This is a genomic window from Agrococcus sp. GW821-FHT14H11 (assembly GCF_058803545.1).
Window position 1 is genome coordinate 55,097 of sequence record NZ_JBXAPA010000003.1, and the last position, 55,253, is coordinate 110,349.

51 protein-coding genes, 1 tRNA gene and 1 other RNA gene (2 of these 53 running past the window's edge) are annotated in these 55,253 nt (G+C 73.4%); 27 read left to right on the forward strand and 26 right to left on the reverse strand.

The window, feature by feature from the left end; all coding sequences use genetic code 11:
• Positions 1–164: the beginning of a 4a-hydroxytetrahydrobiopterin dehydratase gene (locus tag AC1RNL_RS04200; protein WP_492934536.1), read on the reverse strand. 541 nt of this gene lie to the left of the window's left edge; only the first 164 of its 705 coding nucleotides appear in the window; it begins with the start codon at positions 162–164; the stop codon falls past the left edge of the window.
• 42 nt (positions 165–206) lie between these two features.
• Entirely contained in the window at positions 207–1,598 is a 1,392-nt protein-coding gene (locus tag AC1RNL_RS04205) for a polysaccharide deacetylase family protein (protein ID WP_492934537.1), read from the reverse strand.
• Between the two features lie 95 nt (positions 1,599–1,693).
• Here AC1RNL_RS04205 and AC1RNL_RS04210 point away from each other — a divergent pair, with 95 nt between their 5' ends.
• Positions 1,694–2,773, forward strand: a complete 1,080-nt coding sequence (locus tag AC1RNL_RS04210) for an alanine racemase (protein ID WP_492934538.1) — start codon at positions 1,694–1,696, stop codon at positions 2,771–2,773.
• A gap of 24 nt (positions 2,774–2,797) precedes the next feature.
• Here AC1RNL_RS04210 and AC1RNL_RS04215 read toward each other — a convergent pair whose 3' ends face one another.
• Positions 2,798–3,622 (reverse strand): LLM class flavin-dependent oxidoreductase, encoded by an 825-nt coding sequence (locus AC1RNL_RS04215; RefSeq protein ID WP_492934539.1) that lies wholly within the window; start codon positions 3,620–3,622, stop codon positions 2,798–2,800.
• A 93-nt stretch (positions 3,623–3,715) separates the two neighbouring features.
• Here AC1RNL_RS04215 and AC1RNL_RS04220 point away from each other — a divergent pair, with 93 nt between their 5' ends.
• Both AC1RNL_RS04220 and AC1RNL_RS04225 read left to right on the forward strand, forming a co-directional pair.
• Positions 3,716–4,540: a DUF1684 domain-containing protein gene (locus tag AC1RNL_RS04220; protein WP_492934540.1), complete on the forward strand. Its 825-nt coding sequence runs from the start codon at positions 3,716–3,718 to the stop codon at positions 4,538–4,540.
• 112 nt (positions 4,541–4,652) lie between these two features.
• Complete coding sequence (locus tag AC1RNL_RS04225) at positions 4,653–5,180, forward strand: DUF3145 family protein (protein WP_492934541.1); 528 nt, start codon at positions 4,653–4,655, stop codon at positions 5,178–5,180.
• Positions 5,181–5,253: 73 nt separating this feature from the next.
• Here AC1RNL_RS04225 and AC1RNL_RS04230 read toward each other — a convergent pair whose 3' ends face one another.
• From AC1RNL_RS04230 to aceE, 6 genes are all read right to left on the reverse strand, one after another.
• The gene (locus AC1RNL_RS04230) at positions 5,254–6,489 is read right to left on the reverse strand and encodes a beta-ketoacyl-[acyl-carrier-protein] synthase family protein (RefSeq protein ID WP_492934542.1); all 1,236 of its coding nucleotides are present in this window, start codon (positions 6,487–6,489) and stop codon (positions 5,254–5,256) included.
• A 68-nt stretch (positions 6,490–6,557) separates the two neighbouring features.
• Positions 6,558–6,809 (reverse strand): acyl carrier protein, encoded by a 252-nt coding sequence (locus tag AC1RNL_RS04235; RefSeq protein WP_128188656.1) that lies wholly within the window; start codon positions 6,807–6,809, stop codon positions 6,558–6,560.
• Between the two features lie 37 nt (positions 6,810–6,846).
• The gene (locus AC1RNL_RS04240; protein WP_310124918.1) at positions 6,847–7,842 is read right to left on the reverse strand and encodes a beta-ketoacyl-ACP synthase III; all 996 of its coding nucleotides are present in this window, start codon (positions 7,840–7,842) and stop codon (positions 6,847–6,849) included.
• Complete coding sequence (locus tag AC1RNL_RS04245) at positions 7,839–8,759, reverse strand: ACP S-malonyltransferase (RefSeq protein ID WP_492934543.1); 921 nt, start codon at positions 8,757–8,759, stop codon at positions 7,839–7,841. The genes AC1RNL_RS04240 and AC1RNL_RS04245 overlap by 4 nt, the downstream gene beginning before the upstream one ends.
• A 5-nt stretch (positions 8,760–8,764) precedes the next feature.
• Positions 8,765–9,931, reverse strand: a complete 1,167-nt coding sequence (locus AC1RNL_RS04250) for a PucR family transcriptional regulator (RefSeq protein ID WP_225792734.1) — start codon at positions 9,929–9,931, stop codon at positions 8,765–8,767.
• Positions 9,932–10,015: 84 nt separating this feature from the next.
• Entirely contained in the window at positions 10,016–12,733 is a 2,718-nt protein-coding gene (gene aceE, locus AC1RNL_RS04255; RefSeq protein ID WP_492934544.1) for a pyruvate dehydrogenase (acetyl-transferring), homodimeric type, read from the reverse strand.
• A gap of 132 nt (positions 12,734–12,865) precedes the next feature.
• Between aceE and AC1RNL_RS04260 the strand changes: the two genes are divergently transcribed.
• From AC1RNL_RS04260 to AC1RNL_RS04280, 5 genes are all read left to right on the forward strand, one after another.
• The gene (locus tag AC1RNL_RS04260; protein ID WP_400530495.1) at positions 12,866–13,324 is read left to right on the forward strand and encodes a peroxiredoxin; all 459 of its coding nucleotides are present in this window, start codon (positions 12,866–12,868) and stop codon (positions 13,322–13,324) included.
• 17 nt (positions 13,325–13,341) lie between these two features.
• Positions 13,342–13,414: transfer RNA gene (locus tag AC1RNL_RS04265), tRNA-Val, on the forward strand.
• A gap of 60 nt (positions 13,415–13,474) precedes the next feature.
• Complete coding sequence (locus AC1RNL_RS04270) at positions 13,475–14,320, forward strand: Nif3-like dinuclear metal center hexameric protein (RefSeq protein ID WP_492934545.1); 846 nt, start codon at positions 13,475–13,477, stop codon at positions 14,318–14,320.
• Positions 14,311–15,051: a zinc ribbon domain-containing protein gene (locus tag AC1RNL_RS04275; RefSeq protein WP_492934546.1), complete on the forward strand. Its 741-nt coding sequence runs from the start codon at positions 14,311–14,313 to the stop codon at positions 15,049–15,051. The genes AC1RNL_RS04270 and AC1RNL_RS04275 overlap by 10 nt, the downstream gene beginning before the upstream one ends.
• Positions 15,052–15,074: 23 nt before the next feature.
• Positions 15,075–16,163, forward strand: a complete 1,089-nt coding sequence (locus tag AC1RNL_RS04280) for a hypothetical protein (protein WP_310124933.1) — start codon at positions 15,075–15,077, stop codon at positions 16,161–16,163.
• Here AC1RNL_RS04280 and AC1RNL_RS04285 read toward each other — a convergent pair.
• Complete coding sequence (locus tag AC1RNL_RS04285; protein WP_492934547.1) at positions 16,153–17,496, reverse strand: MFS transporter; 1,344 nt, start codon at positions 17,494–17,496, stop codon at positions 16,153–16,155. The genes AC1RNL_RS04280 and AC1RNL_RS04285 overlap by 11 nt on opposite strands.
• A gap of 69 nt (positions 17,497–17,565) precedes the next feature.
• Between AC1RNL_RS04285 and rnpB the strand changes: the two genes are divergently transcribed.
• An RNA gene (rnpB, locus tag AC1RNL_RS04290) (RNase P RNA component class A) lies at positions 17,566–17,937 on the forward strand.
• Between the two features lie 88 nt (positions 17,938–18,025).
• Here the strand turns inward: rnpB and ppgK are convergent.
• Entirely contained in the window at positions 18,026–18,781 is a 756-nt protein-coding gene (gene ppgK, locus AC1RNL_RS04295; RefSeq protein ID WP_492934548.1) for a polyphosphate--glucose phosphotransferase, read from the reverse strand.
• A gap of 25 nt (positions 18,782–18,806) precedes the next feature.
• Positions 18,807–19,676 (reverse strand): type I methionyl aminopeptidase, encoded by an 870-nt coding sequence (gene map, locus AC1RNL_RS04300; protein ID WP_492934549.1) that lies wholly within the window; start codon positions 19,674–19,676, stop codon positions 18,807–18,809.
• Positions 19,677–19,723: 47 nt separating this feature from the next.
• Here map and AC1RNL_RS04305 point away from each other — a divergent pair, with 47 nt between their 5' ends.
• Both AC1RNL_RS04305 and AC1RNL_RS04310 read left to right on the forward strand, forming a co-directional pair.
• Positions 19,724–19,954: an SPOR domain-containing protein gene (locus AC1RNL_RS04305; RefSeq protein ID WP_492934550.1), complete on the forward strand. Its 231-nt coding sequence runs from the start codon at positions 19,724–19,726 to the stop codon at positions 19,952–19,954.
• 13 nt (positions 19,955–19,967) lie between these two features.
• The gene (locus tag AC1RNL_RS04310; RefSeq protein ID WP_492934644.1) at positions 19,968–20,150 is read left to right on the forward strand and encodes an AAA family ATPase; all 183 of its coding nucleotides are present in this window, start codon (positions 19,968–19,970) and stop codon (positions 20,148–20,150) included.
• Positions 20,151–20,239: 89 nt separating this feature from the next.
• Here AC1RNL_RS04310 and AC1RNL_RS04315 read toward each other — a convergent pair whose 3' ends face one another.
• Both AC1RNL_RS04315 and panB read right to left on the reverse strand, forming a co-directional pair.
• The gene (locus AC1RNL_RS04315; RefSeq protein WP_128188670.1) at positions 20,240–20,749 is read right to left on the reverse strand and encodes a DUF1697 domain-containing protein; all 510 of its coding nucleotides are present in this window, start codon (positions 20,747–20,749) and stop codon (positions 20,240–20,242) included.
• A gap of 4 nt (positions 20,750–20,753) precedes the next feature.
• Positions 20,754–21,614 (reverse strand): 3-methyl-2-oxobutanoate hydroxymethyltransferase, encoded by an 861-nt coding sequence (gene panB, locus AC1RNL_RS04320; RefSeq protein ID WP_128188671.1) that lies wholly within the window; start codon positions 21,612–21,614, stop codon positions 20,754–20,756.
• Between the two features lie 68 nt (positions 21,615–21,682).
• On the opposite strand from panB, the gene AC1RNL_RS04325 reads away from it, so the two are divergent.
• The 3 genes from AC1RNL_RS04325 to AC1RNL_RS04335 are packed head-to-tail and all read left to right on the forward strand — an operon-like array spanning position 21,683 to position 26,180.
• A complete protein-coding gene (locus AC1RNL_RS04325) occupies positions 21,683–23,014 on the forward strand; it encodes a glutamine synthetase family protein (protein ID WP_128188672.1) in 1,332 nt (443 codons plus the stop codon).
• A 3-nt stretch (positions 23,015–23,017) separates the two neighbouring features.
• Positions 23,018–25,927 carry a bifunctional [glutamine synthetase] adenylyltransferase/[glutamine synthetase]-adenylyl-L-tyrosine phosphorylase gene (locus AC1RNL_RS04330; protein ID WP_492934551.1) on the forward strand — a complete coding sequence of 970 codons (2,910 nt, stop codon included), beginning with the start codon at positions 23,018–23,020 and terminating at the stop codon, positions 25,925–25,927.
• A gap of 49 nt (positions 25,928–25,976) precedes the next feature.
• Positions 25,977–26,180 carry a zinc-ribbon domain-containing protein gene (locus tag AC1RNL_RS04335; RefSeq protein ID WP_492934552.1) on the forward strand — a complete coding sequence of 68 codons (204 nt, stop codon included), beginning with the start codon at positions 25,977–25,979 and terminating at the stop codon, positions 26,178–26,180.
• A gap of 61 nt (positions 26,181–26,241) precedes the next feature.
• Here the strand turns inward: AC1RNL_RS04335 and glnA are convergent, their stop codons facing one another.
• Together glnA and AC1RNL_RS04345 are read right to left on the reverse strand one after the other, a co-directional pair.
• On the reverse strand, positions 26,242–27,666 hold the full coding sequence (gene glnA, locus AC1RNL_RS04340; protein WP_128188675.1) for a type I glutamate--ammonia ligase: 1,425 nt from the start codon (positions 27,664–27,666) through the stop codon (positions 26,242–26,244).
• A 101-nt stretch (positions 27,667–27,767) separates the two neighbouring features.
• Complete coding sequence (locus AC1RNL_RS04345; protein ID WP_492934553.1) at positions 27,768–28,457, reverse strand: DUF4191 domain-containing protein; 690 nt, start codon at positions 28,455–28,457, stop codon at positions 27,768–27,770.
• Positions 28,458–28,551: 94 nt separating this feature from the next.
• Between AC1RNL_RS04345 and AC1RNL_RS04350 the strand changes: the two genes are divergently transcribed.
• Positions 28,552–29,919, forward strand: a complete 1,368-nt coding sequence (locus AC1RNL_RS04350; protein ID WP_492934554.1) for a hypothetical protein — start codon at positions 28,552–28,554, stop codon at positions 29,917–29,919.
• Here the strand turns inward: AC1RNL_RS04350 and sucB are convergent.
• From sucB to AC1RNL_RS04365, 3 genes are all read right to left on the reverse strand, one after another.
• Complete coding sequence (gene sucB, locus AC1RNL_RS04355; RefSeq protein WP_492934555.1) at positions 29,916–31,847, reverse strand: 2-oxoglutarate dehydrogenase, E2 component, dihydrolipoamide succinyltransferase; 1,932 nt, start codon at positions 31,845–31,847, stop codon at positions 29,916–29,918. The genes AC1RNL_RS04350 and sucB overlap by 4 nt on opposite strands.
• A 22-nt stretch (positions 31,848–31,869) precedes the next feature.
• Positions 31,870–33,243, reverse strand: a complete 1,374-nt coding sequence (gene lpdA / locus AC1RNL_RS04360; protein WP_492934556.1) for a dihydrolipoyl dehydrogenase — start codon at positions 33,241–33,243, stop codon at positions 31,870–31,872.
• Positions 33,244–33,347: 104 nt separating this feature from the next.
• A complete protein-coding gene (locus AC1RNL_RS04365; RefSeq protein ID WP_128190498.1) occupies positions 33,348–34,796 on the reverse strand; it encodes a leucyl aminopeptidase in 1,449 nt (482 codons plus the stop codon).
• A gap of 62 nt (positions 34,797–34,858) precedes the next feature.
• Here AC1RNL_RS04365 and AC1RNL_RS04370 point away from each other — a divergent pair, with 62 nt between their 5' ends.
• From AC1RNL_RS04370 to AC1RNL_RS04395, 6 genes are all read left to right on the forward strand, one after another.
• The gene (locus AC1RNL_RS04370) at positions 34,859–35,779 is read left to right on the forward strand and encodes a PAC2 family protein (RefSeq protein WP_492934557.1); all 921 of its coding nucleotides are present in this window, start codon (positions 34,859–34,861) and stop codon (positions 35,777–35,779) included.
• On the forward strand, positions 35,776–37,104 hold the full coding sequence (locus AC1RNL_RS04375; RefSeq protein ID WP_492934558.1) for an MFS transporter: 1,329 nt from the start codon (positions 35,776–35,778) through the stop codon (positions 37,102–37,104). Before AC1RNL_RS04370 ends, AC1RNL_RS04375 begins: the two co-directional genes overlap by 4 nt.
• A gap of 178 nt (positions 37,105–37,282) precedes the next feature.
• A complete protein-coding gene (locus AC1RNL_RS04380) occupies positions 37,283–38,767 on the forward strand; it encodes an RNA polymerase sigma factor (protein WP_492934559.1) in 1,485 nt (494 codons plus the stop codon).
• A gap of 112 nt (positions 38,768–38,879) precedes the next feature.
• A complete protein-coding gene (locus AC1RNL_RS04385) occupies positions 38,880–39,704 on the forward strand; it encodes an amino acid ABC transporter substrate-binding protein (RefSeq protein WP_492934560.1) in 825 nt (274 codons plus the stop codon).
• 79 nt (positions 39,705–39,783) lie between these two features.
• Positions 39,784–40,440 carry an amino acid ABC transporter permease gene (locus AC1RNL_RS04390; RefSeq protein WP_400530454.1) on the forward strand — a complete coding sequence of 219 codons (657 nt, stop codon included), beginning with the start codon at positions 39,784–39,786 and terminating at the stop codon, positions 40,438–40,440.
• Positions 40,430–41,215 carry an amino acid ABC transporter ATP-binding protein gene (locus AC1RNL_RS04395; protein WP_492934561.1) on the forward strand — a complete coding sequence of 262 codons (786 nt, stop codon included), beginning with the start codon at positions 40,430–40,432 and terminating at the stop codon, positions 41,213–41,215. Before AC1RNL_RS04390 ends, AC1RNL_RS04395 begins: the two co-directional genes overlap by 11 nt.
• A 66-nt stretch (positions 41,216–41,281) precedes the next feature.
• Here the strand turns inward: AC1RNL_RS04395 and AC1RNL_RS04400 are convergent, their stop codons facing one another.
• Positions 41,282–41,503, reverse strand: coding sequence for a DUF7455 domain-containing protein (locus AC1RNL_RS04400; protein WP_128190644.1), 222 nt, complete (start codon positions 41,501–41,503; stop codon positions 41,282–41,284).
• A 216-nt stretch (positions 41,504–41,719) separates the two neighbouring features.
• Here AC1RNL_RS04400 and AC1RNL_RS04405 point away from each other — a divergent pair, with 216 nt between their 5' ends.
• On the forward strand, positions 41,720–43,801 hold the full coding sequence (locus AC1RNL_RS04405) for a DNA gyrase/topoisomerase IV subunit B (RefSeq protein WP_492934562.1): 2,082 nt from the start codon (positions 41,720–41,722) through the stop codon (positions 43,799–43,801).
• Positions 43,802–43,936: 135 nt separating this feature from the next.
• Here the strand turns inward: AC1RNL_RS04405 and AC1RNL_RS04410 are convergent, their stop codons facing one another.
• Positions 43,937–46,393 (reverse strand): DNA gyrase/topoisomerase IV subunit A, encoded by a 2,457-nt coding sequence (locus AC1RNL_RS04410; RefSeq protein WP_492934563.1) that lies wholly within the window; start codon positions 46,391–46,393, stop codon positions 43,937–43,939.
• 77 nt (positions 46,394–46,470) lie between these two features.
• Here AC1RNL_RS04410 and AC1RNL_RS04415 point away from each other — a divergent pair, with 77 nt between their 5' ends.
• Positions 46,471–47,481, forward strand: coding sequence for an alkaline phosphatase family protein (locus AC1RNL_RS04415; RefSeq protein WP_400530443.1), 1,011 nt, complete (start codon positions 46,471–46,473; stop codon positions 47,479–47,481).
• 10 nt (positions 47,482–47,491) lie between these two features.
• Here AC1RNL_RS04415 and AC1RNL_RS04420 read toward each other — a convergent pair whose 3' ends face one another.
• From AC1RNL_RS04420 to sepH, 4 genes are all read right to left on the reverse strand, one after another.
• On the reverse strand, positions 47,492–48,595 hold the full coding sequence (locus AC1RNL_RS04420) for an alcohol dehydrogenase catalytic domain-containing protein (protein WP_400530440.1): 1,104 nt from the start codon (positions 48,593–48,595) through the stop codon (positions 47,492–47,494).
• A complete protein-coding gene (locus AC1RNL_RS04425; protein WP_400530438.1) occupies positions 48,595–49,509 on the reverse strand; it encodes an NAD(P)-dependent oxidoreductase in 915 nt (304 codons plus the stop codon). The genes AC1RNL_RS04420 and AC1RNL_RS04425 overlap by 1 nt, the downstream gene beginning before the upstream one ends.
• A gap of 106 nt (positions 49,510–49,615) precedes the next feature.
• Positions 49,616–50,983, reverse strand: coding sequence for an MFS transporter (locus AC1RNL_RS04430; protein WP_128190048.1), 1,368 nt, complete (start codon positions 50,981–50,983; stop codon positions 49,616–49,618).
• A gap of 139 nt (positions 50,984–51,122) precedes the next feature.
• A complete protein-coding gene (sepH, locus tag AC1RNL_RS04435) occupies positions 51,123–52,346 on the reverse strand; it encodes a septation protein SepH (protein ID WP_164877146.1) in 1,224 nt (407 codons plus the stop codon).
• Between the two features lie 221 nt (positions 52,347–52,567).
• On the opposite strand from sepH, the gene AC1RNL_RS04440 reads away from it, so the two are divergent.
• Entirely contained in the window at positions 52,568–52,852 is a 285-nt protein-coding gene (locus AC1RNL_RS04440; RefSeq protein WP_128190050.1) for a DUF4193 domain-containing protein, read from the forward strand.
• A gap of 99 nt (positions 52,853–52,951) precedes the next feature.
• Here AC1RNL_RS04440 and AC1RNL_RS04445 read toward each other — a convergent pair whose 3' ends face one another.
• Positions 52,952–53,410: a DUF3093 domain-containing protein gene (locus AC1RNL_RS04445; protein ID WP_246991223.1), complete on the reverse strand. Its 459-nt coding sequence runs from the start codon at positions 53,408–53,410 to the stop codon at positions 52,952–52,954.
• Positions 53,411–53,480: 70 nt separating this feature from the next.
• On the opposite strand from AC1RNL_RS04445, the gene dut reads away from it, so the two are divergent.
• The 3 genes in view from dut to AC1RNL_RS04460 are tightly spaced (each overlapping or abutting the next) and all read left to right on the forward strand, a layout consistent with a single transcriptional unit that may run on beyond the window.
• Positions 53,481–53,933 (forward strand): dUTP diphosphatase, encoded by a 453-nt coding sequence (gene dut, locus AC1RNL_RS04450; protein WP_225792732.1) that lies wholly within the window; start codon positions 53,481–53,483, stop codon positions 53,931–53,933.
• Positions 53,930–54,529 carry a DUF3710 domain-containing protein gene (locus AC1RNL_RS04455; protein ID WP_146356266.1) on the forward strand — a complete coding sequence of 200 codons (600 nt, stop codon included), beginning with the start codon at positions 53,930–53,932 and terminating at the stop codon, positions 54,527–54,529. The genes dut and AC1RNL_RS04455 overlap by 4 nt, the downstream gene beginning before the upstream one ends.
• On the forward strand, positions 54,529–55,253 hold the 5' portion of the coding sequence (locus tag AC1RNL_RS04460; RefSeq protein ID WP_146356264.1) for a DUF3159 domain-containing protein. It continues 19 nt past the right edge of the window; 725 of the gene's 744 nt are visible here — the first part of the coding sequence; it begins with the start codon at positions 54,529–54,531; the stop codon falls past the right edge of the window. The genes AC1RNL_RS04455 and AC1RNL_RS04460 overlap by 1 nt, the downstream gene beginning before the upstream one ends.

Sequence of the window (55,253 nt, forward strand, 5' to 3'; positions counted from 1 at the left end):
CTCGGGTGGTGCCCGACGGCATCGCCGGCCTCGGCCACCGCCGCGACGAAGCGCGCGCCGGTGCTGAAGCCGTCCACCAGGTAGCGGGCGTGCAGCCCCTGCGCGAGCTTGCGCCAGTCGGTCAGGTTGGCGGCGACGATCTGCTCGCCCGTGAGCATGTCCATGCGCCGGAGCCTAGTCTCGCGGGGCGCGGATCGTGAGGCGGGTCAGCGGAAGTCGTCCAGGTCGACGAAGCGGTAGCCGCGCGCCTCGACCTCGCGGATGATGGCCGGCAGCGCATCCGCGTCGAGCGTGCTGCCGTCGGTCGGGTGCGAGCCGACGTGCATGAGCACGATCTCGCCCGGCTGCAGGCTCGCCAGCACCCGGTTCAGCACCGTCGTCGAGCTCTGGCCCCCGGAGGTGCCCTGCCAGCCGAGCGTGTCGACGGTCCAGCGCACCGACCCGTAGTCGAGGCACGTCATGATCGACTGCGTCCGCGCATCCCTCGCCCCGAAGGGGAACCGGAACCAGGGCCGCGGGTCGACGCCGGCCGTCGCGCGGATGGAGGTGTCGGCCGAGACGATCTGCGACCGCACCGCGGCGCTCGAGAGCGTCGTGAGGTCGGGATGCGTCTGGGTGTGGTTGCCGATCGGGTAGTCGCGCCCGATCTCGGCCGCGCGCGCCGGGAACGACTGCGCCCAGGCGCCCGTGAGGAAGAACGTCGCAGGCGTGTCGGTGGCACGGAGCGTCGACAGGATCGACGGCAGGCCCGCCGCGTTGGCACCCGCGTCGAAGGTGAGCGCGACGACCCGCTGCGAGGTCGGCAGCTCGGTCCACTCCGTGCCCCCGAACGACAGCGGCACGCCGGGCTCGGTGCGCGCCGAGTGCGTGCTGAGCACCCCGTCGCCGCAGCGCCCGTAGATCGACGAGCGCGTCGCCGCGCCGGAGCCCGGCACCTCCTTGAGGTACCAGGTCGTGCCGCGCACGACCCCGATGCCGGTGCGCCCGTCGCCGTTCCAGTCGCCGGTCACCGGGATGTCGCCCGCCATGCCGTAGCCGAAGGCGAGGTCGGCGGCGCCGCCGCCCGCGGCGTTCCGCAGGTACCAGCCGCCCGCACGCACGACGCCGATGCCGTCGCCCGCCGCGCCGTCCCAGTCGCCCGCGACGGGCGTGTCGCCGGGCCGCCCGAACGAGAAGGTCGTCTCGGCGACCCCGCTCGAGAGGCTGCTGCGCAGGTGCCACGTGCCGCCGCGCACGATGCCGATCCCGGTGCGGCCGTCGCCGTCCCAGTCGCCGACGACGGGCTTGTCGCCATCCCTGCCGAACGAGACGACGACGTCGGCCGCCCCGCCGCTCAGGCTGTTGCGCAGGTACCAGGTGCCCGCGCGGAAGACGCCCGGCGTGCGCGACCCGTTGTCGTCCCAGTCGCCCATCACCTGCACGTCGGAGCTGCGCCCGAAGGTGAACGTGGGGCCGCCGGCGACGTGCCACTCGGAGCCGCGCGCGACGACCTGCCGGTCGGGCTCCGCGGCGACGGCCGGCAGCGCCGGCGACAGCAGGAGGGCGGCGACGGCGGCGACCGCCAGCGGCCCTCGGATGGACTTCCTGACGGCCTGCATGGTGTGCTCCCTCGGCCCGGTGGGTCTCATGATCCGCCTGCCCCGGGACGCGGTCAAGATGCCGCCGCGGGCGTGCCGCGGCCTAGCATCGAGCCATGCCGCCGACCACGCCGTACCTCGCCGTCGACCTCGAGCGGATGCAGGCCAACATCGCGCGCGTGGCCGACGCCGCGTCGGCGCGCGGCCTGGCGCTCCGGCCCCACGCGAAGACGCACAAGACGATCGAGATCGGCCGGATGCAGGTGGCGGCGGGGGCGCACGGGCTCACGGTGGCCACGATCGGCGAGGCCGAGGTCTTCGCCGCAGCCGGGCTCGACGACCTCTGCATCGCCTACCCGCTGTGGATCGACCCGCCGCGCGCGGCGCGCCTCAGGGCCCTCGCCGCGCGCGGCGCCGCCATCTCGATCGGCGTCGACTCGGTCGCCGCCGTCGAGCGCGTCGCGCGGGCCGGCCTCGCCGGGCGCATCGCCGTGCGGGTCGAGGTCGACGCCGGCCACCACCGCTCCGGCTGCGCGCCGACCGAGGCGGGCGCGGTGGCCGCGGCCGCGGTGCAGGCCGGCATCGAGGTCGAGGGCGTGTTCGCCTTCCCCGGCCACGCGTACGCGCCGGGCGCCCGCGCGGAGGCCGCCCGGCAGGAGGCCGAGGCGCTCACCGTCGCCGTGCACGGCATGCGTGCGGCCGGCGCGACACCGCTCGTGGTCTCGGGCGGCTCCACACCGAGCTTCGCCGCCGCGCTCGAGCTCGACTCGCCGGTCACCGAGCTGCGGCCGGGCGTCACCGTCTTCGGCGACGCGCAGCAGTGGGAGCTGGGCGCCATGGACGCGGCCGAGATCGCGCTGACCGCGCACGCCACCGTCGTCTCGCATGCCGGCGGCAGGCTCGTGCTCGACGCGGGGTCGAAGGTGCTCGGCCCCGATCGCGCGCCCTGGGCCACGGGGCACGGCCGCCTGCTCGACCACCCCGAGGCGCGCATCGTGCAGCTGAGCGAGCACCACGCGGTCGCGGAGCTCGGGGAGGGGGATGCGCTGCCGCCGCTCGGCGCGACCGTGCGGCTCGTGCCGAATCACGTGTGCATGGCCGTCAACCTCGTCGACGAGCTGCAGGTCTTCGACCGCGCGGGCGACGCGGCGCCGTCGGCCACGTGGCGCGTGGCAGCACGCGGCCGCAACAGCTGAGGCGGCGAGCCCGCGCTCAGGGGCTCAGCCGCCGAGCGCCGCGATGGTGCGGGCGAGGCGCTCGATGCCGTCGCCGGTCGAGGGCCGGCCGTCGCGCTCGAGGGCGAGCAGCGGCACGCTCGTCGCGCCCGCGCGCGCGAGCGCGGCCGCGAGCCGCGCGACCTCGTCGGCCGACGCATCCGCCGGCACCTGCGCGAACTGCACGATCGCGGCCGGTGACGCGAGGCCGGCGGCCGCGCGCGCGGCGCGCACGGTCTCGACCGCCGCGCGCGTCGTGTCGACGGCCGCGGGATCGCCCAGGTCGCCGGCGAGGATCACGCCGTCGCCGAGCTCGCCCGCGAGCGCGAGCGTCTTCGGCCCGCCGCCGCCGATGAGCAGCGGCGGCACCTCTGCCGGGGGCCACCGCAGCTGCACGCGGTCGAGCCGCACGTAGCGGCCCTCCACCGAGAGCTCGTCGCCGGCGAGCAGCGCCCGCAGCGCCTGGGCGTGCTCGCGCAGCAGCGTGAGCGGCGACGCGGCGCGCACGCCCGCCTGCCCCATCCACTCGAGCACGCCATGGCCGATGCCGGGCAGGAAGCGGCCGGGGAACATGCGCGCGAGCGTCGCGACCTCCATCGCGGTCAGCGCGACGGCCCTCAAGGGCACCGGCATGAGCCCGAGCCCGACGCGCAGCCGCTCGGTGGCCGCGAGCACGGCGGCTGCGGGCGACACGCCCGACTCGGCGAAGCAGTCCTCCCACAGCCACACCTCGCCGACGCCCAGGCCCTCGGCGGCGCGGGCGAGCGGCACGATGCGCTCGGGCGGCACGTCGGGCGGGAGGATGAGGCCGAGCGAGGGGAGGGCGTCCATGGTGCGACCCTACGGCCGGCGCCCGACATCGGGCGAGCGCCCGGCGGCTCCGGCGCGGGAGGTCGCGTCGGCTCCCGTCGGTAGGGTGGAAGCATGACCGAGACTGCCGTGCCGGCCGCCGCCGACGACGCCCGCAGCGCCTACGCCGCGTTCCGCCAGAAGCGCGATCAGGGCGTGCGCGGACCGCAGGGCGCCATCGCGCTCGTGGCGACCGCGTGGGTCTCCGAGCCCACCTCGATCGAGGGCGTGCCGGGCACGTGGTCGCCGTCGCCGACCGCCGACGGCCTGCAGGTGACGGCGGATGCGTCGGCCGGGATCATCGTCGACGGCCAGACCGTCGACGGCGACGCGATCGTCTGCAGCCACGACTCCATGACGCCCAGCTCGGTGCGCTTCGACGACCGGCGCACCGCCTTCGTGATCGGCCCCGACTTCCACGGCCGCTTCGCGCTGCGGGTGTGGGACGCGGAGGCCGCCGACGAGCGCGGCTTCACCGGCATCGAGGCCTACGACTTCGACCCCGCGTGGGTGAAGCACGGCACCTTCGAGCCGGTCGAGGGCGGCGTCGAGTTCGAGCACGGCAAGACGCAGGGCGGCTCGCTCCGCCGGGCCGTCTCGCCCGGCACGATCCGCTTCGAGCACGACGGGTCCGAGGTCGAGCTGGTGGCGCTGCCCGACGGCGACAGCCTCCAGATCGTCTTCGCCGACGCGACGACCGGCGACGAGACCTACGAGGTGGGCCGCTTCCTGTTCGTGAAGCCGCGCCACGACGGCTCGGTCGACCTCGACTTCAACCGGGCCATCGTGCCGCCGTGCGCGATGAGCGACCAGTTCAACTGCCCGATGCCGCCGGCGGGCAACCGGCTCCCGTTCCCGATCCGCGCCGGGGAGCGGCGGCCCGCCTTCGGCGAAGGGTGACCGCGCTCCGGGAATGACACGGTTGTCACTCCCGGCAGGCGTATGAGAGGATCGCTGGCATCGTCCGGATCGTTCGACCGATGGGGAAGTCGTATCGAACGAGGGAGAGACGATGACTGCTGCGAACACGCTCAGACGACGTCCCGCGACCACGACGGGGGTCGTCTGGATCCACGCGTCCCAGCGCGCCCTGCGCACCCACCTGGAGTGGGCCGTCGGCAGCGCCGTCGGCGACGCGCTCCGCTTCATCTGGCAGAGCCAGCCCGCGGAGCCCGGCGCCGAGCGCAGCGAGGTGCACTGGTCGGGCCCGGTCGGCACGGGCGCGGCGATCGCGAGCGCGCTCGCCGGCTGGCGCGACGTGCGCTTCGAGGTCACCGAGGATCCGGTGCCGGGCTCCGACGGCATGCGCTGGATGCACGCGCCGCAGCTCGGCATCACGGCCGCGCGCATCGACGCCGCAGGCTCCGTCGTCGTGCCCGAGGACCGCATCCGCGCCGCCATCGAGGCCGCGGGCCCCGACGCGCGCGCCCTGCTCGCCGAGCTCGACGACGCCATGGGGGGGCCGTGGGACCGCGACCTCGAGGCCTACCGGCACGCCTCCGACGCGTCGCCCGTCGTCTGGCTGCACCGCGTCGGCTGAGCCTCTCGACTCCCCGCAACGGCTGAGGGCCCCGCTGCGTACAGCGGGGCCCTCGGCGTCGGCGCGGCCGGCGTCAGACCGAGCGGATCGCGATCACCGCGTTGTGGCCGCCGAACCCGAACGAGTTCGAGATCACGAGCTGCGGCTCGTCGCCGAGCGGCATCGGCTCGGGCGAGATGCGCAGCGGAGCGTCCGGGTCCTGCTCGGTGACGTTGATCGTCGGGGGCGCCTGGCGCTCGACGATCGCGAGCGTCGCGAACATCGCCTCGAGCGCGCCCGTACCGCCGAGCAGGTGGCCGTGCGCGGCCTTCGTCGCCGAGACGGGGATCTCGCGGATGCGGTCGCCGAAGATGCGGTGCATCGCGCGCACCTCGGCGACGTCGCCGACGGGCGTCGACGTCGCGTGCGCGTTGATGTGGGTCACGTCGTCGGCGGTGGCGCCGGCCGCGTCGAGCGCGAGCTGCACGGCACGGCTCGCGCCGAGGCCCTCGGGCTCGGGGGCCGTGATGTGGTGCGAGTCGGCGGTCACGCCGCCGCCGGCGAGCTCGGCGTAGATGCGGGCGCCGCGCGCGAGCGCGTGCTCCTCGGTCTCGAGCACGAGCGCCGCCGCGCCCTCGCCCATGACGAACCCGTCGCGGGTGACGTCGTAGGGGCGGGATGCGGTGGCCGGGTCGTCGTTGCGGCGCGAGAGCGCCTGCATGGAGGCGAAGGAGGCGATGGTGATCGGGTGGATCGCCGACTCGCTGCCGCCGGCGATCACGACGTCGGCGAGCCCGGCCTGCAGGTGCTCGTAGGCGTTCGCGATGGCCTCGGTGCTCGAGGCGCACGCGGAGGCGACCGTGCGGGCGTAGGAGCGAGCCTCGAAGTGCATGGAGACGGCCGCGGCGGGGGCGTTCGGCATGAGCATGGGCACCGTCATCGGCATGACGCGCCGCGGGCCCTTCTCGCGCAGCGTGTCCCACGCGTCGAGCAGCGTCCAGACGCCGCCGATGCCGGTCGAGAAGTCGACGCCGAGCCGCTCGGAGGGCACGTCGGGGGAGCCGGCGTCGGCGAAGGCCTCCTTGGCCGCGACGAGCGCGAGCTGGCTCGACGGGTCGAGGCGCTTGGCGACGGGGCGCTCGAGCACCGTGTCGGGGCGCACCTTCGCCTCGGCGGCGAACGTAACCGGCAGGTCGTACGTGGCCACCCAGTCGTGCTCGAGGCTGCGCGCGCCGGAGTCGCCGGCGAGCAGCGCCTCCCAGCTCTCGCGGGCGGTGCCGCCGAGCGGCGACGTGGCGCCGATGCCGGTGATGACGATCTTCTTCGTCATGGCTCTCCTCGCAGATGCAGCGTGCGGCCGGTCGCCCGGCCGCACGCGTGGTCTCGGCCCGTGGGGGCTCAGGCCGCCTGGGCGCCCGTGATGTAGTCGACGGCGTCCTGGACGGTCTTGAGGTTCTTGACCTCGTCGTCCGGGATCTTCACGTCGAACTTCTCCTCGGCGTTCACGACGATCGTCATCATCGAGATCGAGTCGATGTCGAGGTCGTCGGTGAACGACTTCTCGAGCTGCACGTTCTCGGTCGCGATGCCAGTCTCGTCGTTCACGAGGTCGGCGAGCCCTGCCAGGACCTCGTCCTTGGTGTAAGCCATCGGGTTGTCTCCTTCTGTCTGGTGGACGGGTTGCAGTCTAGGGGAGGACCACGACCTGGGCGCCGTATACGAGGCCCGCGCCGAAGCCGATCTGCAGCGCCAGCCCGCCCGACAGCTCAGGGTGCTCCTCGAGGATGCGGTGCATCGCGAGGGGGATCGACGCGGCCGACGTGTTGCCGGTCGTCGCGATGTCGCGCGCGATGACGACGGAGTCGGGCAGCTGCAGCTGCTTCGCGAACTCGTCGATGATGCGCATGTTCGCCTGGTGCGGGATGAACGCGGCGAGGTCGGCCGGCTCGACGCCGGCGGCGTCGAGCGCCTCTCGCGCCTTCTTCGCCATCTCCCACACCGCCCAGCGGAAGACCTTCTGGCCGTCCTGGCGCAGCGTGGGCCACGGCTCGCCGTCGCGCATCGAGCCGAGCGAGTTCGTCATCCGGATGGTCTCCCAGTGGGAGCCGTCGGAGCCCCACACCGAGGGGCTGATGCCCGGCTCGTCGGCGGCGCCGATCACGACGGCGCCCGCGCCGTCGCCGAGCAGGAAGCTGATCGAGCGGTCGGTCGGGTCGATGATCTCCGAGAGCTTCTCGACGCCCACGACCAGCACGTGCTCGGCCATGCCGCTGCGCACGAGCGCGTCGGCCTGGGCGACGCCGTAGGCGTAGCCCGCGCAGGCGGCGGAGATGTCGAACGCGGGGGCGGGCGTGGCGCCGAGCCGCTCGGTCAGCAGAGCCGCCATCGAGGGCGTCTGCACGGTGTTGCTGATCGTCGAGACGATGACGGCGTCGATCTGCGAGCCCGTCAGGCCCGCGCGCTCGAGCGCCTCGCGCGAGGCGGTCTCGGCGAGGTCGACCGCCTGCACGCCCTCGCCGGCGCGCACGCGCGTGATGATGCCGGTGCGCTGCCGGATCCACTCGTCGGAGGAGTCGATCGGGCCGACGAGCTCCTCGTTCGGCACCACGACCTCGCCGCGGGCGGCGCCCACGGAGAGGATGCGCGACCCGGCACGGGTGGGGAGGCTTGCGAGGGTGGTCATGCTGCGGCTCCGCTCTCGAGCAGCCGGACGGCTGCGGGCAGGTCGTCGGGGGTGGTGATGCCGACCGCGGGCACGCCGCGCAGGCCGCGCTTCGCGAGCCCGACGAGCGCGCCGGCGGGGGCGAGCTCGACGATGCCCGTGACGCCGGCCTCCTGGAAGGCGGCCATGCAGCGGTCCCAGCGCACCGGGCTCGAGACCTGGCCGACGACCAGGTCGAGGAAGTCGGTGCCGGATGCGACGGCGCTGCCGTCCCGGTTCGTCCAGAGGGTGGTGGTCGGGTCGGAGGCCCGAGTGGCGGCGGCGCGCGCGCGGAAGCGCTCGACGGCGGGGGCCATGTAGCTCGTGTGGAACGCGCCCGCGGTCTGCAGCGGGATGACCCGCGCGCGCTCGGGCGGCGCCTCGGCGAGGGCCGCGAGCGCGTCGAGCGCGCCGGCGACGACGATCTGCCCGCCGCCGTTGTAGTTGGCCGGCTGCAGGCCGAGCTCGGCGAGCCGGGCCTCGAGCGCGGCCTCGTCGGCCCCGAGCACCGCGACCATGCCCGTCGGGGTCTCGGCCGCCGCATCCGCCATCGCCCGCGCGCGCTCGCCGACGAGCGCCATCGCGTCCTCGGCCGCGAGCACGCCCGCGGCCACGGCCGCGGTGATCTCGCCGACGGAGTGCCCGGCGACGCCGCCCGCGAGGCTGGCGCTCTCGCCGAGCGCGTCGAGCGCGAGGATGCCGGCGGCGACGATGAGCGGCTGCGCGACGAGCGTGTCGCGGATGGTGTCGGCGTCGCTGACCGTGCCGTGCTGCACGAGGTCGACGCCGGCCGCCTCGCCGAGCGCGGCGAGCCGCTCGGGCACGCCCGGCAGCTCGAGCCAGGGGGAGAGGAAGCCGGGCTTCTGCGAGCCCTGGCCGGGAGCGACGATGACGATCACGTGCCTCATCCTCCCACCGCGCCCTTGCCCCGGACGGCATGGCGCGTCGGCTGCGGCGCACGCTGGGCGCGCTCCCGCGAGGCGTCGTGGATGGCGCCGAGGATGATCGCCGTGTGCAGCGCGAGCGCCTCCCTGGCGCCCGTCGCGTCCCAGCCGATGATCTCGCTGATGCGCTTCAGGCGGTAGCGCACGGTGTTGGGGTGCACGAAGAGCTCGCGCGCGGTCGCCTCGAGCGAGCGGCCGGTGTCGAGGTAGCACGCGAGGGTCGCGAGCAGGTCGCTCGAGTGGTCGCGCAGCGGCTGGTAGATGCTGCGCACGAGCTCCTGCCGGGCCAGCGGGTCGCCGGCGAGCGCCCGCTCGGGCAGCAGGTCGTCGGCCCGCACCGGGCGGGGCGTGCGCCGCCACGCGTCGGCGACGGCGAAGCCCGCGAGCGCGGCCTTGGCGCTGCGCGCCGCCTCGACGATGCTCGGCACGGCGGGGCCCAGCACCAGGTGGCCGTCGCCGAACGCCTCCGCGAGCTGCTCGGCGACCGCGATGAACTCGATCGGGCCGCTCGGGCCCTCCTCGTCCTCCGCGGCGGCGCGGCCGATGACGACGACGAGCCGGGAGCCCTGCACCCCGACCAGCACGTCGCATCCGGCATGCCTCGCCCGGCGGCGGATGATGTCGACGTCGAGCTGGCGCGGCGCGAGGCCCACGAGCACGGCGCACTCGCCGCGCCCGTGCCAGCCGAGCGCGGCGGAGCGGCTCGGCAGCTCGTCGTCGTGCTCGCCGGTGAGGATCGAGTCGACCACGAGCGCCTCGAGCCGGGCGTCCCACAGGCCACGCGACTCGGCCGCGCGGGCGTAGACGTCGGCCGCCGCGAACGCGATCTCCCGCGAGTAGCGCAGGATCGGCTCGCGCATCGCCGGGTCGGCGTCGCCGATGCGCTCCTCGAAGACCGACACCACGGTGCGGATCAGCTGCAGCGTCTGCTGCAGGCTCACGCTGCGCAGCAGCTCCCGGGGCGCCGCCGCGAAGACGTCGGCGGCGATCCACGGCTGCGCCTCGGGATCCTCGTGCCACGCGATGAAGGACGAGATGCCCGACTGCGCGACGAGCCCCACCGCGCTCCGCCGCGAGGGCGGCATCGTGCGGTACCAGGGCAGCCGGTCGTCGAGCGCCCGCGTCACCTGCGTCGAGAGGTCGCCCGAGATGCGCCGCAGCCACGCGAGCTGCTGCGCCTGGAGCTCCGCCGCGGCGTCCAGCGCCGTGGCCTAGGCGTCCCCGCCGACGGTGCCCGACTCGCCGGCGTTCACGTCGTGGAGGCTGTACTTGTCGATCGCCTGCTGCACCATGCCGAGCGGCACCTTGCCCTGCTTCGAGAGCGCGTCGAGCGCGCGCACCACGACCGAGTGGCTGTCGATCGTGAAGAAGCGGCGGGCGGCGGCGCGGGTGTCGGCGAAGCCGAAGCCGTCGGCGCCGAGCGTCGCGTAGTCGCCGGGCACCCACTCGCGGATCTGGTCCGGGACCGCCCGCATGTAGTCGGTGGTGGCGACGAAGGGGCCCTCGGCCTCCGACAGGCGCTGCGTGACGTACGGCACGCGCGCCTCGCCCTGCGGGTGCAGGAAGTTGTGCCGGTCGGCGTCGAGGCCGTCGCGGCGCAGCTCGCTCCACGAGGTGACCGACCAGATGTCGGCCGAGACGCCCCAGTCGCTGCCGAGCAGCTCCTGCGCGTGGTGCAGCCACGGCAGGGCGACGCCCGAGCCGAGCAGCTGCACCTTGACCGGGTGGTGGTCGCTCGTCGAGACGCGGTGGATGCCGCGGCGGATGCCCTCCACGTCGACGTCGGCCGGCTCGGCGGGCTGCACCATCGGCTCGTTGTAGACGGTGAGGTACACCATGACGTCCTCGGGCGACTCGCCGTACATGCGCTCGAGGCCCATCTGCGTGATGTGCGCGATCTCGTAGCCGTAGGCCGGGTCGTAGGCGAGCACCGACGGGTTCGTCGACGCGATGAGCGGCGAGTGGCCGTCGGCGTGCTGGGTGCCCTCGCCCGCGAGCGTCGTGCGGCCCGCGGTCGCGCCGATGAGGAAGCCGCGCGTCATCTGGTCGGCGGCCGCCCAGATGGAGTCGCCGGTGCGCTGGAAGCCGAACATCGAGTAGAAGACGTAGATCGGCACGAGCGGCTCGCCGTGCGTCGAGTACGACGTGCCGGCCGCGATGAACGCGGCCATCGCGCCCGCCTCGTTGATGCCGACGTGCACGATCTGGCCGTCGGGCGCCTCGCGGTACTTCAGGAGCAGGTCGCGGTCGACCGAGGTGTAGTTCTGGCCGTGGGGGTTGTAGATCTTGGCCGTCGGGAAGAAGGCGTCGATGCCGAACGTGCGCGCCTCGTCGGGGATGATCGGCACGATGCGCTCGCCCCAGCCCTTGTCGCGCAGCAGGTCCTTCAGCAGCCGCACGAACGCCATCGTGGTGGCGACCTGCTGCTTGCCGGAACCCTTCTTCGGCATGTCGTAGGTCTTCGCCTCGGGCAGCGGGATGATCGTGTGCTTCGCGCGGCGCTCGGGCGTGAAGCCGCCGAGCTCGCGCCGGCGCTCGAGCATGTACTGGATCTCGGGCGAGTCCTGGCCGGGGTGGAAGTACGGCGGGTTGTACGGGTCGGCCTCGAGCTGCTTGTCGGAGATGTCGAGCTGCAGGTAGTCGCGGAAGGTCTTGAGGTCGTCGAGCGTGAGCTTCTTCATCTGGTGCGTGGCGTTCCGCGCCTCGAAGTGCTTGCCGAGGCCGTAGCCCTTGATTGTCTTCGCGATGATGACGGTCGGCTGGCCCTTGTGCTCGCTCGCCGCCTTGTAGGCCGCGTAGACCTTGCGGTAGTCGTGGCCGCCGCGCTTGAGGCTCCAGATCTCGTCGTCGGTCATGTCCTTGACCATCTCGGCGGTGCGCGGGTCGCGGCCGAAGAAGTGCTCGCGCACGAACAGGCCGGACTCGGCCTTGTACGTCTGGTAGTCGCCGTCGGGCGTGACGTTCATGAGGTTGCGGAGCGCGCCGTCGTGGTCGCGGGCGAGCAGGTCGTCCCACTCGCGGCCCCAGACGACCTTGATGACGTTCCAGCCGGCGCCGCGGAAGAACGACTCCAGCTCCTGGATGATCTTGCCGTTGCCGCGCACCGGGCCGTCGAGGCGCTGGAGGTTGGCGTTGATGACGAAGTTGAGGTTGTCGAGGCCGTCGTTGGCGGCGAGCTGCAGCGCGCCGCGCGACTCGACCTCGTCCATCTCGCCGTCGCCGAGGAAGGCCCACACCTGCGAGTCGGCGGCGTCCTTGATGCCGCGGTTCGCGAGGTAGCGGTTGGCCTGCGCCTGGTAGATGGCGTCGATCGGCCCGAGGCCCATCGACACGGTCGGGAACTGCCAGAACTCGGGCATCATCCGCGGGTGCGGGTACGAGGGCAGGCCGTGCGGCGCCTTCGACTTCTCCTGGCGGAAGCCGTCCATCTGCGCCTCGGTGAGGCGGCCCTCGAGGAACGCGCGGGCGTACATGCCGGGGGAGGCGTGGCCCTGGTAGAAGATCTGGTCGCCGCCGCCGGGGGCGTCGTAGCCGCGGAAGAAGTGGTTGAGGCCGACCTCGTACAGCGACGCGGAGGACGCGTAGGTCGAGATGTGGCCGCCGACGCCGATGCCGGGCGCCTGCGCGCGGTGCACCATGATCGCCGCGTTCCAGCGGATCCAGCGTCGGTAGGTGCGCTCGATCTGCTCGTCGCCGGGGAACTCCGGCTCGCTCTCGGGCGCGATGGTGTTGATGTAGTCGGTGGTCGGCACCATCGGCACGCCCAGGTGCAGCTCCTTGGAGCGCTTGAGCAGGCTCAGCATGATCTCGCGGCCGCGCTGGGGGCCGTTCGCGGCGACCAGCTGCGAGAGCGACTCCTGCCACTCAGCGGTCTCGCTGGGGTCCGTGTCGTCCGTGTGGCCCGAGTAGGGGTCCTGGTCGTTCAGCACCGATGCTCCTGACGTCGTCTCCTGCGGCACCCCTGGGTGCGTGGCGCTCGCCCGTCCACTCTAGCCACCGGGCCGATCCCGCCAGCGCGCCCTCGTCGCCGCGCCCGCGACGCCTCTGCCAGCATGGAGCGCATGGCACTCCAGATCGGCGACGAGGCTCCCGACTTCACGCTCACCGACCACACCGGCGAGGCCGTCACGCTCTCGGAGCTGCGCGGCAGGCCGGTCGTGCTCGTCTTCTACCCGCTCGCCTTCACCGGCCGCTGCACGGGCGAGCTCTGCTCGATCCGCGACGAGCTCGCCGACTTCACCGGCGCCGACGCCGAGGTGCTCGCGATCTCCGTCGACACGGCGGCGTCGCTCGCGGTCTTCGCCGAGCAGGAGGGCTTCGAGTTCCGCCTGCTGAGCGACTTCTGGCCGCACGGCGCCGTCGCGCAGGCGTACGGCGCGTTCCTCCCCGAGCGCGGCATCGCGACCCGCGCGACCTACGTCGTCGACCGCGACGGCCGCATCGCGGCGCACTTCCGGGTCAGCACCTCCGAGTCGCGCGACATGGATGCGTACCGGGATGCGCTCGCGCGGGTCGCGTGAGACGGTAGAGCACCCCGGAGCCTGTAGCTCAGCTGGCAGAGCGCCACGCTTACACCGTGGATGTCGGCGGTTCGATCCCGTCCAGGCTCACCGAGCGCAGTCCGGCCCGCCCGCCGGGCCGCGTCGGCGCATCCGCCCCGCGTCCCTAGGATGGAGCGCATGACGAGCGTCGCCGATGTCCAGCGCGCGGTCGAGTCGCTCTGGCCCGCCGCGACCGCCGAGGACTGGGACGCCGTGGGCCTCGTCGCGGGCGACCCCGTCGACGAGGTGCGGCGCGTGCTGCTGGCCGTCGACGCCGTCGAGGCGACCGCCGCCGAGGCGGTCGCGCGCGGCGCCGACCTGCTGCTCGTGCACCACCCGCTACTGCTGCGCGGCGCGACGAGCGTCGCCGCGACGACCCCGGCCGGGCGCGTCATCACGCGGCTCGTGCGCGAGCGGGTCGCGCTCCTCGCGGCCCACACGAACGCCGACGCCGTCGACCGCGGCACGAGCGGCGAGCTCGCCTCGATGCTCGGCCTGCAGGGCGCGACCCCCATCGTCGTGAACCGCGTCGACGACGCGAAGGGCCTCGGCCGCGTCGGCGACCTGCCCGAGCCGGTCGCGCTCGGTGACCTCGTGCGCACCCTCGCGGGCCTGCTCCCGCCGGTGGCCGGCGGCGTGCGAGCGGCGGGCGACCCGGCCCGCCGGGTGCGCCGCGTCGCCATCTGCGGCGGCGCCGGCGACTCGCTGCTGCGCGAGCGCGCGGTCGCGGACGCCGACGTCTACATCACGAGCGACCTGCGCCACCACCCCGCCTCCGACGCGCGCGAGCGGCACGCCGCCGGCGAGGGCCCCGCGCTCGTCGACGTCTCGCACTGGGCGAGCGAGTCGCTGTGGCTGCGGCCCGCCGCCGAGCAGCTGAGCGCCGCGCTCCCGGGCGTCGAGGTGGTCGTGAGCGAGACCAGGACTGACCCATGGGACTTCGCGGTCCCGCAGGAGGAGCACGCATGGCACTGAAGGCGACGAACGGCGACCAGCGGCTGCTGCTGACGCTGCAGGACGTGGACACCCGGATCATGCGGCTGCTGGCGAAGCGGCGCGCGCTGCCGCAGACCAAGCGCATCGAGGAGCTCGACGCGCAGCTCGCGGTGCTCGACCGGGCGGTGCTCGACCGGCTCGGCGCGCTCGACGACGCCTCGGCCGAGGTCCGCCGCATCGAGAGCGACGTGCAGCTCGTCGAGGCGCGCCTCGCGAAGGACCGCACGCGGCTCGAGACGGTGACCGACTCGAAGACGGCGACCGCGACCGAGCACGAGATCGTCACGCTCGAGCGCCGCCGCAGCACGCTCGAGGACCTCGAGCTCGAGGCCATGCAGGCGCAGGAGGACGCGGAGGCCGCGCTCGCCGCGGCGCGCGCCGAGGCCGGCGCCGCGCGCGCCGAGCGCGAGCGGCTCGCCGCGGAGCGCGACGAGCAGGCCGCGGGCATCGAGGCGGAGCTCGCCGAGGCGCGGGCCGAGCGCGACGAGCGGGCGGCCCCCGTGCCGGCCGACCTGCTGGCGCTGTACGAGCGCCAGCGCGAGCGCTACGGCATCGGCGCGACCCTGCTGCAGCGGCGCACGTCGGTGGCCTCCGGCGTCGAGCTCACGGCCTCCGAGCTGCACCAGATCCGGCAGGCGCCCGACGACGAGGTCATCCTCGACCCCAACTCCTCCGCCATCCTCGTCCGCACGGAGGAGAGCGGCATCTAGCCGCTCCAGCGGGGATGGTCGCGATGCGGGTCGTGGACGTCGCCGATCGGGCGGCCTTCGACGCCTTCGTGCGGCTGGGCCTCGACACCCACGGCGGGCGGGCGGTGCCGCTGCGCGAGCGCCGCCTGCGCGACTGGTTCCGCGGCACCTCCTCGCATCCGCATCCGGTCTCGCTCCTCCTCGCGCTCGACGGCGAGCGGCCCGTCGGCCGCGCGGTCGTGCATCGCGACGACCGGCTCGACGCGCGCCTCGGCACGCGCGCGCAGGTGTTCGGCGCCATCGCCGCGACCGACGCGCCCGTCCTGCACGCGCTGCTCGACGAGGCCGATCGGCGCGCGCGCGCGAGCGGCGCGTCGGAGCTGTTCGGTCCGGCGCAGCTGCTGCCCGCCCAGTCCGGGGGCGCGGTGACGGGGGCGTTCGAGGAGCGCGGGTTCCTGGATGCGCCGTGGAACCCCGCGTGGGTGCCCGAGGCGCTCGAGGAGCGCGGGATGCGCCGCTGGTACGAGGCCGACACCTGGATCGTCGACGTGGTCGACGAGGAGGGGCCGAGCGACGCCGAGCTCGACGCGGCCGGGATCCGCATCGACGAGGTGACGCGCGTGGGGCTCGCGCAGGGCATGCGCGCCCTGCTGCCGCTGCTGAACGACTCCTTCGCGCAGCTGCCGTACTTCACGCCGCTCAGCAAGGCCGAGCTCGATGAGTGGACGGCCGGCATGTGGCTGCTGCACGAGGAGGGGCTGTTCCTCATCGCCCGCGACGAGGACGAGGTGCCCGTCGCCTTCGTGCTCGCGGTGCTCGACGCGAGCCCCCTGCTGCAGCGCTCCGGCGGCCGGCTCGGCCCGAGCGAGGCGTGGGCGCTCGTCGCGCGCCGGCGCGAGCTGCGGCGGGAGGCGGTGCTCGTGGTGCAGGGCGCGCGGCACGACGCGCAGGGCAGGGGCATCGTGACGCTCCTGAGCCGGCGCCTGCACGCGAACCTCGCCGAGCTCGGCTGCGCGACGCTCCGCTCGACGCAGGTCGGCCGGCTCAACCTCGGCTCCGCGCGGCAGTTCGCGCGCTTCGGCGGTCGGCCGCTCCACTCGACGGCCTACTACCGGGCGCCGGTCAGCGGCTGAGCGGCGCCGGCTCCCGCTGCCCGACCGAGCCGAGGTCGATGCCCTTCGTCTCCGGCATGAGCCAGACGGCGACCGCCGACGCGAGGGCGACGAGCACGAAGTAGAGGATGAAGACCCACTGCAGCCCGGCGCCGAACAGCCACTGGTTGAGGTAGAGCGCGCTGCCGCCGAAGACCGCCACCGACAGCGACATGGCGATGCCGATGCCCTTCGCACGGTAGCGGGTCGGGAACTGCTCGGCGAGCAGCGCCGAGTAGATCGAGTTGCCCATCGCGACCAACGCGAGCGCGATCGACTGCGCGACGAGCAGCGTCCACGGCTCCGACGAGATGAGCCCCATGAGCGGGAAGCTCAGCACCACGAACCCGAGCGAGAAGCCCAGCGCCACCGGCCGCCGGCCGATCCGGTCGCTCAGCCAGCCCATGAGCGGCATGAGGCACACGCAGAGCAGCTGCGCGGCGAACGACGACGCGAGGGCGGCGGATGCGTCCATGCCGTGCTGCAGGGTCGCGAGCGACGAGGCCGCGGTCAGCCAGGTGTAGAAGACGAGCGAGATCGCGCCGACGAACCAGAAGACGCGGAACGACGCCCACAGGATCGCGCGGCGGGCAGCGGGGTCGAGGGGCGCCTCGGCGACGGGCTCGCTCCGCAGCTCCTCCTCGAACTGCTCGGTCTCCATCATCGTGCGGCGCAGCACGAGCACGACGATCGCCAGCACCGCTCCGATCCCGAACGGCACGCGCCAGCCCCACTCGGTCATCGCATCCGTGCCGAGCCCGGTCGTGAGGCCCCAGCCGAGCGCGCTCGCGAGCATCGAGCCGACGAGCACGCCCATCGCGAGCGTCGACGACCACAGGCCGCGGCGCTCCGCAGGCGCGATCTCGGCGATGTAGGTGTAGCCGGCGGTCGACTCGGCGCCGTGGGCGACGCCCTGGGCGAGCCGGGCGACGAGCAGCAGCACGGAGGCGAGCACGCCCACCGACTCGAAGGTGGGCAGCACGGCGATGAGCAGCGACGCGCCGCTCATCGTGAGCATCGTCGAGATCATCACCCAGCGGCGCCCGAAGCGGTCGGCGAGGTAGCCGGCGAGCACGCCGCCGAGCGGCCGGAAGACGAAGCCGACGCCGAAGATCGCGAAGGTCATGAGCAGCGCCGAGCCCGGGTCCTGCCGGTCGAACAGGTTCGTGGTGAGGTAGGCCGTGAAGACGACGTAGATGTTCCAGTCGAACCACTCCAGGCCGTTGCCCACCGCGGAGGCGAGCATCGAGCGGCGGCGGAGCCGTGCGGAGGCCGGAGCGACGGGGACGGCGGCGGGAGCGGCGGGAGCAGTCACTCGCTCGATGGTAGTTGCACCGAGACCAGAAACTGCACGCGTCCCGCGCGGTACCCTGGGGGCAGCGAATCGGTCGGCCAGGCGGCCGCGTCGCGGCGGTGGCCTCCGGGCCCCTGCCGCGCCGAGGAACGTCCGGGCTCCGCAGAGCAGGGCGGTGGATAACGTCCACCCGGGGGAACCCGCGAGAAAGTGCAACAGAGAGCAGGTCCACCTGCCGGGGTCTCGATCCCGGCAGGCCAGGAGTGAAACGGTGGGGCAAGAGCCCACCAGCGTCGCGTGCGAGCGCGGCGGCTAGGCAAACCTCGCCCGGAGCAAGACCAGACAGCGGATCACGGGGCTGCTCGTCCCATCCGCGGGTAGGTCGCTAGAGGGCTGCAGCGATGCATCCCCGAGAGAGATGGCCGTCCACGACAGAACCCGGCGTATCGGCCGGCCGGTTCGCCCTCGTCCGTCGAGCTTCCCCGAGCGCCGGGATCCCCCTCCGGGAACCCGCGATGCGGGGAAGCTCGACGTCGGCGGGCTCCGGGCGTCAGACGCCGCGCGCGAGCGCCGCGGCGCCGATGATGCCCGCGTTGTTGCGCAGCATCGCCGGCACGATCGGGGTGTCGAGGTGCAGCAGCGGCAGGAACATCTCCGAGGACTTCGAGACGCCGCCGCCGACGACGAACAGGTCGGGCGAGAAGATGAACTCGAGGTGGCTGTAGTAGCGCTGCAGGCGCACGGCCCACGCCTCCCAGCTGAGGCCCTCGGTCTCGCGCGCTCGGTTCGACGCGCGAGTCTCGGCGTCGTGGCCGTCGAGCTCGAGGTGCCCGAGCTCGGCGTTCGGGATGAGCACGCCGTCGTAGATGAGCGCACCGCCGATGCCGGTGCCGAGCGTCGTCATGATCACGAGGCCCGACGCATCCTTCGCCGCGCCGTAGTGGTCCTCGGCGAACCCGGCGGCGTCGGCGTCGTTGACGAAGTGGATGTCGCGGCCCAGCGCCTGCTCGAACAGCCGCTCCGCCTCGAGCCCGATCCACGCCTTCGAGACGTTCGCGGCGCTCATCGTGCGGCCGTGGCGCACGATCGCGGGGAAGGTCACGCCGATGGGCGTGTCGGCCTCGACCTCGAGACGCCCCACGAGCTCGACCACCGCGTCGCGGATGTCGTCGGGCTCGCCGCCGACCGGCGTCGGCACCTTGACCCGGTCGCTCAGCAGCGTGCCCTCCGCCACGTCGACGAGGGCTGCCTTCACGCCGGTGCCGCCGATGTCGACGCCGACTGCCATGTGCTTGGACTTGGTCACGGCGACGATCCTGCCACGGATCGGATCACGCCGATGGCAGGGTGAGGATCTCGGCGCCCGTCTCGCGCACCACGATCGTGTGCTCGAACTGCGCGGTGATCGAGCGGTCCTTCGTGACGACGGTCCAGCCGTCGTCCCAGCCCTCCCACTCGTGCGTGCCGAGGGTGAGCATCGGCTCGATGGTGAACACCATGCCGGGCACGATCTCGGTGTCGTACCGGTCGGTGTCGTAGTGGGGGATGATGAGGCCCGAGTGGAACGACGTGCCCACGCCGTGGCCCGTGAAGTCGCGCACCACGCCGTAGCCGAAGCGCTTCGCGTACATCTCGATCGCGCGGCCGATCACGTTGACGCGGCGGCCGGGCATCGCGGCGCGGATGCCGCGGCGGAGCGCCTCCTCCGTGCGCTCGACGAGCCGCGCGACCTCGTCCGAGGCCTCGCCGACGACGAAGGTGCGGTTCGAGTCGCCGTGGACGCCGTCCTTGAACGCGGTGATGTCGATGTTCACGATGTCGCCGGCCTCGAGCACCGTGTCGTCGGGGATGCCGTGGCAGATGACCTCGTTGACGCTCGAGCACACCGACTTCGGGTAGCCGCGGTAGCCGAGCGTGGAGGGGTAGGCGCCGTGCCGGGTGACCCAGTCGTGGCCGATCGCGTCGAGCTCGTCGGTCGTGATGCCGGGCCGCACGGCCTGGCCGACGGCGGCGATCGCGTCGGCGGCGATCGTGCCGGCCGCGCGGATGCGGTCGATCGTCGCCTCGTCGTAGACGTCGCCCCCGACGTGCTTCGCGGGCGCCGGCCGCCCGACGTACTCGGGCCGGGCGATGGATGCGTCGACCCGGCGCTCGGGGCCGATGCGGCCGGGGATGAGGTGACCTCCAGCGTCCTTCGGCATAGTGTCCATCCTAGGCAGACGGTTCCATCCCACCCGAGGAGGACGGCATGGCGGAGTACTGGTACAACCTCGAGACGGGCGTCGTCGAGGAGGGCATGGTCTCTCCCGGCTACGACCGGGCAGGGCCCTTCTCCTCCCGCGAGGAGGCCGCGCGGGCGCCCGAGATCATCGCGCAGCGCTCGCGCGAGTGGGCCGCGGAGGACGCCTCCGACGACTCGTGGGGCGAGGGCTCCGAGGGCGGCGCCGAGGCCGCGGAGGACGACCCGGCGCAGCGCTGACGCCGTGGCCCTCGTGCACCTGCTCGTCGGGCTGAACGGCGCCGGCAAGAGCACGCTCGCGCGATCGATCGCGAACCGTGACGGCGCGGTGCGCCTCAGTCTCGATGCCTCGATGCGGCAGCTCCACCCCGCCGGGCGACGCAGACGTGGAAGGCATGCGCGTGGTGGTCCACGGCTGAGCGCTCGATCGGGCTGAGCGCCTCCTCGAGCGGCATGGGCGGCCGACGGCCCGCTCAGCCCGATCGAGCGGGCGGCGTCATCGCGCGGTGACCGCCCGATCGCTGCTCAGGCCGCCGCGAGCACCTTCCGCAGCGTGCGGAGGTTGCGGGTCGTCACGCGGTCCTTCGCGGTGCGCTCGAGCGCCTTGGCGAACGGGCTCGTGAGCGTCGTGCCCTTCGGGTTCGACCAGTAGACGACCCCGGCGCCGGCCGCGATCGCCTCCCCCTCGCCGGCTTCGAGCGCGGCGAGCTCCCGTGCGACGCCCGGCTCGAGCTCGAGCACCACGTAGGGCGTGTGCGCGTCGTCCTCCGCGTGCGGGTAGGCGTCGACGATGCGCTGGAGCGCTGCCGTCGGCAGCCCCAGCACCCGGATGCGCCTGCCGTACCGCGCCTCGAGGGCGCGCTCGGCCGCCTCGGCCGCCGCCGGCGCATCCGTCGCCGTCACGACCGCGTTGCCGCTCGCGAGCACCGTGCGCACCGCGCCGAGGCCGGCCGCCTCGAGCACGGCGCGGAGGTCTGCCGAGCGCACCGAGACCCCGCCGACGTTCACGCCGCGCAGCAGCAGGGCGACGCGCACGTCGCTACTCGTACTCGTGCTCGGGCGCCGGGTACTCGCCCGACGAGACGTCCTCGCGGAAGGCGTTCGCGGCGTCCTCGAGCGTCTGCGCGAGCTGCGCGTACTGCTTGACGAAGCGGGGGATGCGGCCGGTCGTGAGCCCGGCCCAGTCGGTCCAGACGAGCAGCTGCCCGTCGCAGTGCGGGCCCGCGCCGACCGAGATCGTCGGGATCGTGAGCGCCTCGGTGACGGCTCGCGCCGCCTCGGAGGGCACCATCTCGAGCACGACGGCGAAGGCGCCCGCCTCCTCGACGGCCCGCGCGTCGCGCAGCAGCTGCGCCGCGCCGCGGTCGCCTCGGCCCTGGATCACGTGGCCGCCGAGCCCGTGCTCCGACTGCGGCGTGAAGCCGATGTGCGCCATCACGGGGATGCCGGCCTCGACGATGTGGCGGATCTGCTCGGCCGAGCGCTCGCCGCCCTCGAGCTTCACGGCATGCGCGCCCGTCTCCTTCATGAAGCGGATCGCGGTGTGCACCGCCTCGCGCGGGTTGGTCTCGTACGAGCCGAACGGCAGGTCGGCGATCACGAGCGCCCGCTTCGCGCCGCGCGCGACCGCGCGGGTGAGGGGGATGAGCTCGTCGACGGTCACGGGCAGCGTGGTGTCGTAGCCGAAGACGGTGTTGCCGGCGGAGTCGCCCACGAGCAGGAAGTCGATGCCGGCGCGGTCGAAGATGCCCGCTGTGAGGTGGTCGTAGCTCGTGAGCCCGGTGATCTTCACGCCGTCGCGCTTCGCCTGCTGGAAGTGCCGGATGCGCACGCGCTTCGGCCCTGCCGAGCCGCCGCCGTAGGGGGCTGCCTGCTCCTGTGCGCTGTCGCTCGCTGCCATGCCCCGAGCCTAACCGCACGCCCGGCCGCGACCACTAGCCTGAGGGGAGGTCAACAGGGGGGACGCGGATGGACAAGCAGCGGGACTTCGTGCTTCGCACGATCGAGGAGCGCGGCGTGAAGTTCGTGCGGCTGTGGTTCACGGATGTGCTCGGCACGCTGAAGTCCGTCGCGATCGCGCCCGCCGAGGTCGAGGGCGCCTTCACCGAGGGCCTCGGCATCGACGGCTCGTCGATCGAGGGGCTCTCGCGCTCCTCCGAGGCCGACGTCATCGCGAAGGCCGACCCGTCGACGTTCCAGATCCTGCCGTGGCGCGGCGAGATCGACCCGACCGCGCGCATGTTCTGCGACATCTCGACGCCCGACGGCCAGCCCGCCGCCGCCGACCCGCGGCACGTGCTGAAGCGCACGCTCGCGAAAGCCGCCGACCGCGGCTTCAGCTTCTACACGCACCCCGAGTGCGAGTTCTACCTGCTGAAGTCGGCCGATGTCGCGCACCCCGAGCCCGTCGACCGCGCCGGCTACTTCGACAACGTGCCCGGCGGCACCGCCCACGACTTCCGCCGCGCGAGCGTGCGCATGCTCGAGGACATCGGCATCTCGGTCGAGTTCAGCCACCACGAGGCGGGGCCCGGCCAGAACGAGATCGACCTGCGCTACGCCGACGCGCTCTCGACCGCCGACAACATCATGACCTTCCGCACCGTGGTGAAGGAGGTCGCGATGCAGGAGGGCGTGTACGCGACCTTCATGCCGAAGCCGTTCGAGGGGCAGCCCGGCAGCGGCATGCACACGCACATGTCGCTCTTCGAGGGGGAGCGCAACGCGTTCCACGACCCGGCGGGCGAGTACCGGCTGTCGAAGGTCGGCCGCCAGTTCATGGCGGGCCTGCTGCACCACGCGCCCGAGATCACCGCCGTCACGAACCAGTTCGTCAACTCCTACAAGCGCATGTGGTCGGGCGACGAGGCCCCCAGCTACGTCAGCTGGGGCCACAACAACCGCTCGGCGCTCGTGCGCGTGCCGCTGTCGAAGCCGAACAAGGCGCAGTCGGCGCGCGTCGAGTACCGCGGCCTCGACTCCGCGGCGAACCCGTACCTCGCGTTCTCGGTGCTGCTGGCCGCGGGCCTCAAGGGCATCGAGGAGGGCTACGAGCTGCCCGACGAGGCGATCGAGGACATCTGGCAGCTCTCCGACCGCGAGCGGAAGGCGCTCGGCTACAAGCCGCTGCCCGCGAGCCTCGACCGCGCCATCGGCGCGATGGAGGAGTCGGAGCTCGTCGCCGAGACGCTCGGCGAGCAGGTCTTCTCGTTCTTCGTGCGCAACAAGCGCGAGGACTGGCAGCGGTACCGCGCGCAGGTGACCCGGGTCGAGCTCGAGTCGAACCTGCTCTCCCTGTAGCGCATGCGCGTCCCCTCGCCGCGGACCCGCCTGGCGCAGCTGGGCTTCCGCGAGCCGAGCCGCGCCGAGGCGTGCCTCGACGAGCTGCCGGAGGGCCTCACGGGCCTCGTCGACGAGTGCTCGCGCGCCGCCGACCCCGACACGGCCCTGCAGATGCTCGTGCGCCTCGTGCGGGCCGGGATCGATCTGTCCGGCGCCACGGGCGACGAGGCGTCGCGCGCGTCGCTCATGCGGGTGCTCGGCGGCTCGCTCGGCATCGCCGAGCACCTCGAGCGGCACGCCGAGGACCTCGACGTCGCCGCTCGCCCGTCGGCGCCCGCGGGCGCCGACGACTACCGCCGGAGCCTGCTCGAGGCCGTCGACGCGGCCGACGGCGTCGCGCGCACGCCGAAGGACGCCGCCGTCGCCGCGATGCGCGGCCGCTACCGCCGCCACCTCACCGAGCTCGTCGCGTGGGACCTCGGGCTGCCCGACCCGGTCGAGCACGTCGAGCGGGTGTCGACCGCGCTCGCCGACCTGGCCTCCGCGGCGCTCGAGGCGGGGCTCGCGATCGCCCGCGCCGCCGCCCGGGAGCGCTTCGGCGAGCAGGCCGACGGGGTGCGGCTCGCGGTCATCGGCATGGGCAAGACCGGTGCGCGCGAGCTCAACTACCTGAGCGACGTCGACGTCATCTGGGTGCACGAGGCCGACGGCGTCGACGACCCCGCCGCGACCCAGATCGCCACGCTCCTCGCGCGCGAGACCGCCGCGGCGTGCGCGCAGTTCCAGTCGGCGCCGCCGCTGTGGGAGGTCGACGCGAACCTCCGCCCCGAGGGCAAGGACGGCGCCCTCACCCGCACGCTCGCGTCGCACGTCGCCTACTACGAGCGGTGGGCGAAGTCGTGGGAGTTCCAAGCGCTGCTCAAGGCGCGCGCGGTCGCCGGCGACCGGCAGCTGGGCGCCGCCTACGAGGAGGCGGTGCGCGCGAAGGTGTGGGAGTCGTCGGGCCGCGAGGGGTTCGTCGAGTCGGTGCAGCGCATGCGCGAGCGCGTCACCGAGCACATCCCCGCCGACGAGGCGCCCCGGCAGCTGAAGCTCGGCCCCGGGGGCCTGCGCGACATCGAGTTCACCGTGCAGCTGCTGCAGCTCGTGCACGGCGCCGACGACGAGAGCCTCCGCCAGCGCGGCACGCTCGAGGCGCTCGACGCGCTGGCCGCGCGCGGCATCATCGGGCGCGCCGACCGCGACGAGTTCGGCGCCCACTACCGGTTCCTGCGCGTGCTCGAGCACCGCATCCAGTTCTGGCGCATGCGTCGCACGCACCTCATGCCCGTCGAGCAGGACGAGCTGCGGCGGCTCGCGCGCACGGCTGGGCTGGCGGATGCGTCGGCGCTCGACGAGCGGTGGCAGGCGGTCCGGCGCGCGGTGCGCACGCTGCACGAGCGGCTGTTCTACCGGCCGCTGCTCGGCGCGGTCGCGTCGCTCGCGCACGACGACGTGCGGCTCACGCCCGAGCACGCCGCGCGGCGCCTGCGCGCCTCCGGCTACGTCGACGCGAAGGGCGCGCTCGGGCACATCGCCGAGCTCACCGGCGGCGTCAGCCGGCGCGCGCAGATCCAGCGGCTGCTGCTGCCGGTGCTGCTCGGCTGGTTCGCCGAGGGCGTCGATCCCGACATGGGCCTGCTGTCGTTCCGGCGGCTGAGCGAGGCACTGGGGGAGAGCCCCTGGTTCCTGCGCATGCTGCGCGACTCGCCCGTCGCCGCGCGGCGCCTCACGCGGCTCCTCTCCTCGTCGAAGCTCATCGGCGCGCTCATGGAGCGCATCCCCGAGGCCGCATCGTGGCTCGACGACGACGACCAGCTGCGGCCGCGTTCCGAGGAGGCGCTGCGCGACGAGGCCGCCGCCGTGCTCGCCCGCCACGCCGGCGACGCCGACGCGCTGCGGCAGGCGCTGCGCACGCTGCGCCGGCGCGAGCACCTGCGCGTCGCGATGGCGAGCGCGCTGCAGCGCATCGACGAGTCGGCGGTCGGCGCGGCCCTCACCGGCATCGCCGCGGCCCTCGTCGACGCGGCCATCGCGCTCCACCGGCCCGAGGGCCTCCGGCTCGCGACGATCACCATGGGGCGCACGGGCGGCCGCGAGATCGGCTTCGGCAGCGACATCGACGTCATGCACGTCGTGCGCGGCGAGGGCGACCCGGTCGCAGCCGCGACCGCCGTCATCCGCCGCGTGCAGGAGACGCTCGCCGACCCGACGCTGCCCTTCGAGATGGATGCGGGGCTGCGGCCGGAGGGCCGTCAGGGCCCGCTCGTGCGCACGCTCGAGAGCTACCGCGCCTACTACGAGCGCTGGTCGGAGCCGTGGGAGGCGCAGGCGCTGCTGCGGGCGCGCCCCTTCGCCGGCGACGCCGAGCTCGCCGGCGAGCTCATGGCCGTCATCGACGAGCGCCGCTACCCGGCCGACTTCCCGGCGTCGTCGGTGCGCGAGGTGCGCCGCATCAAGGCGCGCGTCGAGGCCGAGCGGCTGCCGAGGGGCGCCGACCGGCGCCGGCACCTGAAGCTCGGCGACGGCTCGCTGAGCGACGTGGAGTGGCTCGTGCAGCTGCTGCAGCTGCGGCACGCCGGCCATGAGGAGAACCTGCGCACGACGTCGACGCTCGAGGCGCTCGCCGCGGCGGCGCGCGCCGACCTGGTCGGTGACCGCGACGCCGAGACCCTGCGGGCCGCGTGGAGCCTGGCCACGCGCATCCGGAACGCCCTCGCGCTCGCGCGCGCCCGCTCGACCGACCTGCTGCCGGTCGACCGCGACGAGCTCGAGGCGGTCGCGCGCCTGATCGGCATGCCCGCCCACTCCGCGCAGGCGCTCGAGGAGGAGTACCTCGCGACGACGCGCCGCGCGCGGCGGGTCTTCGACCGCCTGTTCTACGAGGACTGATCCACCGCTCGCGCGGCCGGCGTCGAGGAGCGGCGCCTATCCTGGCGCGATGCTCTTCATCTTCGGCTTCGGCGGCAAGCAGCGCGACCTCGGCCCGGGCGCGACGCGCACGTGCCCGCGCTGCGGCAACACGACCGTCTGGTCGCGGGTGCAGACGTTCCAGCAGTTCACGCTGTTCTTCATCCCCATCGCCCGCTGGCGCCGCCGCGAGCTCGAGGTGTGCGGCGTCTGCGGCGAGGCAGTCGCGCTCTGAGCGCATAGAGGGGCCGGGTCCCCCCAAGGAACCCGGCCCCCGTCAGTGCGCCGTGGTGGCGTCAGACCCCGTAGTAGAGCTCGAACTCGAACGGGTGCGGACGCTGCGCCATCGGCAGGATCTCGTGCTCGCGCTTGTACGCGATCCAGGTGTCGATCAGGTCCTTCGTGAACACGTTGCCCTCGAGGAGGAACTCGTGGTCCTGCTCGAGCGCGACGAGCGCCTCCTCGAGCGTGCCGGGCACCTGGGGGATGTCCTTGGCCTCCTCGGGCGGCAGCTCGTAGAGGTCCTTGTCGACCGGCTCGTGCGGCTCGATGCGGTTCTTGATGCCGTCGAGGCCGGCCATCATCTGCGCAGCGAACGCGAGGTACGGGTTCGACGCGGCGTCGGGGGCGCGGAACTCGATGCGCTTCGCCTTCGGGTTCGAGCCGGTGATGGGGATGCGGATGGCCGCCGAGCGGTTGCCGGCCGAGTAGACCAGGTTGACCGGCGCCTCGAAGCCCTTGACGAGGCGGTGGTACGAGTTGATCGACGGGTTCGTGAACGCGAGGACCGCCGGCGCGTGCGCGAGCAGGCCGCCGATGTACCAGCGGGCGACGTCGGAGAGGTTGCCGTAGCCGTTCTCGTCGAAGAAGAGCGGCTTGCCGTCGAGCCACAGCGACTGGTGCGTGTGCATGCCCGAGCCGTTGTCGCCGAAGAGCGGCTTCGGCATGAACGTCGCCGTCTTGCCCCACTCCTCGGCCGTGTTCTTCACGATGTACTTGAAGGCGAGGATCTCGTCGGCCGCCTTCACCATCGTGTTGAAGCGGTAGTTGATCTCGGCCTGGCCGCCGGTGCCGACCTCGTGGTGGCTGCGCTCGACCTGCAGGCCGATCGCCTCGAGCTTCAGCACGATGTCGTCGCGCAGGTCGGCCTGCTTGTCGACCGGCGAGACGGGGAAGTAGCCGCCCTTGTACGGGGTCTTGTTGGCGAGGTTGCCGCCCTCCTCGACGCGACCGGTGTTCCAGGCGCCCTCCTCGGAGTCGACCGAGAAGAACGACTGGTTCTGCGTCACCGAGTAGCGCACGTCGTCGAAGATGTAGAACTCCGCCTCGGGCGCGAAGAACGCGGTGTCGGCGATGCCGGTCGAGGCGAGGTACTGCTCCGCCTTGTGCGCGACCTGGCGCGGGTCGCGGTGGTAGATCTCGCCCGTGCGCGGGTTGTAGATGTCGAAGATCATCACGAGCGTCTTGTGCTCGCGGAAGGGGTCGACGTACGCGGTCGTCACGTCCGGGATGAGCTGCATGTCGGACTCGTGGATGTTCGCGAAGCCGCGGATCGACGAGCCGTCGAACAGCTGGCCGACCGTGAAGAACTCCTCGTCGACCGTCGACGCGGGGATGTTGAAGTGCTGCTGCACGCCCGGCAGGTCGGTGAAGCGGATGTCGAGGAACTTCACCTCCTCGTCCTTGATGTAGGCGAGGACCTCGGAGGAATCCTTGAACATGATGCTCCTGACTTGCGGTTGGGGGTGGGCGAATGCCGTGCCTTCGACGCTACGCAGGAGCCGTTGCACGCCGGTGACGCCGATGTTTCGGCGGTGTTACGTCAGCGGGGGCGGCCGGGCCGCACCCTGCGCGGGTCGATGCCCTTCGGGATGGGCAGGTTCGCCTGGCCGAGCGACGTGAGCCGGTTCGCGACCGCCATCACCTCGGCGCGCGACAGCGTGCGCTTCAGGCGGCGCATCGAGCGCGTCAGGCGGCGCAGCGGCGTGGCCGAGTCGGGGCCGATCTCGACGACGTGGATCGGCACGTTCGGCACGATCCGCTTGACCTTGCGCTGCTCGTCGGTGAGCAGGCGGGCGACGCGCTCGCGCGGCCCCTCCGCGATGAGCACGACGCCGGGCTTGCCGACGGCGCGGTAGATCGCGTCCTGCGTGCGCGGGTTCACGGCGACGGGCATCTCGCTCGTCGTCCAGTTGCCGCGCAGGCCGTTCTTCAGCACGGCGCCGACGGCGCCCGGGCGGCCCTCGATCTGCGCGAACGCGATCTTCTCGGCCCGCCAGGTGAGCACCATCATCATCAGCATCAGGCCGATGAGCACGCCGGAGATGATCCAGAGCACGAAGAACAGCGGGTCCTGGCGCAGCACGATCGCGAGCACCGTGACGAGCGCGATCGGGCCCAGCAGCGCCAGCAGCATCAGCGGCAGCGCGGCCCGGTCGTTCCTGCGGGTCATCTGGAAGATCGACCACATCGTCTTGAGCCTGCCGGGCTCCTTCTCGCTGTCGCGTGCCATGCCGTCCAGGATACCGGCGCGGGAGCGGCCCGCTCTCCACAGGCGGTCGCGCGCAGACCCCGGCGCCGCGCGCCCCGGTGGCATGGTCGCCGCCGTGGACGACGAGGGAGCGACGGGGCCGGCGACGATCGCCGGGCTGCAGCTGGTGCGGGCGCTGCGGCACGACGGCGAGCGCGAGGCGTGGGTGGCGGCGGATGCGTCGGGCTCGGCGGTCGAGGTGCATCGCAGCCGGGCGGGTGCCGACGACGCGCTCGCCAGGGAGGCCGACGCTGTGCTGGCCGCCGCGCATCCGCACCTCGTGCCCATCCTCGACGTCGCGACCGACGGGGGAGCCGTGGTCATCCGCCCCCTGCTGCCGCGCGACCTGGCCGCCTGGCTCCTGCAGCGCGGTGCACCGGCGCCCGGCGAGGCGGTGACGGCGCTCGCGCCGGTCGCGGCCGCGCTGGCCGCGCTGCACGCGGTCGGCGCCGCCGTCGACGGGTTCGGCGCGCAGGACGTGCGGCTCGATCCCGACGGCGCCCCGCTCCTGCTCGCGGCGGGCGCGCGGGTCGAGACGGCGAGGCCGACCGAGGCGTGGCGCGACGCGAGCCCCGCGGTCGCCGCGGACGTCGACGCGTGGCGGCGCCTCGCGGCGACCGTCGTCGAGGCGGCCGGCGCCGCGCTGCCGGCGGCGGTCGAGACCGCCCTCGAGCGGCGCGACCTCGCCGCCGCGGGCGACGCGCTGCTCGCGGCCTGGCCCGGGCTGCCGCTCGCGCTCGACCCGCCGCCGGCGCGCGGCGAGGCCGAGCATCGCGCCGGAGCGCGCGGCGGACAGAGGCACGGAGCCGGGCTGCGCCGCCGCGACCGCGCGGGCGGCGTCGACGCGCTCTGGTCGCGGGCCGCGCTGCTGCTCGACCGCGCGGCGGCGCGGGGCGGCCCGCTGCTCGAGCGCGCACGCGGGGCTGCTGGCTCGGTGCGCCCGAGGTTCTGGGCGATCGCGGGCGCGAGCGCCGTCGCCGGCGCGATCGCGCTCGGGCTCGCGCTGCCGGCGGGCTCGGCCGGCGCAGACGCCCCGTCCGACGATGCCCCTGCCGCGACCGCGCCGACCGCGCCCGCGAGCACCGCGCCGACCGATCCGACTCGCGCGCCCGACGCCTCCCATGCCGCCGATGCAGCAGCGGGCGCCGTGACTGCGGATCCGCTCGCGGGAGCGGCTGCCCTGCTCGCCGAGCGGGAGGCGTGCCTCGACGTCGGCGACGCCGCGTGCCTCGTCGGCCTGCACGAGCCCGACAGCCCGCAGCTCGTCGCCGATGAGCCGTGGCGGATGCCCGACGACGGGCGCCTCGAGGTCGTGCAGCAGCTGGGCGACGCGTGGCTGTTGCGGGTGGTCTCCGAGACGGCACCGGCCTCGGTGCTCGCGATGAGCACCGAGGCCGGTTGGGTGCTGCGCGACGCGTGGTCGGCGCAGCCGGGGTCTGGCTAGACCTCGAAGGCGCCCTCCTCGAGCCGGGCCTTGACCTGGCCGAGGTAGCGGGCCGCGTCGGCGCCGTCGATGATGCGGTGGTCGTACGACAGGGCGAGGAAGACCATCGAGCGGACCGCGATCGAGTCCTGGCCGTCGACCTGCACGACCACGGGGCGCTTCACGACCGTGCCGACGCCGAGGATGGCGCGCTGCGGCTGGAACACGACCGGGGTGTCGAACAGCGCGCCGCGCGAGCCCGTGTTCGTCAGCGTGAACGTGCCGCCGGCGAGCTCGTCGGGGCTCAGCTTGTTGTCGCGGGTGCGCTGCGCGAGGTCGGCGATCTCGGCCGTCAGCTCGCGGATGCTCTTCGAGCCCGCGTCGCGGATGACCGGGGTCAGCAGGCCCCGCTCGGTGTCGACCGCCATCGAGAGGTTCTCGGTGTCGGGGTAGGTGATCTGCTCGCCGTCGTCCGTGGCGTTGATCAGCGGGTGCGACTTGAGCGCCTCGACCGCCGCCTGCGTGAAGAACGGCAGGAACGTGAGCTTCTGCCCGGTCTCCTCCTGGAAGGCCGCCTTCTTGGCGTCGCGGAGCTTCGCGACCTTCGTCACGTCGACCTCGACCACGGTGGTGAGCTGGGCGAGCGTCTGCATCGACTCGACCGCGCGCTTCGCCACGACCTTGCGCAGCCGCGACATCGGCGCCGTGGTGCCGCGCAGCGGCGACACCTCGACTTCGGCGGCGGATGCCGCGGGGGCCTCGGCCGCGGCCGGTGCCTCGGCGGGCTTCGCCTCGGCGGCGGCCAGCACGTCCTCCTTGCGGATGCGCCCGCCCACGCCGGAGCCGGTCAGGCTCGCCAGGTCGACGCCGCGCTCGTTCGCCAGCTTGCGCACGATGGGCGTGACGTACGGCGAGCCGGAGGAGCTCGGCGCCGGTGCTGCCGGTGCCGGTGCTGCCGGTGCCGGTGCTGCCGGTGCTGCGGCGGCCGGAGCCGCGGGTGCGGGGGCTGCCGGGGCCGGCGCTGCCGGTGCCTTTGGCGCGGCGGGCTGCGCGGGCGCTGCCTTCGGCTCCTCGGCCTTCGGCTCCGCCTTGGGCTCCTCGGCCTTCGGTGCCTCGGCCTCGGGAGCCTTGGCGGGCTCGGGCTGCTCGGTGGAGGGCTCAGCGGGCTCGGCCTGCGGGGCCGGTGCTGCGTCCTGCGCCTGCGCGGAGCCGTCGGCGTCGGCCGGCGGCTCGTCGGTCTTCGGCTCGTCGGCCGGCGCGGCAGCCGCTCCGCCCACGCGGGCGATGACGGCGCCGACGTCGACGGTGTCGTCCTCGTCGGCGAGCAGCTCGGTGATGGTGCCGGCGACGGGCGAGGGCACCTCGGTGTCGACCTTGTCGGTCGAGACCTCGACGATGGGCTCGTCGACCGCGACCTCGTCGCCCACGGCCTTGAGCCAGCGGGTGATCGTGCCCTCGGTGACGCTCTCGCCGAGCGCGGGGAGCGTGATGTCGGTGCCGCCGCCGGCGGCGGGCTTCGCCTCGGCCGCGGGCGCCTGCTGCGGGGCCTCCTCCGCCTGCTCCGCCTCCTGCGAGGGCGACTCCTGCGCCTCGGCGGCCGACTCCTCGTCGGCCTCCTGGTCCGCCTCGGGATCGGTGCCCTCGGTGGCGGTCTCGGCGGCGGGCTCCTCGGCCGGTGCCTCCTCGGCGGGGGCCTCCTCGGCCGGTGCGTCGCCCGCGTCGCCGACGCGCGCGATGACCGCGCCCACCTCGACGGTGTCGTCCTCGTCGGCCAGGATCTCGGTGATGGTGCCGGCGACGGGCGAGGGCACCTCGGTGTCGACCTTGTCGGTCGAGACCTCGACGATGGGCTCGTCGACCGCGACCTCGTCGCCCACGGCCTTGAGCCAGCGGGTGATCGTGCCCTCGGTGACGCTCTCGCCGAGGGCGGGAAGCTGGATGTCAGTCATGCGGTGATCTCCTGTGGCTCGATCAGATGGCGTGGAGGGGCGTGCCGGCGAGCTTCAGCATCGTCTCGCCGAGGGACTCGTGCTGCGTCGGGTGCGCGTGGATCAGCTGCGAGACATCCTCCGGGTACGCCTCCCAGTTGACGATCAGCTGCGCCTCACCGATCAGCTCGCCGACGCGGCGGCCGATCATGTGCACGCCGACGACAGGGCCGTCCTTCACGCGCACCGCCTTCACGCTGCCCGTCGTGCCGACGATCTCGCTCTTGGCGTTGCCGCCCAGCGAGTACTCGTAGCTCTCGACCTTGTCGTCGCCGAACTCCTCCTTGGCCTTCGCCTCGGTGTAGCCGATGGACGCGACCTCGGGGTCGGAGTAGGTGACCTTCGGGATGTTGCGGTCGTCGACGAGCCGCGGCGACAGGCCCGCGATCTCCTCGGCGACGAAGATGCCCTGCTGGTAGCCGCGGTGCGCGAGCTGCAGGCCCGGGACGATGTCGCCGACGGCGTAGACGCCGGGCACGGAGGTCTGCAGGCGCTCGTCGACCGTGACGAAGCCGCGGTCGAGCTGCACGCCGACCTCCTCGTAGCCGAGGCCGGCCGTGACGGGGCCGCGGCCGACGGCGACGAGCAGCAGGTCGGCGTCGATCGTCTCGCCGCTCTCGAGCGAGACGTGCACGCCCGAGTCGTCCTGCGTGACGCCCGAGAAGCGCGCGCCGACCTTGAACTGGATGCCGCGCTTCTTGTAGGCGCGCTCGAACTGCTTCGAGACCGACTCCTCCTCGTTCGGGACGAGGTGGGGGAGCCCCTCGATGATCGTCACCTCGACGCCGAAGGAGCGCCAGACGCTGGCGAACTCGACGCCGATCACGCCGCCGCCGAGGATCGCCGCGCGCTGCGGGATCCAGTCGAGCTGCAGCGCCTGCTCGCTCGTGATGACGTTGCCGGTGATCTCGAGGCCCGGGAGCGTCTTCGGGTAGGAGCCCGTCGCGAGCACGATGCTCGCGCCGGTGAGGGTCTGGTCGCCGACCTGGACGGTCGTGGGGGAGGTGAGCTTGCCCTCGCCCTCGAACACCGGGATGCCCTTGGCCTTGATGAGGCCCTGCAGGCCCTTGAACTTCTTGGAGACGATGCCCTCGCGGAACGCGGTCACGCGCTGGATGTCGATGCCCTTGAGCTCCGCGTCGACGCCCGCCTCCTCGGAGTCGCGCACGACGTCGGCGACCTCGGCCGAGTGCAGCATCGCCTTCGTGGGCACGCAGCCCTTGTGCAGGCAGGTGCCGCCGAGCTTGTCCTTCTCGACGATCGCGACGGTCTTGCCGAGCTGCACGGCGCGCAGCGCCACGGCGTAGCCCGCGCTGCCTCCGCCCAGGACGACGATGTCAAAGCTCTGATCGGACACGCACTCGCTCCTTATGATCCTTCGTCGCCGCGCCGGTGGGCGCGGCGGTGCAGGGCTGTTCTTGCCCGTGCCAGCCTAGTCGGAAGCACCTCGGAGTTCGTCGATCACTCGGCCGAGCGCGACATCTTCGACAGCATGCGCAGCAGTCCGCGCACGGTCACGCCCGTCGCGCCCACCGGGGTGAACCCGAAGGCGGAGCCGGTGTTGGTCGAGGGGCCGGCGATGTCGAGGTGCGCCCACGGGATGCGCGCGCCGTCGCGCTCGCCGATGAACTCGGCGAGGAAGGCTGCCGCCAGCAGCATGCCGCCGGCGCGGTTGCCGACCTTGGCGTTCGCGAGGTCGGCGACCTCCGAGTCGAGCATCGGCAGCATCTCCTCGGGGATGGGCATGGGCCACAGCTGCTCGCCCACCTCGCGGCCCGCGCGCACGACGGCGTCGACGAACGCGTCGTCGTTGCCCATCACGCCGCTGACGCGGTTGCCGAGCGCGATCTGCTGCGCGCCGGTGAGCGTCGCGACGTCGATGATCGCGTCGGGCATCGCCTCGCTCGCGAGCACGAGCCCGTCGGCCATCACGAGGCGCCCCTCGGCGTCGGTGTTCGTGACCTCGACCGTGGTGCCGCCGCGCATGGTGATCACGTCGTCGGGGCGCGTCGACGTCGACGAGACGAGGTTCTCGGCGAGGCACAGGTGCGCGGTGATGCGGATGGGCAGCTGGAGCGCCGCCGCGGCGACGACGACGGCGTGCACCGTCGCGGCGCCGGTCATGTCGTACTTCATGTGCTGCATCGACGCGGCGGGCTTCAGCGAGAGGCCGCCGGAGTCGAAGGTGATGCCCTTGCCGACGAGCACGACGTGGCGGGTGGCGTTCTCGGGCGCGTGCTCGATCGTCACGAGCCGCGGCGGGCGGCTCGAGCCCTGGCCGACGGCGAGGATGCCGCCGAAGCCCTCGCGCCGGAGGCGCTCCTCGTCGCGCACCACGACGCTCAGGCCCGCGGCCTCGCCCTCGGCGACCACGCGGTCGGCGAACTCGACGGGGCTCAGGAGGTTGGGCGGCGTGTTGGCGAGGTCGCGCGTCGTCCACACCGCCTGCGATGCGGCCTGCGCCATGGCGACGACCGTCTCGGTCACCTCGGCCTCGCCGGCGACCACGGCGATCTCGAGCACGCCGGGCCGCTGGTCGCGCTTGAGCCCGGTGTAGCGGTACGCGCCGAGCGCCGCGCCCTCGAGCACCGCGAGCACGTCGTCGGTCGTCGTCACCGGGAGCGCGAGCGCGAGCGACGGCACGTCGCGGAGCGCGCGCACCGCGGCGCCGGCGACCTCGCGCAGCCGTGCCGACGAGAGGTCGTCGCCGAGGCCGACGAAGGCGACGGCACGGCCGTCGACGACGGCTCGGGTCACCTGCTCCCGCTTGCCGGTGATGCCCAGGCCCGAGAGCAGCTCGGGGTCGAAGCCCTGGGCGGCGGGCTCGTCGCCGGCGGTGACGCCGTGCACGGTGAGCTCGGCGGTGGCGTCTTCGGGGCGGGCGATGATCGAGAGCGCGGGGATGGGCATGGGTCACGAGGATACCGGCGACGTCGGGCTCCCCGTCCGCCGCCCATCACTAGGCTGGAGCCGTGTTCGAACCGCACGAGCTGACACTGGCCCTCGAGGACCTCGAGACGGTGCCGCGCGGGCTCGACCTCGTGATCGCGATCCACGGCTTCGTCGACGCCGGCGCCGCGGCCGAGGCCGCCGCCGCCGCGATCCTCGACACCCTCCCGCACCGAGGCATCGTCGAGTTCGACACCGACCTCCTCATCGACCACCGCTCGCGCCGGCCGCGGATGCTCTTCAACGAGGACCACATCGAGGAGTACCTGCCGCACACGCTCACGGTGCTGCTCGTCGAGGACGACGCGGGGGCGCCCTTCCTGCTGCTGACGGGCCCGGAGCCCGACTGGATGTGGGAGCGCTTCACCGACGCCCTGCTCGAGCTGCTCGAGCACCTCGAGGTGGCGTCGACGACGATCATCACCTCGATCGGCATGCCCGTGCCGCACACGCGCCCGCTCGTCTCGACGGTCTCGGGCAACCGCACGGAGCTGATCGAGCAGTACTCGGCCTGGCGCCCCGTCTCGTCGGTGCCCGCGTCGGTCATCCATCGGATCGAGCACCGCCTGCAGGGCTCGGCTCCCGTGGCGACCTTCACCGTGCTCGTGCCGCACTACGTGGGGGAGTCCGGCTCGGCCGGGCCCGCGCTCGCCGCGCTCGAGGGGGTGACGAGCGCGACCTCGCTCGCCTTCCGCACCGAGGAGCTGCGCACCGCCGACCGCGAGTTCCAGCAGCTCGTCGCGCAGCAGATGGAGACGAACGAGGAGCTGCAGCGCGTCGTGCGCACCCTCGAGGCCCGCTACGACGCGTTCATGGCGCAGACGTCGGTGCGCTCACCGCTCACCGACGAGGACGGCTCGCTGCCGAGCGCCGACGACATCGCCGAGGAGCTCGAGCGCTACCTGCAGGAGCGCCGGCGGCCGGGACCGGATCCGCTGGCATGAACAGCGCCCGCTCCTGGCTGGTCTGGGGAGTCGGCGCGATCGCCTACATGATGGCGATCCTGCACCGCTCGTCGCTCGGCGTGGCCGGCCCCGCCGCCGCGGAGCGCTTCGAGGTGGCCGCGACCCTGCTCGCGACGCTCGGCGCGGTGCAGGTGGGCGTCTACGCCGCGATGCAGGTGCCCGTCGGCGTGCTGCTCGACCGCTTCGGGCCGCGCGTGCTCATCGCCTCCGGCGCCGCGATCATGGTCGGCGGCCAGGCGATGGTGGCCCTCGCTGAGGGCCTGCCGCTCGCGATCGCGGGCCGCGTGCTGCTCGGCATCGGCGACGCTGCCACCTTCATCTCGGTCATCCGGCTGCAGTCGGGGTGGTTCCGCGGGCCGATCGTCGCGCAGATGTCGCAGTGGACCGCCACGACCGGGCAGGTCGGGCAGCTCATGTCGGCGATCCCGTTCGTGTGGCTGCTCAACGAGATCGGCTGGCGGCTCTCGTTCGGCACCCTCGCGGTCGCGGGTGCCGTCATCCTCGTGCTCGTGCTGCTCGTGGTGTTCGACGCGCCGCGCGGCGGGGCGCCGGCGACCGGCTCGATCGACGTCCCCGAGGGCTGGTGGCCGCGGCTGCAGGCGGCGTTCCGCCAGCCCGGCACGCGGCTCGGCTTCTGGACGCACTTCTCGCTGCTCGCCTCGACGAACGTCTTCCTGCTGCTGTGGGGCTTCCCGATGCTCGTCGACGGGCTCGGCTACTCGCAGCCGGACGCGGCTCGGCTCATGACGATCGTGGTGGTCACCGGCATGGTCGTCGGGCCGATCGTCGGCATCGCGACGGCGCGCTTCCCGCTCCGCCGATCGACGCTCGTGCTGTGCATCGTCGGCATCGTCGCGCTCACGTGGGCCGTCGTGCTCGTGTGGCCCGGGCATCCGCCCACCTGGCTCGTCGTCGTGCTCGTCGTCGTGCTCGGCATCGCCGGCCCGGGCTCGACCGTCGGCTTCGACTTCGCGCGCACCTTCAACCCGCTGCGCGTGCTCGGCTCGGCCAACGGCGTCGTCAACATCGGCGGGTTCCTCGCGTCGTTCGCGATCATGCCGGCGGTCGGCATCATCCTCGACGTCGTGCACTCGGTGCGCACGGCAGCGGGGGAGCAGGTCGGGCTCTACGACTGGGACGCGTTCCGCATCGCGCTCTCGTCGCAGTTCGTCGTGCTCGCGCTCGGCTTCGCGATGGTGGTGCGGATGCGCCGCATCACGCGCTCGAGGCTGCGCGAGGAGGGCATCGAGGTCGCGCCCGTGTGGCAGGCGATCGCCCGCCGGATGCGCCGTCGCGGGCACTGAGGCGGCGCTCCCGGCACTCGGGGAATGCGCATGCCACATGCAGCGCTATACTGTCAAGACCGACCCAGTCGAGACCGGCGCCCGCCGCCGGACTTGACATGGGTCATTCGACTGCCCTCAGTCCGGATCGCGCACGATCCACGACGGGGCCAGGCGCCCGAGACCCACCGGAGGACGCATGCCAGCCAAGGAGACCACCGCGAGCTCGCGCCGCAGCACCGCGAAGGCCGCCGAGCCCGAGCAGGCCACCGGCGCCGAGGCTCCTGCCGCGAAGGCGCCGGCGAAGGCCGCCGCCACCAAGACCGCCGCCGCCAAGGCGCCGGCGAAGGCCGCCGCCACCAAGACCGCCGCCGCCAAGGCGCCGGCGAAGACCGCTGCCGCGAAGACGACCGCTGCGAAGGCGCCGGCCGCGAAGACGACCGCTGCGAAGGCGGCCGCTGCGAAGACCACGGCCGCTGCGAAGACCACGGCCGCGAAGACCGCGGCCGCCAAGACGACCGCCGCGAAGGCGAAGGCGACCCGGGCCAAGGCCGGTGACGAGGCCGACGGGACCGAGGTCGTCGACGCCGCCGCGGCCAAGCCCGCGCGCGGCGGGCGTCGCAAGGCCGCCGAGCCCGAGGTCGAGGAGACCGAGGAGGTCGCCGAGGAGGCCGAGGCCGAGGAGGAGGAGGAGGTCCACGTCGAGAAGCTGCCGACGGGCGCTCTGCGCCTCTCGGGCGACGACGACGAGCCCGCCGCCACCCAGATCACCGGCGCCACCGCCGACCCGGTCAAGGACTACCTGAAGCAGATCGGCAAGGTCGCGCTGCTGAACGCCGAGCAGGAGGTCGACCTCGCCATGCGCATCGAGGCGGGCCTGTTCGCCGAGGAGAAGCTCTCGCTCGAGCCCGACCTCGACTGGCAGCTGAAGCGCGACCTCACGCGCATCGCCCGCGACGGCCAGCGCGCCAAGAGCCACCTGCTGGGCGCCAACCTGCGCCTCGTGGTCTCGCTCGCGAAGCGCTACACCGGCCGCGGCATGCAGTTCCTGGACCTCATCCAGGAGGGCAACCTGGGCCTCATCCGCGCGGTCGAGAAGTTCGACTACACGAAGGGCTTCAAGTTCTCCACGTACGCGACGTGGTGGATCCGCCAGGCCATCACCCGTGCCATGGCCGACCAGGCGCGCACGATCCGCATCCCGGTGCACATGGTCGAGGTCATCAACAAGCTCGCCCGCGTGCAGCGCCAGATGCTCCAGGACCTCGGCCGCGAGCCGAGCCCCGAGGAGCTGGCCCGCGAGCTCGACATGACCCCCGAGAAGGTCATCGAGGTGCAGAAGTACGGCCGCGAGCCCATCTCGCTGCACACGCCCCTCGGCGAGGACGGCGACAGCGAGTTCGGCGACCTGATCGAGGACACCGAGGCGGTCGTGCCCGCCGACGCCGTGGGCTTCACGATGCTGCAGCGCCAGCTCGAGTCGCTGCTCGACTCGCTCTCGGAGCGCGAGGCGGGCGTGATCCGCATGCGCTTCGGCCTCGGCGACGGCATGCCCAAGACGCTCGACCAGATCGGCGACACCTTCGGCGTGACGCGCGAGCGCATCCGCCAGATCGAGTCGAAGACGATGGCGAAGCTGCGCCACCCGTCGCGCTCGCAGCAGCTGCGCGACTACCTGGAGTAGGCCGCACCGGCATCCAGCGCCCGCAGGCCGCCCCGTTCGCCGGGGCGGCCTGCGTCGTCTCCCCGGCCGGGCATGCTCTAACATGGAGTGTTGCCCCCAAGAAGGAGAAGTCATGACCCACGCCCGTCCCGCGGTCGTCCTCGCGGCCCTCGCCGCCGCATCCGTCGCCCTCGTCGGCTGCTCGTCGGGCTCCGAGCCCGCCGCGAGCGGCGAGCCGAGCTCGACCGGCCTCACCCTCGAGCAGGTGCAGGAGGCGGGCGTGCTCGTCGTCGGCACCGAGGGCACCTACTCGCCGTTCTCGTTCCACGAGGGCGGAGCGGGCGAGCTGACCGGCTACGACGTCGAGGTCATCACCGCGGTGGCGGACCAGCTGGGCGTCGAGGTGGAGTTCCAGGAGACCCAGTGGGACGCGATCTTCGCGGGCCTCGACTCCGGCCGCTTCGACGTCATCGCCAACCAGGTCTCGATCACGCCCGAGCGCCTCGAGCGCTACGAGTTCAGCACGCCCTACACCTACTCGCCGGGCGTGCTGATCGTGCCCGAGGGCAGCGACATCACCGGCTTCGACGCGCTCGCAGGCCGCACGAGCGCCCAGTCGCTCACGAGCAACTGGGCCGAGGTCGCCACCGACGCGGGCGCCGACGTCGAGGAGGTCGAGGGCTTCGCCCAGGCCGCCGAGCTGCTGCGCCAGGGTCGCGTCGACGCCACGATCAACGACCGCCTGACCTTCCTCGACTACGAGCAGTCCCAGGGCGGCGAGACGGGCCTCGAGGTCGTCGCCGAGACCGAGGAGGTCAGCGAGAGCGCCGTCGCGTTCCGCGCCGGCAGCGAGTCGCTCGTGGCCGCGGTCGACGAGGCGCTCGCCGCGCTCGCCGCCGACGGCACGCTCGCCGAGATCTCGGAGCGCTACTTCGGCGAGGACGTCTCGCAGCCGTGACGGGCGCACCTCGCGGACCGCGGCCCCGGCGCTCGCCGGGGCCGCGTCCGTGCGCGGGCCGAGCGTCTAGGCTCGCGTCGTGAACTGGCAGCTCGTGCTCGACTCGCTGGGGCCCATCGCCCTCGGCGCGATCACCGGCACCATCCCGCTCACCCTCGCGTCGTTCTCGCTCGGCCTTTTGATCGCGATCGGGATGGCGCTCATGCGCATCTCGGGCATCGCGTGGCTCTCGGCCGTCGCGCGCGGCTACATCTCGGTCATCCGCGGCACGCCGATGCTCGTGCAGCTGTTCGTGATCTTCTACGGCATGCCGCAGATCGGGATCACGCTCGACCCGTGGCCGAGCGCGATCATCGCGCTGTCGCTCAACGTCGGCGGCTACGCGGCCGAGATCATCCGCGCCGCGATCCTCTCGATCCCGCGCGGGCAGTGGGAGGCGGCGGCGATGGTGGGCATGTCGCGCGGCCAGGCGCTCTGGCGCATCGTGCTGCCGCAAGCGGCGCGCGTGTCGGTGCCGCCCCTGTCGAACACGTTCATCTCGCTCGTGAAGGACACCTCGCTCGCGTCGGTGATCCTCGTCACCGAGCTGTTCCGCGTCGCGCAGCGCATCGCCGCGCCGAGCGGCGAGTTCCTCACGATCTACATCGTCGCAGCCGCCGTCTACTGGGTCATCTGCCTCGTGCTCGCCGGCGGGCAGGACCGACTCGAGAGGAGGCTCGACCGCTATGCCGTCTGAGCACACCGACGCCGCCGACGGCCTCCTGCTGTCGGCGCGCGGGCTGCACAAGTCGTTCGGCGACAACCACGTGCTGCGCGGCGTCGACCTCGACATCGCGCCCGGCACCGTCCACGCGCTCATCGGCCCGTCGGGCTCCGGCAAGACGACGGTCCTCCGCTCGCTCAACGGGCTCGAGACGCCGGACGCCGGGAGCCTGCGGATCGGCGACCTCGCGATCGACTTCGCCCGGCCGCCCGGCCGGCGCGACCGCGCGGCGCTGCACCGCGCATCCGCCATGGTCTTCCAGCAGCACCACCTGTTCCCGCACCTGACGGTGCTCGGCAACGTCACGATCGGGCCCGTGCGCGTGCAGGGCCGCGACCGCGAGCAGGCGACGGCGGATGCGCTGGCGCTGCTCGATCGCGTCGGCCTGCGGGAGAAGGCGGACGCCTACCCGTCGTCGCTCTCCGGGGGCCAGCAGCAGCGCGTCGGGATCGTGCGCGCGCTCGCGCTCGCGCCGTCGATGCTGCTCTTCGACGAGCCCACCTCGTCGCTCGACCCGGAGCTCGTGGGCGAGGTGCTCGCGGTCATGACCGAGCTGGCCGCCGACGGCTGGACGATGGCGGTCGTCACGCACGAGCTCGGCTTCGCGCGCGAGGTCGCCGACGAGGTGTCGTTCTTCGACGAGGGCGTCGTCGTCGAGCGCGGTGCGCCCGCGCAGCTCTTCGGCGACCCGCGCCACGAGCGCACGAAGCGCTTCCTGCAGCGGCTGCAGGGCCCCTTCGGCGGGTAGCGAGCAACCCCCGCACGCGGAAGCGGCCCGCCCCCCGCGAGGGGACGGGCCGCTTCGCGGTCTGCGTCAGCGCTCTGCGAGCTTCGCGCTCTCGTCGTGCCACACGAGCGCGACGGGCTCGAGCGCCTCGCGGTGCTTCGCGGCGTGGTGCGCGCAGAAGAGCAGCGTGCCGCTCGCCATGGTCGCTCGGACGTATGCCTGGGCGCCGCAGCTGTCGCAGCGGTCGAGCGCGCTGAGCGGCGCGTTCGCCTCGTCGGCCTCGAGCGTCGCGGTCTGGGTGTCGTTCACGGTGCCCTCCTTCTTCGTCCTGACCTCCATCGTGGCACGGGAGTCTGTCAGATCCCGGTCATCCGGCCATCGGTTCGCCAGCGGCGCAACGCCCGCCCGCGCCGCGCGCCCTGCCGTTCCGCCGGCCCGCGCGGGCCTAGGCTGGCGGGCGGCGCCCACTCGGCCGGTCGCAGACCGCTGCAGCCCGGGCGCGTCGAGCGAGGATTGGGGGATCGGTTGGCAGCTGCGGCATCCGACTACTCGGCGCGGCACCTGACGGTGCTCGAGGGGCTCGAGGCGGTGCGCAAGCGCCCGGGCATGTACATCGGCTCAACCGACTCGCGCGGCCTGATGCACTGCCTGTGGGAGATCATCGACAACTCCGTCGACGAGGCGCTCGGCGGCCACGGCGACGCGATCACGGTCGTGCTGCACCGCGACGGCTCCGTCGAGGTGCGCGACACCGCCCGCGGCCTGCCGATCGACGTCGAGCCGCGGACGGGCCTCACGGGCGTCGAGGTCATCTTCACGAAGCTGCACGCCGGCGGCAAGTTCGGCGGCGGCGCCTACAAGTCCTCCGGCGGCCTCCACGGCGTCGGCGCATCCGTCGTCAACGCCCTCTCGGAGCGCCTCGACGTCGAGGTCGACCGCGACGGCGCGACGTGGGCCATGTCGTTCCACCGCGGCGAGCCGGGGGAGTTCCTCGACGAGGGTGACCCCTCGCCGCACGCGACGTTCCTGCCGTTCGTGGATGCGTCGCGGCTGCGCAAGGTGGGCAAGGTCGCGAAGGGCGTCACGGGCACCCGCGTGCGCTACTGGGCCGACCCGCAGGTCTTCACGAAGGGCGCCGACTTCCTCGCCGACGAGCTCTCGCGCCGCGCGCGCCAGACGGCGTTCCTCGTGCCGGGGCTCGCGATCCAGATCATCGACGACCGCGCCGACGAGCGCGTCGTGCACGACTTCAAGTACGACGGCGGCATCAGCGAGTTCGCCGAGTACCTCGCGCCCGACCCCGCGCTGACCGCGACGTGGCGCCTGACCGGCGAGGGCGACTTCCAGGAGACGATCCCGGTGCTCGACGAGGCGACCGGGCACATGGTCACCCGCGAGGTCGACCGCACGTGCGAGGTCGACATCGCGCTGCGCTGGGGCACCGGCTACGACACCGTCGTGCAGACGTTCGTGAACATCATCGCGACGCCCAAGGGCGGCTCGCACCTGGCCGGCTTCGAGCAGTCGCTGCTGAAGCTCATCCGCGACCAGGTCGCCGCGAACGCGCGCAAGCTCAAGGCGGGCACCGACAAGGTGGAGAAGGACGACGCGCTCGCCGGCCTCACCGCCGTCGTGACGGTGCGGCTGCCCGAGCCGCAGTTCGAGGGCCAGACGAAGGAGGTGCTCGGCACGCCCGCCGTGCGCCAGATCGTCGCCCAGGTGGTCGCGCGCGAGCTCGGCGCCATCCTCACCTCGTCGAAGCGCGACGAGAAGGCGCAGGCCGCGCAGGTGCTCGAGAAGGTCGTCAGCGAGATGAAGGCGCGCATCTCGGCGCGCTCGCTCAAGGAGACCGCGCGGCGCAAGAGCGCGCTCGAGTCGTCGTCGCTGCCGGTGAAGCTCGTCGACTGCCGCTCGAACGACGTCGCGCAGACCGAGCTGTTCATCGTCGAGGGCGACAGCGCGCTCGGCACCGCGAAGCCCGCGCGCGACAGCGAGTTCCAGGCGATCCTGCCCATCCGCGGCAAGATCCTCAACGTGCAGAAGGCGTCGGTCGCCGACATGCTCTCAAACGCGGAGTGCGCGGCGATCATCCAGTCGATCGGGGCGGGATCCGGCCGCTCGTTCGACATCTCGGCCGCGCGCTACGGCAAGATCATCATGCTGTCGGACGCCGACGTCGACGGCGCCCACATCCGCACCCTGCTGCTCACGCTCATCCACCGCTACATGCGGCCGCTCATCGACGAGGGGCGCGTCTTCGCGGCCGTGCCGCCGCTGCACCGCGTGCTCGTCAAGCACCGCGGCAAGCCCGACGAGGCCGTCTACACCTACTCCGACGCCGAGCTGCACCGCACGCTCGCGCGGCTCAAGAAGGCCGGCAAGGGGTGGCACGAGCCGCCGCAGCGCTACAAGGGCCTCGGCGAGATGGACGCCGACCAGCTGGCCGAGACCACCATGGACCGCTCCCGCCGCACGCTGCGCCGCGTCACGATCAGCGACGCCGAGCGGGCGAGCGAGGTCTTCGAGCTGCTCATGGGCAACGACGTCGCGCCGCGGCGCGAGCTCATCGTCACGTCGCAGGTCGACCGCGACCGCATCGACGCCTGAGGCGCATGCGCCCGGGCGCGGCGCCGACGCCGAGCGGGGCGGATGCGCACGACCGGGGCGGGCACGCCGTGCCCGGTCGGGCGCAGTCGCCCCAGTCGCGCGTGGTGAGGCGCTGCTGAGCCGGGGGTGCGCCGGCTACGCGCCGAGCCGCGACCCGACCGCGCCGATCGCGCCGTCGACCGAGACGCCGGAGCCCGCGCGCGCCGCGCCGCCCGGCGGCAGCTGCCGCTGGGAGCCGTCGGCGCCGACCGCGAGCGGCGAGGGCCCGGCCCACGCGAGGCTCAGCCCGACCTCGCCCTTCAGCAGCCGGTGCGCCTGCACGCCGCCGGTGCCGCGCCCCTTCGGCGGGAACTCGGCGAGGTCGGAGACCTTCACGCGGGGCTCGTCGAGCCCCGCGAGCGTCTCGGCGGCCTCGGTGACGGTGACGACCTCGGCGCCGTCGGCCACGGCGCCGGCGAACCGCACCGTCGCATCCGCCTTGAGCCCGATGCCCTTCATGCCGCCGGCGCCCGGTCCCTGCGGGTTCACCTGGCCGGCGGGGAAGCGCAGCAGCTGCGCGTCGGTCGTGATGAGCACGATCCAGGCGTCGTCGGGCGCGGGCGCGATGCCCACGACCCGGTCGCCGGGCTTCAGCGCGATGACGCTCTCGCGGTCGCGGTCGCGCAGCTCGGTGGGCCGGATGCGCTTGACGATGCCCTGCGCCGTCGCGACGAGCCACGGCTCCTCGGTCGAGAGGTCGATGAGCGCGACCGCCTCCTCGCCGCGCTCGAAGGCGCCGAGGTCGCGCACCTTGACGCCCGCGGTGAGGCCGACGGATGCGGGCGGCACCGAGGGCAGGTCGGCGGGCGTCAGGCGCAGCACGGCCCCCGACGACGTCACGAGCCCGAAGGCGCCGCGCGTGGTCGCGGCGACCTCCGAGCGGATCGCGTCGTGGCGGCTGCGGCGCGCGGGTGCGGGGATGGGCTCCTCGCCGTCGACGCGCACGAGCCTGCCCGTGACCGACATGACGACGCGCGTCGGCGCATCCGCGATCTCGAGGCTCGCCGCCGCCGCGCGCGCCGCCGCCGAGCGGCCGGTCGCGGCCTGCTGGCCGTTCGCCTCGGTGAGCATCGTGCGGCGGGGCGTGCCGAAGCGGTCCGCGACCTCGTCGAGCTCGGCCGCGACCACCTCGTGCAGCGCCGCCTGCGTGCCGAGGATGCGCTCGAGCTCGGCGATCTGGGCGAGCAGCTCGTCGCGCTCGGCCTCGAGCTCGATGCGGCTGAACTTCGTCAGGCGCCGCAGCCGCAGCTCGAGGATGTGCTCGGCCTGCACCTCGGTGAGGTCGAAGACGTCCTGCAGGCGCCTGCGCGCCTGCTCGCCGTCGTCGGAGGTGCGGATGACCTGGATGACCTCGTCGATGTCGAGCACCGCGATGAGGAGGCCCTCGACGAGGTGGAGGCGGTCGCGGCGGCGCTGCAGCCGGTACTCGCTGCGGCGGCGCACGACGCCGACGCGGTGCTCGAGGTAGACGCGCAGCAGCTCGCGGAGCCCCAGCGTCTGCGGCTTGCCCTCGACGAGCGCCACGTTGTTGATCGAGAAGCCGTCCTCGAGCGGGGTGTAGCGGTAGAGCTGCTGCAGCACGGCATCCGGGTCGAAGCCCGTCTTGATGCCGATCACGAGCCGCATGCCATGCTTGCGGTCGGTGAGATCCTGCACGTCGGCGAGGCCCTGCAGCTTCTTCGACTGCACGCCGTCCTTGATCTTCTCGATGATCCGCTCGGGGCCGACGAGGTAGGGCAGCTCGGTGATCACGATCTGCGTCTTGCGGCCCTGCCGCTCGACCGACGCGCGCGCCCGGGTGCGGAACGAGCCGCGGCCGCTCTCGTACGCCTCGCGGATGCCGTCGAGGCCGACGATCACGCCGCCGCCGGGCAGGTCGGGCCCGGGCACGTGGCGCATGAGGTCGGCGACGGATGCGTCGGGGTGCGCGAGCAGGTGCTTGGCCGCCTGCACGACCTCGACGAGGTTGTGCGGCGCCATGTTCGTGGCCATGCCGACCGCGATGCCGCTCGCGCCGTTGACGAGCAGGTTCGGGTAGGAGGCCGGCAGCACGTCGGGCTGCTGGTACGAGTTGTCGTAGTTGGGGACGAAGTCGACGACGTCCTCGTCGAGGCCGTCGGTGAGCGACAGGCCGGCCGCGGCGAGGCGCGCCTCGGTGTAGCGGGGCGCGGCGGGCCCGTCGTCGAGCGAGCCGAAGTTGCCGTGCCCGTCGATGAGCGGCAGCCGCAGGCTGAACGGCTGCGCGAGGCGCACGAGCGCGTCGTAGATCGCGGTGTCGCCGTGGGGGTGCAGCTTGCCCATCACGTCGCCCACGACGCGCGCGCTCTTCACGTGGCCCTTCTCGGGGCGCAAGCCCATCTCGGACATCTGGAAGAGGATGCGCCGCTGCACGGGCTTCAGCCCGTCGCGGGCGTCGGGCAGCGCGCGGGCGTAGATGACGGAGTAGGCGTACTCGAGGAACGAGTCCTGCATCTCGGCAGCGACGTCGATGTCGTCGATGCGCTCCGCGGTCGCGGCGCCGTCGGAGGGCTCGGTGGTGGGCTTGGCAGTCATAGGCTGACGGCATGCTACCGACCAGGGCGCCAGGATCCCGGAGCCTTGCCGACGTTCTCGCGAGCTCGGCGCAGGCGATGCGCGGCGGGCGGAACGCGCTCGGCCTGCCTGCGGTGGCGGGCGCGGTCGTGCTGCTCGTCGACGGCCTCGGGGCCGCGCAGCTCGGCCAGCGGGCCGGCCACGCCCGCACGCTCGCCGGCGCCCCGGGCGGCTCGCTCGACGCGGGCTTCCCGTCGACGACCGCGGTGTCGCTCGCGAGCCTCACGACGGGCGCGCTCGCCGGCGAGCACGGCCTGGTCGGCTACGACGCGTTCGTGCCCGGCCACGGGGTGCGCAACCAGCTGCGCGACTGGGGCGGGCCGATGGATCCGGCGCGGTGGCAGCGCCGCCCGACGCTCTTCGAGTCGACCCGCTCGGTGGTCGTCGCCGAGGCGAAGCACGCCGACAGCGGCTTCACCCGCGCGGTGCTGCGGGGCGCCGAGTACCGCGGGGCGCGCGCGCTCGCCGACCGGTTCGCGCTCGCCGAGCGCGCCGCGCGCGAGCGGAGCCTCGTCTACCTCTACGTGCCCGAGCTCGACCGCGCGGGCCACGAGTCCGGCTGGCAGTCCGACGACTGGATCGACGCGCTCGAGGAGCTCGACGGCCTCGTCGCGGGCCTCGTCGCCACGCTGCCGCGCGACGTGGGCCTCGTCGCCACCGCCGACCACGGCATGGTCGACGTCGACGCATCCGCCCACCGCATCGTGCCGCGCGAGCTGCTCGCGCGGGTGACCGCCGTCGCGGGGGAGCCGCGCTGCCTGCAGCTGCAGGTCGACGGCGAGGCGGATGCGGTGGCCGACGACTGGCGCGCGTGGCTCGGCGACGGCGCGTGGGTCGCGACGCGGCAGCAGGTGATCGACGCGGGCTGGCTCGGCGAGGTGCACCCAGAGGTCGCGCCGCGCCTCGGCGACGTGTTCGTCGCCGCGCGCGGGCGGGCGGCGATCTACGTCGACGAGCTCGACCCCGCGCGCGGCATGGTCGGCCAGCACGGCTCGCTCACGCAGGACGAGCTGCGCGTGCCGCTGCGGCGCTTCGGCGCCTTCGCGTGAGGCGCCGGGGCTAGAACCGCACGACCTGCCGGATCGCCCTGCCGTCGGCGAGCGTGTCGAGCGCCTCGTTGAGGTCCTCGAGCGCGATCTCGCTCGTCACGAGCTCCTCGACGGGCAGCCGGCCCTCGCGCCACAGCTGCTCGTAGCGCGGGATGTCGCGGGAAGGCACGGCGGACCCGAGGTAGGAGCCGACGACGGTGCGCGCCTCGGCCGTGAACGTCAGCGGCGACAGCGACGCCCGGGCGTCCGGACGCGGCAGGCCGACGGTCACGGTCGTGCCACCTGGCGCCGTGAGGGCGAACGCCGTCTCGAACGCCTTCGGGTGCCCTGCGGCCTCGATCACGACGGGTGCGCGCAAGCCCTGCGCGACGGCGTCGTCGGGGGAGAGCGCCACGTCGGCGCCGAGCTCGAGCGCGCGCTCGAGCTTCGCGGGCACCGCGTCGACGCCGATGACCCTGCCGAGCCCGAGCGATGCGGCGGCGAGCAGCGCCGCCATGCCCACGCCGCCGAGCCCGACGATGACGATGTCGTCGCCCTCGCGCGGCCTGCCGGCGTTGACGACGGCGCCGCCGCCGGTGAGCATCGCGCAGCCCAGCACCGCGGCGACCTGCGGCGGCACGTCGGCGCCCACGGGGACGACGGAGCGGCGGTCGAGCACCGCGTGGGTGGCGAAGGCCGAGACGCCGAGGTGGTGGTGCACGTCGTGCCCGTCCTCGTGCAGGCGCCGGCCGCCGCCGAGCAGCTCGCCGGCGCCGTTCGACGCCGAGCCCCGCTCGCACGGCAGGCGGCCGTCGGTCGCGCAGGCCGCGCACTCGCCGCAGCGCGGCAGGAACGTGGTGACCACGCGATCGCCGACCGCGACGTCGTCGACGCCCTCGCCCACCGCCTCCACGATCCCCGCGGCCTCGTGGCCGAGCAGCATGGGCACGGGGCGCGGGCGAGCGCCGTCGACGACCGAGAGGTCGCTGTGGCACAGCCCCGCCGCCTCGATGCGCAGCAGCAGCTCGCCCGGGCCGGGCGGGTCGAGCTCGAGCTCGACGAGCTCGAGCGGCCGCGAGTCGGCGAAGGGGCGCTCGGCGCCGATCGCGCGCAGCACCGCGCCGCGGATCCGCATCAGCGGCCGTCCCAGCCGGCGACCGAGCCGTCGGGGCTCGCCTCGCGCACGACGAGCGTGCAGTCCTTGCCGCCGAGCCCGTCGTCGAGCAGCCGCTGCAGCTGGTCGCGGATGAGCGTCGCGGCCGGCACGTGCACGCCCGCGGCCTCGGCGCCCGCGACGGCGAGCGTGACGTCCTTGTGGCACAGCATCGCCGAGAAGGACGCGTCGAAGTTGTGGTTGGCGGCGGCGCCCGGCACGACGCCCGGCACCGGGTACCAGGTGCGCAGCGCCCACGAGTCGCCCGACGAGACGCGAGCGACGTCGAAGAAGGCCTTCGGGTCGAGGCCGAGCCGCTGCGCGAGCTGCGAGCCCTCCGACATCGCGAGGATCGAGACGCCGAGCATCATGTTGTTGACGAGCTTCGCGGCGATGCCGTGCGTGGCCTCGCCGACGGCGAAGACGTTGCCGGCCATGGGCGTCACGATCGCCTTCGCGTCGGCGACGTCGGCCTCGTCGCCGCCGAGCATGAACGTGAGCGTCGCCGCCTCGGCGCCCTGCGTGCCGCCCGAGACGGGCGCGTCGACGAAGCGGAACCCGCGGGAGCCGGCCTCGCCGTGGCACCACTGCGAGGTCTCGATGTCGACCGTCGACGTGTCGAGGATGAGGGTCCCGGGCGCGGCGTGCTCGAAGACGCCGTCGGGGCCCTCGAGCACCTGCCGCACGTGCTCGCCCTTGGGCAGGCTCGTGATGACCACCTCGGCGCCCTCCACGGCCTCGGCGACGCTCGCGACGGGGGTGATGCCGTGCTCCGCGGCGCTCTCGCGCAGCGCCTCGACCACGTCGAAGCCGCGCACCTCGTGCCCCGCGGTGACCAGGTGGGAGGACATCCGGCTGCCCATGTTGCCGAGTCCGATCCAGGCGATTGACGTCATCGTCGATTCCTTCCTCAGGTGGTGCCCCAACGCTATCCCGTCGGACGCGGAACGGGCGGCGAGGTCACCCTCGCCGCCCGTCGCGTCATGCGCTCCGATCCGTGGATCAGACCGTGCCCTTCTCGGCCAGCACGCGGCGGCGGTCCTCGTCGTCGACGTCGTGCAGCGAGATGCCCTTCGTCTCCTTGAGCGCCAGCACCGCGATGAGCGTGATGCCGCAGGCGATCACGAGGTAGATCGCGACCGGGATGTGGCTGCCGAACTGCCCGAGCAGCCAGGTGGCGATGATCGGCGCGAGCGAGCCCGCGACGATCGACGTGACCTGGTAGCCGAGCGAGACGCCCGAGTAGCGCATGCGCGTCGGGAAGAGCTCGGCCATGATCGCCGGCTGGCCGGCGTACATGAGGGCGTGGAACAGCAGGCCCAGGATGATCGCGAGCAGGATCACGATGTCGCTGCCGGTCTCGAACATCGGGAAGGCGATGAAGCCCCACGTCGCGCCCAGGAGGACGCCCGCCAGGTACATGGGCTTGCGGCCCACGCGGTCGGTGAAGCGGCCCACGATCGGCACGAAGATGAAGTGCGCGATGTGCGCGATCGCCATCAGGCCGAGGATGCGGGACACGTCGTACTCGAGGTACGTGCGCAGGTACACGATCGAGAACGTGACGACCAGGTAGTAGAGGACGTTCTCCGCGAAGCGCAGGCCCATGGCCGTCAGCACGCCCTTGGGGTAGCGCTTCAGCACCTCGAGCACGCCGTACGACTTCGACTTCGACTCGGCGACCTCGGCCTTGACCTCCTGGAAGATCGGCGCGTCCTCGATGCGGGTGCGGATGTAGTAGCCCACCGCGACGATGACGACCGACAGCCAGAACGCGATGCGCCAGCCCCAGCCGAGGAAGTCCTCGTCCGAGAGCGTCCACTGCAGGACGAGCAGCACGATCGTGGCGAGCAGGTTGCCGGCCGGGACCGCCGCCTGCGGGAACGACGACCAGAAGCCGCGCTCCTTGTTGGGCGAGTGCTCGGCCACCAGCAGGACGCCGCCGCCCCACTCGCCGCCGACCGCGAAGCCCTGGAAGAAGCGCAGGACCACGAGCGCAGCGGGTGCGAAGTAGCCGATCTGGTCGAACGTGGGCAGGCAGCCCATCAGGAACGTCGCGACACCCACGAGGATGATCGCGAACTGCAGCAGCTTCTTGCGGCCGTACTTGTCGCCGAAGTGGCCGAAGACGATGCCGCCGAGCGGACGGGCGACGAAGCCCACCGCGTAGGTCAGGAATGCGCTGATGATGGGGAAGTACGGATCATCGCTCGCGGGGAACATGATCAGGTTGAAGACGATCGTCGACGCCGTGGCGTACAGGAAGAACTCGTACCACTCGACGACCGTGCCCGCCATGGCGGCCGTGACGACCTTGCCCAGGCCCTCGCGGGAATTGTCGCGCTTGGTGTCGTGCGCGGGTGCTGTCATGCCTACCTCCTCGTAGGGTGCACGGGACTGTGCGCGGTGAATCTAACATGACGTCTCGTTCAGGTGAGACGCATGGGGCGCGACACACCGAGAGGCGGGCACCCGGTCGCCCGGATGCCCGCCTCTCGTGATGCGGCGCTCAGTCGTCGGAGCGCGACCCGAAGACGATCTCGTCCCAGCTCGGCATCGAGGCGCGCGATCCGCGCTTCTTCGAGCCGACCGGGCCGGTGCCCGTCGCGCGCTGCGGACGTGCCTCCTCCTGGGGCTCGGGCCTCGGCGCCTCGGCCTCGAACAGGCCCGGCTCGGTCTCGGCGGTGCGCAGCGCCGCCTCCCGCTCGCTGCGGCGACGGCGGAGGGCGTCGAGCAGCTCGGCGGTGTGGTTCGGCTGCGCGGATGCGGCGGGCCGGTTGATCGCGGCGGCCTGCACGTTCTCGGGCTGGCTGCCGACCTCGCCGGTGCGGCGGCGCAGCCACGGGTTGTCGGCCTTCGTCGGCTCCTTGGCGCGCTCGTCGGCGGCGCCCTCGGTCGCCGTCGACGACGCGACGGCCTCCTCGAGGCCCACGCCCGGCTCCACCGGCGCCGGAGCCTGCCGCACCGCGCCGCGCTGGATGCGGAACGCATCCGAGTCGAAGCGGCCGGTGTCGGCGGCGTCGGCGCGCTGCGAGATGGGGGGAGCGGGCTGGCTCGGCGCGCGCTCGCCCGCGGGTGCGGGAGCGGACGGCGCCGCGGACGGGGCGGGAGCAGGCTCGGGCGACGCCGGCCGCGACTGGCGGTCGATCGCGCGGAGCCTCGGCACGAGCACGCTCGACGCGTCGCCCGTCTGGCTCAGCGAGACCGCCTCCTTGCCGCGGGGCGTGAGGGTGGCCTTCTTGGGCTCGTAGCCCCAGACGGCCTCGTGCTGCATGCCCTCGGTCGTGAAGCGCAGGCGCACGGTCCACGCGCCGCCCTCCGCGTCCTTCCACGAGGCCCACGAGCGGTCGGAGGCGCGCAGGTCGTCGAGGCGCTCCTCGATCGCGGCGCCGAAGGTCGTCTCGCCCGCGAGCGGGTCGATGTCGCCGGATGCGACGGGGATGGAGAGCGCGGAGTCGAGCACGTGCGCGCGCTCGGCGATGACCGGCCCCTCGAAGCGCTCGACGTAGGCGAGCTCCTCGCCCGTGGAGGAGGCGACCTCCTCGGCGGACATGCCGCCCCGGATGAGCGACTGGATGTCGCGCGGGCTCGCCTTGCGCTCGCGGTGGGGCACCGCGGCCTGCGGCCTGCGGTGCTCGGGGAGTGCATCGACGGGCACGCTGAAGCGCTCGCCGGAGTCGGACTCGAGGATGAGCACGCCGTCCTCGACGCCGATGACGCTCAGCTGCTGCATGATTCGTCGATCCTTCCTGGCGGTGTCGGTGGGCGCCAGCATCCCACGCGCCGACGGCCCGCGCCGGGAATGGATCGGGCGCGCCGCACGTTCCGCCTCAGACACCGCTCGACGCCCATGTCGGCACCCGGCTGCGCACGGATATCTGATTTGCCAAGGTGATCGGATTCGTGCAGACTGTGCGCCGACGCCGCCCACCACACCCCCAGCAAGGACTCTCGATGGCCACCGATTACGACGCCCCGCGCAAGACCGACGACGAGAACGAGTCGATCGAGGCGCTCAAGGAGCGCGTGCCTGCGAAGAGCGTCTCCACCGATGAGGACGCCGACAACCCGGGCAGCTTCGACCTCTCGGCGGCCGACCTCGCCGACGTCGAGCTCGACGTCGTCGTGCTCCCGCCGCAGGAGGACGAGTTCACGTGCGTGAGCTGCTTCCTCGTGAAGCACCGCCTGCAGTTCGACCACGAGACGAAGCTCGGGCCGATCTGCCGCGAGTGCTCCTGACCGACCTCTCCTGACGCGAGCGGTGCCCTCGGGCGCCGCTCGCGTCTCGCGTTCCCGGCTTCTGTCGCCCGCGCGCGAGAGTCGCCCGCGCGCGAGCGGCTACGCCGACGCGCGCGCCGCGTCGATCGCCGCGGCGAGCCGCTCCGGCCGGCGGGAGCTCATCACCCACGACGGCGTCGGGTCGCTCTCGTCGTCGACGGCGACGCGCACGAGCCCGCGCGTCCACGGCGAGATCACGTGGTGCGACGCCGGGTCCCACTCGGCGCGCATCGCCGCGCGCGCCTCGTCGCCGCGCAGCGCCTCGGGAGCGCCGAGGAGCGCGGTCGCGATCCGCGCCCTGCCTGCGTGCAGCATCCCGTCGCGCACCTCGACCACGGGCGCGCCGACCCACAGCGCCGTCACGATGCCGAGGTAGAGCACGGCCGCGACGCCCACCCCGACGCCGAGGTCGACCGGCAGGAAGACGAGCAGCGCGGCGGGCACGATGAGCAGCAGGAGCAGCGGCAGCCACCAGGGCGGCGTGAGCCGCTCGCGGTACGACGACGAGGCGGGATCCATGCCCCCATCCTCTCGCGCGCCGAGCGCTCCGGTTCCCGACGCCCATCCGCCTCGGCTAGCCTCGACTGCGATGCAGCAGGTCGACGTCCTCATCACCGGATCGCCGGTGCCCTCCTACGCGCACCCGGGCGACGCCGGTGCCGATCTCCATGCCGCCGAGGCGGTGACGCTCGAGCCCGGGCAGCGCGCGCTGGTCGGCACGGGCGTCGCGATCGCGCTCCCGGACGGCTACGCGGCGTTCGTGCACCCCCGCAGCGGCCTCGCCGCCAAGCACGGGATCACGATCGTCAACGCGCCGGGCACGGTCGACGCGGGCTATCGCGGCGAGATCAAGGTCAACCTGCTCAACACCGGCGGCGAGCCGCATCGCATCGAGGTGGGCGACCGCATCGCCCAGCTCGTCGTGCAGCGCGTCGAGCGCGTGCGCTTCGTCGAGGTGGAGCGCCTGCCGGGATCGGATCGGGGGGAGCGCGGGCACGGATCGACCGGCCGCGGCGCCGCCCCGGAGGGGATCGCACGATGACCGACACCACTGACGCCCAGGGCGAGCCGCTCGACGACGAGGCGCTCGTCGACAAGAGCGCTCCCGAGGACCGAGCCCAGGCGGGCCCGCTCGACGAGTCCGAGGCGCCCGTGCGCCCCTACGTCGACCTCGGCGGCCTGCGCATCGTGCCGCGCCCCGGCATGCAGATGCGCCTCGAGGTCGAGGAGCGGACGAAGCGCATCGTCGCCGTCACCCTCGAGCACGAGGGCTCCACCGTGCAGCTGCAGCCCTTCGCCGCGCCGCGCAGCGAGGGCATCTGGGCGCCCGTGCGGCAGGTGCTGCGCACGCAGCTCGAGCGCCAGGGCGCGACCGTCGACGAGGCCGAGGGCCTGCTCGGCCCCGAGCTCCGCGCGCGCCTGCAGTCCGGCCCCGACGGGGCGCCGCGCGCGGTGCGCATCATCGGCGTCGACGGGCCGCGCTGGATGCTGCAGGGCCTCATCGGCGGCCAGGCCGCGGTCGACGACGAGCAGGCCGCGAAGGCGATCGAGCTGTTCCGCTCGACGGTGGTATGCCGCGGCGCCCAGCCGATGCCGCCGCGCGACCTCATCCCGCTGAACGCGCCGAAGCCGGTCTGATGGCGATGCCGCCGGGGGAGCGGGAGCCGTCCTTCTCCGAGCAGGTGGGCGCGGCCATCCGGGGCTCCAAGCTCGGCCACCTCGACCCATCCGCCAGGCCCACGCCCGGCGCGCTGCTCGGCGCGATGGGCGGCGTGCGCGGGCTCGTCGAGTCGCTCCTGCCCGGCATCCTCTTCCTCGCGATCTACGCGACCACCCGCGAGGTGTGGCTCGCGGTCGTCGTGCCGCTCGTCGTCTCGGTCGGCTTCGTGGCGTGGCGCGTGCTGCAGAAGGGGCAGCCCGTGCTCGCGTTCGCGGGCCTCGTCGGCGTCGGCATCTCGGCCGCGGTCGCGCTCATCACCGGGCAGGGCGAGGACAACTTCCTCTGGGGCTTCACCGTCAACACGATCGTGGTGCTCGTGCTGCTCGTCAGCATGCTGCTGCGCCGTCCGCTCGTCGGCGTCATCGCCGGCGCGCTCACCGCGAAGCCCCACGCGTGGCGCACGGAGCGCGCGAAGCGCGCCGTCGCCTGGCGGGCCACCATCCTGTGGCTCGCGGTCATCGCCGCGCGGCTCGCGATCCAGGTGCCGATGTACCTCGCCGCCGACGCGGGCGCCGCGGGCGCCGTCGAGGCACTCGCCGCGACGAAGCTCGTGATGGGCGTGCCGCTCTACCTCGCCGCGCTGTGGGTGACGTGGCTCATGGTGCGCACCGTGCTCGACGACGACACGCCTGCGCAGGCGGA

What these genes read in the sequence shown, in the direction of transcription:
- AC1RNL_RS04445 (WP_246991223.1), bottom strand. Translation starts at nt 53,410, where the DNA reads ATGGATCCCGCCTCGTCGTCGTACCGCGAGCGGCTCACGCCGCCCTGG.
- AC1RNL_RS04365 (WP_128190498.1), bottom strand. Translation starts at nt 34,796, where the DNA reads ATGCCCATCCCCGCGCTCTCGATCATCGCCCGCCCCGAAGACGCCACC.
- AC1RNL_RS04395 (WP_492934561.1), top strand. Translation starts at nt 40,430, where the DNA reads ATGCCGTCTGAGCACACCGACGCCGCCGACGGCCTCCTGCTGTCGGCG.
- AC1RNL_RS04325 (WP_128188672.1), top strand. Translation starts at nt 21,683, where the DNA reads ATGGACAAGCAGCGGGACTTCGTGCTTCGCACGATCGAGGAGCGCGGC.
- dut (WP_225792732.1), top strand. Translation starts at nt 53,481, where the DNA reads ATGCAGCAGGTCGACGTCCTCATCACCGGATCGCCGGTGCCCTCCTAC.
- AC1RNL_RS04235 (WP_128188656.1), bottom strand. Translation starts at nt 6,809, where the DNA reads ATGGCTTACACCAAGGACGAGGTCCTGGCAGGGCTCGCCGACCTCGTG.
- AC1RNL_RS04430 (WP_128190048.1), bottom strand. Translation starts at nt 50,983, where the DNA reads ATGACAGCACCCGCGCACGACACCAAGCGCGACAATTCCCGCGAGGGC.
- AC1RNL_RS04425 (WP_400530438.1), bottom strand. Translation starts at nt 49,509, where the DNA reads ATGACGTCAATCGCCTGGATCGGACTCGGCAACATGGGCAGCCGGATG.
- AC1RNL_RS04260 (WP_400530495.1), top strand. Translation starts at nt 12,866, where the DNA reads ATGGCACTCCAGATCGGCGACGAGGCTCCCGACTTCACGCTCACCGAC.
- glnA (WP_128188675.1), bottom strand. Translation starts at nt 27,666, where the DNA reads ATGTTCAAGGATTCCTCCGAGGTCCTCGCCTACATCAAGGACGAGGAG.
- AC1RNL_RS04415 (WP_400530443.1), top strand. Translation starts at nt 46,471, where the DNA reads ATGCGCGGCGGGCGGAACGCGCTCGGCCTGCCTGCGGTGGCGGGCGCG.
- sucB (WP_492934555.1), bottom strand. Translation starts at nt 31,847, where the DNA reads ATGACTGACATCCAGCTTCCCGCCCTCGGCGAGAGCGTCACCGAGGGC.
- AC1RNL_RS04220 (WP_492934540.1), top strand. Translation starts at nt 3,716, where the DNA reads ATGACCGAGACTGCCGTGCCGGCCGCCGCCGACGACGCCCGCAGCGCC.
- AC1RNL_RS04215 (WP_492934539.1), bottom strand. Translation starts at nt 3,622, where the DNA reads ATGGACGCCCTCCCCTCGCTCGGCCTCATCCTCCCGCCCGACGTGCCG.
- AC1RNL_RS04410 (WP_492934563.1), bottom strand. Translation starts at nt 46,393, where the DNA reads ATGACTGCCAAGCCCACCACCGAGCCCTCCGACGGCGCCGCGACCGCG.
- AC1RNL_RS04305 (WP_492934550.1), top strand. Translation starts at nt 19,724, where the DNA reads ATGGCGGAGTACTGGTACAACCTCGAGACGGGCGTCGTCGAGGAGGGC.
- AC1RNL_RS04440 (WP_128190050.1), top strand. Translation starts at nt 52,568, where the DNA reads ATGGCCACCGATTACGACGCCCCGCGCAAGACCGACGACGAGAACGAG.
- AC1RNL_RS04240 (WP_310124918.1), bottom strand. Translation starts at nt 7,842, where the DNA reads ATGACCACCCTCGCAAGCCTCCCCACCCGTGCCGGGTCGCGCATCCTC.
- AC1RNL_RS04335 (WP_492934552.1), top strand. Translation starts at nt 25,977, where the DNA reads ATGCTCTTCATCTTCGGCTTCGGCGGCAAGCAGCGCGACCTCGGCCCG.
- AC1RNL_RS04455 (WP_146356266.1), top strand. Translation starts at nt 53,930, where the DNA reads ATGACCGACACCACTGACGCCCAGGGCGAGCCGCTCGACGACGAGGCG.
- AC1RNL_RS04385 (WP_492934560.1), top strand. Translation starts at nt 38,880, where the DNA reads ATGACCCACGCCCGTCCCGCGGTCGTCCTCGCGGCCCTCGCCGCCGCA.
- map (WP_492934549.1), bottom strand. Translation starts at nt 19,676, where the DNA reads ATGCCGAAGGACGCTGGAGGTCACCTCATCCCCGGCCGCATCGGCCCC.
- panB (WP_128188671.1), bottom strand. Translation starts at nt 21,614, where the DNA reads ATGGCAGCGAGCGACAGCGCACAGGAGCAGGCAGCCCCCTACGGCGGC.
- AC1RNL_RS04270 (WP_492934545.1), top strand. Translation starts at nt 13,475, where the DNA reads ATGGAGCGCATGACGAGCGTCGCCGATGTCCAGCGCGCGGTCGAGTCG.
- AC1RNL_RS04330 (WP_492934551.1), top strand. Translation starts at nt 23,018, where the DNA reads ATGCGCGTCCCCTCGCCGCGGACCCGCCTGGCGCAGCTGGGCTTCCGC.
- AC1RNL_RS04205 (WP_492934537.1), bottom strand. Translation starts at nt 1,598, where the DNA reads ATGCAGGCCGTCAGGAAGTCCATCCGAGGGCCGCTGGCGGTCGCCGCC.
- AC1RNL_RS04210 (WP_492934538.1), top strand. Translation starts at nt 1,694, where the DNA reads ATGCCGCCGACCACGCCGTACCTCGCCGTCGACCTCGAGCGGATGCAG.
- AC1RNL_RS04380 (WP_492934559.1), top strand. Translation starts at nt 37,283, where the DNA reads ATGCCAGCCAAGGAGACCACCGCGAGCTCGCGCCGCAGCACCGCGAAG.
- AC1RNL_RS04345 (WP_492934553.1), bottom strand. Translation starts at nt 28,457, where the DNA reads ATGGCACGCGACAGCGAGAAGGAGCCCGGCAGGCTCAAGACGATGTGG.
- AC1RNL_RS04420 (WP_400530440.1), bottom strand. Translation starts at nt 48,595, where the DNA reads ATGCGGATCCGCGGCGCGGTGCTGCGCGCGATCGGCGCCGAGCGCCCC.
- sepH (WP_164877146.1), bottom strand. Translation starts at nt 52,346, where the DNA reads ATGCAGCAGCTGAGCGTCATCGGCGTCGAGGACGGCGTGCTCATCCTC.
- AC1RNL_RS04280 (WP_310124933.1), top strand. Translation starts at nt 15,075, where the DNA reads ATGCGGGTCGTGGACGTCGCCGATCGGGCGGCCTTCGACGCCTTCGTG.
- AC1RNL_RS04230 (WP_492934542.1), bottom strand. Translation starts at nt 6,489, where the DNA reads ATGACGAAGAAGATCGTCATCACCGGCATCGGCGCCACGTCGCCGCTC.
- AC1RNL_RS04275 (WP_492934546.1), top strand. Translation starts at nt 14,311, where the DNA reads ATGGCACTGAAGGCGACGAACGGCGACCAGCGGCTGCTGCTGACGCTG.
- AC1RNL_RS04375 (WP_492934558.1), top strand. Translation starts at nt 35,776, where the DNA reads ATGAACAGCGCCCGCTCCTGGCTGGTCTGGGGAGTCGGCGCGATCGCC.
- AC1RNL_RS04225 (WP_492934541.1), top strand. Translation starts at nt 4,653, where the DNA reads ATGACTGCTGCGAACACGCTCAGACGACGTCCCGCGACCACGACGGGG.